This window comes from Streptomyces sp. Da 82-17, assembly GCF_046098215.1.
Lineage (GTDB): Bacteria > Actinomycetota > Actinomycetes > Streptomycetales > Streptomycetaceae > Streptomyces.
Window position 1 is genome coordinate 1 of record NZ_JBJURH010000028.1, and the last position, 57,671, is coordinate 57,671.

A 57,671-nucleotide genomic window follows, 5' to 3' on the forward strand; every position below is an offset into this window, starting at 1 on the left:
TCGGCTCGAAGCGGCGCGGAGAATTACGCCAACAACGGCCCGTTGGGCAGCAACCCCTCTTCCTCCGGAAGCGATTCGGCGTCCGGGTCCGGGTCGGGGTCCGGGTCCGGATCGGAGTCGGGGTCCGGTTCGAATTCCAGCTCCAGCTCCAGCTCCGGTTCCAGCTCCAGTACGAACTCGGGTACGGGGAGCGATTCGAGTTCCTCCGGCAACTCCGGCTCGAATTCCTCGGCCAACTCCTCCAACTCCTCGAACTCCTCGACCGGTTCGACCTCGACCTCGAACTCCGGCAACTCGGGCCCGACCGTGGGCAGCACCGTCTCCGCGGACAACGGCGGTGACAGCCCGTCCGGCCCGAACATCGGCAACGGCCCCGGTTCCGACTCCGGAGGCGGCAACAGCACCCCGGACTCCGGCCCGAGCCAGTACAACGCGCCCGCGCGCAGCGACAGCCCCGGCCTCAGCGACTTCGACGACCCGCCCGCGAGCAACGGCCCGTCGTCCACCCCCTCGCCCTCGCCGAGCGCGTCCGACAGCGGCGGCACCCCCGGCGGTACGGCGCCGAGCGGCGGCAACTCCAACCCGGGCGGCATCACCTCGCCCACCCCGACGTCCGCGCCCAGCCCCTCACCGTCCAGCAGTTCGCCGTCGACGGGCAGCGGCGGGCCCGTCGGTGCGCAGGTCGACAGCCTCGCGGCGACCGCCCCGTCCGCGTCCAACTCCGCGCCTCCGCCCACGACTTCGGAGCCCTCGTCGTCCACGCCCCGCGGCGACGGCGGCGGCGCCATGCCGACGTCCCCGACGCCTCCGTCGACGGGCGGCGACGCGGGCGCGCGTACGGGCGCGAACTCCGGCGGCTCGTCCTCCTCCGGCGGGGCCGGCGCGCCGACGAGCCCGAACGCCTCCTCGTCCGCCCCGTCGCGCACCCCCTCCGCGACACCCGGAGCGGCCAGCCCGTCGGCCGGCGGCCCGCTCTCGTCGCCGAGCCCCTCGTCGTCGGGCCCCGCGTCCACCCCTCGTACGACGCCGAGCGACAGCGGCTCCTCCCCCGCCTCCGGCAATCCGGGCGGCCCCCGGCCGTCCGTGCCGCAGCAGGCCTCCCCGGCCACGAGCACGCCGAACGCGGGCAACTCCGGTACGAGCACGCCCAGTTCGAGCCCGTCCGGTACGAGCACGCCGGGTACAAGCACGCCGGGTACGAACACGCCCAGCCCGGGTGACCCCCGTACGCCGGGGACCAGCACGAACTCCACCTCCACCGGCCCGGCCACGACCCCGGCCACGACTCCGAGCACGACGCCCGGCGGCACCACCGCTCCGGGCTCGCAGCCGTCGTCGACGCCGTCCACCAACCAGGGCAGCAACGCGCCCAGCACGTCGACGACCCCTTCGACTCCGAGCACGCCGAGCACGCCGAGTACGCCGAGTACGCCGAGCAGCAACGACCGGTCCAACGCACAACAGCCGCAGCAACAGCAGGCCGGCGCGAACCAGCAACCCGGTGCGAACCAGCAGGCCTCGACGGCCACGCCGACCCGGCCTCCGCAGCAGTCGCCCGCGAGCCCGCCCGCCGCCACGCCGAACGGCAACCCGCCCGGCCCGAGCAACCCGGCAGGCGCCTCACCGGCCTCGCCCGCGTCCACGGCGACGCCCGCCACGAGCACCGACAGCCCGAGCACGCCCAAGACCCCGGGCATGCCCACCCAGTCGAACACCCCGGACGCAACGAACTCCCCGGACAACGCGGCCGACCCCGACAACCCCAACGACCCGGCGGACCCGGACGCCTCCAAGGACGACGGGACCAAGCCCGAGAACGAGAACGAGAACAACAAGGACGAGAACAACAAGGACGAGGGCAAGAAGGACGAGGGCAAGAAGCCGGAGACCGAGAGCCTCCAGAGCATCCGGGACAGCCTCGACCACGAGCCGGGCGGTCTCCGCGAGGTCGACCCGGACGATCAGCAGGCCCTGGAGGACGCCGTCCCGCGGAACGAGGACGGCACGCCGCAGCGCTACCCGGACCCCTTCGAGGACTGGGCCCAGCTCCAGAACGACGGCGGCAACGAAGTCCCCGGCCGCGGCAACAACTGTGCCGACTGCTCGCGTTCGTTCCTGGAGACCTGGTACGGCAACCCGCAGGTCTCCGCGCCGCGCACCCTCGACCCGGACGGCAACGGCGGCATCGACCTGCTGAGCCCCGAGGACAACGCCAACGAGAACCAGATCGCCTGGTCGGGCGCTCCGCACACGTACGCGGGTACGGGCGACGACCCCGACACCCCTCGGCGGATCGAGTACGACCTGCTGGTGGCGGGCCCCGGCTCCGCCGCGATCGTCCAGGTCGACTGGCCGGGCGGCGGCGGTCACGCCTTCAACGCCGTGAACCACAACGGGAAGATCGTCTGGATCGACACCCAGACCGGCGAGGTCAGCCACGACCCGATCCACATCGAGAACGCAGAACGCGCCTGGCACATACCGCTCGACCGCGACGGCAACCCCCTGCACCCGGCACAGCCGACGCAGGAGACCGACGCCAACGACGAGAACGGGAAGGGCGGCGCCGAGAACGGCAACGCACAGTCCGACCCGTCCGCCTCGACCCCGGACCCCACGGACCCGGCCACCGACAAGCCGACCCCGGACAACGACGCCACGCCGTCCCCGACGCGCCCGGACGACACGACACCCGACCAGTCGCCGACCCCGGACGACACGACACCCGACGAGTCGCCGACCCCGGACCGCGCCACCCCGGACGACCGCACCTCGGACAACCGCACCCCGGACCAGAGCCCCCCGCAGAACCCCAAGCCGGACTCCGACCCGCGCACCGCCGACCCGAGCCCGAGCGACCCCCGCGCAACGGACCCTCGTACGCAGAACGACCCTCGTACGGAGAGCGACCCTCGTACGCAAGACGACCCCCGTACGCAGAGCGACCCCCGTACGCAAGACGACCCCCGTACGGAGAACGACCCCCGCACCCCGGACGACCCCCGCAAGGACGACGGCCCCCGCGACGACCCCCGCGCGGACGATCGCCGTCCGGCCCAGGACGACGCGCAGCCCCACACGGACCCCGACGCCCAGCCGGACTCCGCCCCGGACAAGTCCCCTGACAACGGGACCGACGCCTCCGACTCCGAGCCGGCCCGGTTCAACACCGACTCGACCGTCCCGAGCCGCGAGAGCCTCCCGCCCGGCGCGACGGCGGACTCCACCCGCCACCTCGAGGACGCGGTCCAGAACAAGAAGCCCCTGTACGGCGACATCGGCCCGGCCACGAGCACGAGTACGAGGCCGAGCGCTGCGCCGGACCGGCCGTCCGGGCCCGCCGACCCGTCGGGGACGACGGACGACCCGAACGAGAGGGCACGGCAGCGAGCGGGCGACCTGCAGAAGCTCGCCTGGGCGAACTCGGACGAGCCTGAACACAAGGAATGGTTCAAGAAGTTCTACGACAAGCGCGGTTACCGCATCCGCGTCAAGAACCTGTGCGACGACGGTTTCCCCGCACCCCAGCTGCACCCGGCGGACCCGCCGAACCGCTGGATGCTGGCGAGCGACGCCCCCGAGCCCGAACCCGAGTCGTACACCGACTGGAAGCCCAACCAGAGCAACAAGTCGAAGCTGCCCGACGACATCCGCGAGCGGCTCGACCGGGCTGCGGAGGAACGCCAGAAGGCCATCGAAGCGGACCGGCAGCCGCACGAGGACCGCAGGGTCGCCAAGGAAGCGCTGGCGCGGAACAAGACTCCCGAGAACCAGAAGAGGTTCGACGAGGCCGACGAGATCCACAGGCCTCTGCACGCCGCGCGGGGCCGGAAGAGCGAGGAGTACGGCGACGAGGTCGCGGAGTTCCACGCGATGCCGGACAACTTCCCGAACGCCACCCGCGTGGACGACAGGGCAACGGGAAACAACCGGTTCGACCAGATCTGGCACAACCCCGGCCCGCCGCCCGAGCTGGTCGTCGTGGAGGCCAAGGGTTCCACCCAGGCGGATCTCGGCGAGCGGCGCGGCCTGCCCGACCCGGCCTCGGGCAGCAGCGACGACTCCGCGACCGGCGACCAGCAGGAGAACAGCCCGCAGCAGTCCGACAGCGCTAACGACGCCGACGGCTCCCCCGCCGAGGACGAGCCCCGCAGCAGCGTCCCGAGGGTCAAGCAGGGCACACGCGCATACTTTGAGACGATCGTGCACGAGATGGAGGAGCGCGGAGACGCAAACCTGCAGAAGGCCACGACGGACGAAGAAGTTCGGGCTGCCCAGCACGAGTTGGATCTCGCGCAGCAACTGCGTGATTCCCTGGACGGCGAAGAAGGCGCGCCGAGGATCCGTTACATGCTCGTCAAGGGCAAGCCGAACGGCACCGAGCACGGCGGCTACGAGATGAGCGAATTCGACATTCGCAGGGCCGAGGAGAAGCAGCAGTGACAGCAATTCCGCGTCATGAGTTCCCCACCAGGAACCTGGCACTCTTGTTGGAGGTCAAGGACAAGCGCTTCCAGAAGGGACTCAACTCCCTTGAAAGGCAGCCCCTGTCCTTCTCGATGGAGGTGCTGTCGGGCGTCAGCCGCATGGGCGCGCACTGCGGGCTGAGCCCGGACGGAGGCGACCTGGCAGCCTGGGAAGCCACCGTCGAGGCCATGCAGGTCAGCTCGGCCCTCTTCGTCTCCGCCCAGGGCGAGACCGGCACGTTCGAGTACCGCATCGGGCACCAGATCCGGAACCTCCGCTACGGCGCCGGCCCCCGCGCCTACGCCGGGCATTGGGTCACCGCCTTCTACCTTGCCGCCGTCTGCCGCGAGCCCAAGCGGATGTGGCAGCTCGCCCAGGTCCCCGTCGACCTGCTCCGGCGGGCCGAGGGCGCCTACGACCCGTACATGTACGACTGGGTCGAAGCCCTCCAGGCGTACCGGCTCGACGAGTCGGACTTCGGCGACAAGCTCGTCGCGGCCATCGAGAACACCGATCCCGCCCGCCTGCGCCACGCGCCCCGCGAGAACGTCCTCAAAATCAACTACCCGCCCATGAACCTCCTCGCCCAGATCGCCAAGCGCGACGAGAACGCGTTCAACGCGGAACTCGCCCAGGCCCTGCGACTGCACAAGGAGTACTGGACGAGGGACGAGGACCGGTCCCTGGACACGGAGGGCTGGGTGGCCCTCGGCCCGCTCGCCATGGCGTGCCTGGCAAAGGACGCGGGATTCACCGTCACCGTCGAATCCGAATACCTTCCCAGCGCCCTCCTCGACGGCGACTGGGTCAATGAATTCCCCACCTGAGCCGACCGATCCGCCGGACTCGGCTGAACCCGCCGATTTCTCGGCCTCGGCCGAAGCCCCCGAACCACCCCGGAAAGCGAAGCACCCATGACGTACCAGACGCCCGATCCGAATGACCTTCCGCAGGACCCGCCCACCACCGCCGAGGAAGCGCTCGCGATCTTCCACCGGCGATACGCGCAGCCGAAGGCGCCCGACGGCACTCCGCTCGAACTCGCCGTGCACGAATTCGACGAGGGCTTCCTGATCTATCCGGTGCTGCCGCCCGTGGAACAGACCCCGGGCGCCCCCGTCCGGCCCGCGCAGCCCGGCGGCGGCAAGATCGTCGTGTCGAAGGAGACCGGCAAGTCGTACGGCACGCCCAACTTGCCCACCCAGCAGGCGATCGCGCTCTACAAGAAGAACCGCGCCCGCGAGCGCGAACGCAATTCCTGACCCCACCCCCGGGCCCGCCCCCGCAACGGGCCCGCCTCCAGTCGACGGGACCGAGACCATGACCGGCGTCGCCACCCACAGCCGCCCGGAGTACGCACCGCACCCCTACATCGGCGGCCGCACCGCGGCCCTGCGTGCCCTGACCGCATGGCGGGCGGGCCGGCCGGGCGCGCCGCGGGTCGTGCTGCTGACCGGCAGCCCGGGCAGTGGCCGCTCGCACCTCCTGACGGGGTTCCTGATGCTGTGCGACCCGGAGTTCCGCGGCCGCATCGCCCTCGACCTGCTCGACCCGTCGACCGTCCCGCCCGAGCTGCCCGCGCCCGCCGTCCCGAGCGCCGCGGGCCTCACCGCCGCCCAGCTCACCTGGCTGATAGCCGGGCACTACGGCCTGCGCGCCACGACCACGGACGAGGTGTACGCCGGACTCGCCTCCCTGCCCGGCCAGTTGACCGTCGTCGTACCGGACGTCGACCGCGCCGGACCGGTACGTGCCGCTGCCGAGCCCGACCGGGTCGTACGGGAGGTGCTGCGGCCGCTCGCCGCCGTCGAGCACGTCCGGCTGCTCGCCGACGTACCGCGTGCGGCCGCCGTGGAGCTCCAGGCCCTGCTGCCCGCCGGAGTCGTCCAGGTCATCGACCTCGACGCCCCGGAGTGGGCCGACCCGCAGGGCCTGGCCCGGCAGGCCGAGGCGCTCCTCGGCCAGCGGGCGGGAGCCGAGCCCGCGGACCCGGCCGCCCGGCTGCACCTCGCCTCGGCCATCGCCCGCCGCGCCGGCACCAGCCCCCTGGTCGTGGAACTCGCGGTCGCCGGACTCCCGACGGGAGCGGAGGTTCCCGCAGGCGGCGCTGTCGACGAGCAGTCGCTGCCCGCCTCCGTCGCGCAGGCCCTCGACGCGCACGCGTACCGGCACGGCACCGATCCGCAGACCCTGCGCCACCTCCTCACCCCGCTCGCCCTGGCCGAGGGCGACGGCATGCCGGCGGAGCTGTGGGCCCGGCTCGTCGGCGCGGTGGCAGGACAGGAGTCCGGCCGCGGGCCCGGCCAGGAGCCCGGCCAGGACGTGAGCGCCGCGCTCGCCGCCGCGCCCACCCTCATCGGCCCGTTCGTCCAGTCCCGGCAGGTGCACGACGCGCACGGCCGTCCGACAGGTCGGACGCTCGTCCAGCTCCAGCACCCCGCCGTCGGCGAGGCCGTACGGGCCGGGCTGCGGAGTGTGCGGGCCGTGCAGTCGCACCTCGCGATGGCGCTGCTCGAGGCCGTGCCCGGCCAGGACTGGTCGCAGGCCGACCCGTACGTGCGCGACCACATCGCGGGGCACACCCTGGAGGCCGGGCTGCTGCCTCAACTCCTCACCGATCCGGGCCTGTTCGTGCACGCGGACCCGACGGTGCTGCGGGCCGCGGTGGAGGCCGTGCCGGCGGAGCAGCTGGGCGAGCCCGCCCGCACCTATCTGCATACGGTCCCGCTGCTCAGCCGTACGCAGGCTCCTGCGCCTGCCCGTGCCGCGCTGCTCGAGAGCGCGTTCGTGGAGGACGGGCTCGTGGAGTACGGCGCGGCCGTGCACCGGCTCGGGATCCCGCTTCCGTGGCAGACACTGTGGTCCGTCCGGCTCGCGGGGGTCAGCGGCGTACGCCTGGCCGGGCTCGTGCAGCGCGACGCGCCGCCCGTGCCCGTGGCGGCGCTCACGGTCCCGGCGGACACCCCGGGCGCACGCCCCCTGGGCACGGACGACGGCGCCGCGCTCCTCGTGTACGACCTCGCGCACGGGACGGCCGTGCCGGGTGCGGGCCCCGAGCATCTGGTCGAGCACGCGGAGGCCGACCGCGCCGCGGCGCCGCTGTTCCTCACCCGCGCCCGGGACCAGGTGCGCATCTGGAGCCGGGCGCACGGCGCCGTCACGGCCTCACTGCCTTCCGAAGTGCCGTTCACGGGCGCCGACTTGGCACCCGACGGCTTCCTGGTCGTGGCGACGGAGCGCGGGGTGAAGGCGCTGCGCGTACGGCCGCCGCAGGCGTAACAGGGGCTGCCGCGGCACGGCGGGGCCCCGGCACAGCACGGCGGGGGCCCCGGTGCAGCGGGCCGCTAGTACAGCGAGAACCCCCCACTGTGCCGCCCCTGCCCCTTCTTCGGCCGCTCGCTCTCCTCCGAGCGGCGGGGCTTGCCGTCGTCCCCGCGCTTGTCGGCGTCCGCGTCCGGGGTCGTCTCGCTGTTGCGGAGGCGGTCCCGCTCCTCGTCCGAGGCGGACTCCCACTGGCCGCGCAGCTGCGCGAAGACGCCGCCGCCGAAGACGCGGGAGCCGGACGGGTCGTCGACGATGTCGCGGATCGAGACGCGGCCGGAAAGCAGCTTGTTCGCCATGTCCTTCAGTTCGGGGCTCGCGCCGGGCAGGTCTCTGACCTGGCGGAGGGAGGCGTTCAGGGAGCGCTGCTGCTCCGGTTCGAGCGCTTCGTCCCACACTCCCCGGTCCTCACCGGAAGGGCCTTGCGGGTTGCGCGGGTTCGGGGAGTTGTCGCCGTGCCTGGCCATGTCGCTGCTCCTCACTGTCGTCCCGTGCAGTATCGCGCGTACGTCCGTGTGATAGGCAGTCCGTACGGAAAGGTGGCAGCACTGTGACGCACGCACTCGGCCGCCTCGGCGGCGCGGTCTTCCTGATCCTCGGGCTCCTGCTGAGCGCGTACTCGGCGTACGAGGGCGGGTACGCGGCGGGCTTCGCGGGATCCGCCGGGGAGTTGAAGGTCAGCTCGTGCGAGGCGAAGTTCCACCACAACGCCGCCCGCCGCAGCCGTCGCGGCACTGACAACGTCCGCTGCCACGGCACGTTCGTGCCGGCCCCCGGGCAGTCGGGCGCACGCGATCCGCAGGCGTACGTCGACACCCGCCGCGGCTACCCGGAGGGCGCGGTTCTGGAGGTGCGGCAGGGCGGTCCGGCGCTGTCGCTCACGCACCTCGGCGAGGACCGGGACTACGTCGCCACGGACGGCAAGCGGGCCCTGCGCTGGTTCTCGGGCGCGCTGGCCGGGCTCGTCCTGATCGGCCTCGGCGTCTTCTGCACGGCGACCGGGTACGCGCCGTTCGGCCGCAGCCGCATCACGTACGAGGCGGCGTGGGAGCGCGCGGGCCGGAGCCCCCTGCGGCGGACGGTGATCGGTCTCCTCGGCGTCGGCCTGGTGGGGGCGGGGCTGTGCTGGCTGGCGAGCCTGTTCGCTTGAGCTGGGGGTCTGCGTGCGCAGGCGGGCGTCGGTCGGGTCTTCCGTGACCTGTCGGTCGGGTCTGTGACGCGGTCGGGTCCGTGACGCGTCGGTCGGGTCCGTGACGCGTCGGCCGGGTCCGTGACGCGTCGGCCGGACCTCTGAACCGCTACCTGGAGCCCTTCCCCCGGAGCCCCTCCGTGAGCGCGCCCGGGGCCGCGAGTCCGGCGAGGGCGGTGACGGCGCCGACGCACCACCGCACCGCCGCGGGCAGCTCGAACGTGAGCAGGGCAGCGCCGGCGAGGACGGTCGCGCAGACCCCGACCGCGAAGGGGCTGACGGTCGCCGGCCAGTACGCGTGCGGGTCCCACACGTCGAGCCGACGGTCCACGGTGCGAGCATCCTCGCCCCGTACCGCGGGGGTCTCCCCGTGCTCCCGCAGCCGCTCCGCCTCCGCCGCGTCGAGCATGCCGTGCAGGACCAGGCCGGTGTCGAGGACGAGCACAGCCTGCGTACGACGTCCCGGTGCCTGGCCCGGACGCGCGTCCCAACTCAGCCACAGCGCCCGGCCCTTCACCTCGTCCGGGACGGCACGCGCGTCGAAGGGGGTCAGGAAGTGGACGGGGCGGCGGCTCGCGGCGAGCGGCTCCACGACCAGCGACGCGGCTTCGCGCATCCCGACGCACGTACCGCGCACGGCGAGGTGTCCCGGCCCGGTCCGGGCGTACGGCCCCCGGCCCAGCCGACGCGTGACCAGCCCGGCCGCAAGCACCACGGCGAGCAGCAACAGCCCGACGAGCACCCAGCGCCAGAACGGCGAGAACGTCCGGCCCGCCACCTCGTCCCGCACCGAAGGACCCCCGCCGACCGCGCCCAGGGTCAGGTCGGCGGGGGCGTAGAGGACGGTGGTGCGGTCGCCGGGGCGGGGCGGCTCGGTCGAGCGGGCCCGCACGGTCGCGGTGCCGCGCGCCCCGCCCGTCCCGCGCAGCTCCACGACGACCCGGGCCGTGTAGTACGCGGCGCCACGGCTCGGGTCGTGCCGTTCGGCCGCGCCTGCGTCGAGGACGCGGGCCTCCGCGAACACCGCCCCGGCCGCGTCGAGCCGCGCCACCTCGTCCGACGGCTGCGGCCGCCCGAGCGCCAGCACACCGACCGCGAGCAGCCCGGCCGCCACACCCGACCCCCAGGCCAACGCGCGGAGTTGCTGCGGTCGACGGGACGGGAAGGTGCTCGGCAGGGGCGGTGCGCCGCCCTCGTGGCCGGGCTCTTCCGGAACGTCCCGTACGGGCGAGAAGCGGTCTGTCGCGGGCGCGCCCTCGGGCACGCCGACGCGCGTCCGTACCGCCATGGCCGTGGCCGTGGCCGTGGCCGTGGCTTCGGCTCCGGCTTCGGCTCCGGCTTCGGCTCCGGCTCCGGCTCCGGCTCCGGCTCCGGCTCCGGCTCCGGCTCCGGCTCCGGCCACGATCCGTTGCTGCCGGGCCAGTACGACGAGACACGTCGCGGCGCAGGCCAGGGCCACGAGGACGACGGCACGGCGCAGGGCGGGCTCGGGCAGCCACAGCCAGACGGCCGGCACTGCGATTGCGACGGCGAGCCCGAGGGCAGCGCAGCGCGCGCCGGTCCGGCGCACCCGCGCGGCATGCGCCGAGCGCACCCAGGCGGCGGCCCCGCTCGGAATCGCCTCTTCCGTCAACACCCTTGCTCCCTGCGGCCGTTCGCGACCAGCGATCTGCGGCTGAGTCCTACAGCTAAGCCTGTTGCTGAGCCCTGTTGCCGAGCCCTGCGGCTAGCGCCCCGCCGCGCCGCTCGACCGTACGCGCTGCTCCGCCTCGTCGGCGTCCGCCCGCATCATCGCGACCACGCCGCCGAACACCAGCAGTCCCGCCGACCCGACGAGGCCCAGCACCAACCGGCTGGGCAGCGCGAGCGGCAGGGCCAGAACGACGAGGAGCACGGCCCACACGCCGAGCGCCTGCGCCACGCGCCGCGGCAGGCTGAGCACCCAGCCCGCGTCGAGGTCCAACGGCCGTGCAACGTACGAGCGGTCGACCGGAACGCCGGCAGCCGCCATGGCCGCGCCACCGGCACGCCGCGCCACGTCCGGGTCGATCGCGCCGTGCACGTACCAGCCGTCGTCACTGACGAAGACGGCACCGATACGGTTCGGGCCCTTCTTGCCGCCGGTGCGGTTACGGTCCGGGTGCCAGATCAGGCGCCCTGCCGCCCCGTTCGCCGACCGCGCCAGGCCGAGGGCGGACGTGTGCGCGTGGAACGCGACCTGCCCCGCGTCGGACGCGAGCGTCAACGACCAGGCGCTGTTCGCTCCCTTGGCCGCCCCGGCGATCCGGGCGCGGAGCACGGACTCGTCGCCTTCCAGCTCACGCGGGTGCTTCTCGTCGCGACTCACTGTCACGACGACACCCACCAGCCCGACGGCGACCAGGGCGAGCACGACCATGGCGACGATGCCGGTCCACTCCCCGCTCAGCGCATGGCCGTCCAACTCGCGTTCCACAAGGGAGCGTTCACTGTCGCCGATGGCGCCGAGCTCCGGCTGCGCGGGGGCGTACGCGACGAACGCGCGCTGACCCGCTCCGCATGCGTCAACCCACTCCGAGCGGAACTCGGCCCGCGTACCGGGACCGTTCCCGTCGGCCGAAGGCAGAGTGACCGTCGAGGTGCAGAAGAACGTACTGCCGGTCTTGTGCTCGTCCTCGACGACGTTGCGCACGGACTCCACGCGCAGCTCGCGCACCACGGCCCCGGCCTCCACCAGAGCGGCGGCCTTCCCTTCCAGCACCGGGCTGCCGACGCCGAGCACGAGCGGCGTGACCGCCACCAGAATCCCGGCGACGAGCGACAGCACCCCGCGCCTGCGCCACCGGCCGAGCCCGGCGAGCCCGCCGGGCAGCGCACCGCCACGCCCGCCGGGCCCGGAGGCCGCCCGGATCAGGCCCCGGTGCACCTCCGGCCGGTCCGGCTCCCCGGCCGCACGACGTACGAAGAGCCCGTACGCGACACAGCACGCCACGACCAGCGCCGCCACCAGGACGAGCACGTCCCGCAGCTGCGAGGCCCGCAGAGACATCCAGGAGCCGAGCAGTACGACCAGAGCGGCCACGGCCGTCCACCCGAGGGGCGCCCCCTGCCGTACGGCGGCCACCTGCTTGCGGGTCGACGCCGACTCAGGGTCCGACATGGACTCAGGGGTCGACACGGGCTCAGGCTCCGACATGGACTGGGATCCGTTCACCCGAAATCATCCACCAAGCTCGTGTTCTTGCTGTGCTCGCGCAGTTTGTCAGCGGTCTTCTGCTGACCCTCCGCCAGGTCGTCCTCTTTGCTGTCGGCTTCCTTCAGGTGGTTGCCGGCGACGCCGAACTCGTTGCCGATGCGGCTTCCCGTCGTCTCGTCGCGGAGGGTCTCGCGCTGTTCGTCGGTGAGCTGGTCGGGGGTGCTGTCCCCGCCGCCTTCGCCGCTGCCGTCACCGCTTCCGCCGCCGGAACCGGAGGAGCCATCACCGCTGTTGCCGCCTCCGGTGCCGCCGGAGCCACCGGTTCCGCCCGAGCCACCCGTGGAACCGGAGCCGTCACCTGAACCCGTACCGCCGGACCCGCCTTCGCCGCCCGATCCGCCGGACGACCCACCGGAACCCCCAGAGCCGCCCTCGCCGCCCGACCCACCGGAGCCGCCGTCCCCGGCCGCCCCTTCCGCGCCGCCGCTGGGCCCGTGGGTGACACCGCCGCCGACGCCGCCGCCCGCGCCGCCGGCCGCGGCCCCGATCAGCGCCTGCGACCAGTCGAACTCGTCGTCCTTGTCGGCCCACGGCCCGGACGCGTTGGCCGCGTCGCCGACGAGGCTGCCGGAGGCTCCGCCCGCGGCTCCGACGGCCACCGACTCACCGAGGCCGCCGCCGAGCCTGCCACCGAGCGCGAGGTCCGCGACCTTGCCCATACCCGCACCTGCGACGCCGCCGACGAGGTTGTTCTCCCACTCCGGGCCCTTGCCGCTGAGCATGCTGGTGGCGACACCGTTGCCGAATTCGATGCCCGTACGCCCCGCGAACGCGAAGACATGGCCCCAGCCCTTGATGTTCCGCAGCCTTTGGAACCACTGGGCGATGGTCGCCAGAATGCGACCGAGCCGGGCGGCAGCGGCGGTCGCCTGGCCCGCGAGCCGCGCGGCATTGGCGGCGCCCGCGGCGGCGGAGAACCCGAGCGTGATGAACGAGGTGGCGACGGAGACGCCGATCGTGACGCCGATCTCCAGATAGATCTGGTGGATCTCGTCGTTGATCTCCTCGATCTTGTCGGCCGCTTCGTTCAGCCCTTTCTGGGCTTCCTCGAACGAGGGCTGAGCCTCCTCGATCGACTTCTTGACCTCGTGCCAGTGCAGCAGAAAGGCGTCGGCGGCCGGCCCGTACCACTGACTGCCCGTCGCTTCCCGTACGGCTTTGTCCATGTGGACGACGAACCGGTCGAGCGCGTCCCCCATCGCGCCCCAAGCCTTCGCGGCATCCCGCAACACATCGGGCTGACCACCGGGGTTGACCAGTTCGAGCCCGGCCTCGTAGACCTTCTCGGCAACCGACTCGTCGCTCACCGGTCGCCTCCCTTGAACTGCTCCTCGATCGCCCGGTCCGCGGCGACGGAGTTGTGGGAGTTCTCCTTGAGCTTGTCGGCAATCGCGTACGCGTGCTCCTGGAGCCCCTCGATCGCCTTCGTCATCTGCTCCGCCAAACCGATGTACGCGGAGGTCACTTCCTCGGACTCGGTCAGAAACCCGAACCCGTCATGGATCGCCTCCGCGTCCGTCTTCGGCTTGAACTTCGCCAACTCCTCGCCCAGCAGGTCCGCTTCACGCGAGAAGGCGCCGCTCAGCTTCTCCAACGCCGAATGGCCGATGTAGAACTCGTCCGACACTTGCTCAGATCCCCTACGCCCAGAATTCCGCAGTACGCATGCGCACACCGCAACGCCGCAGAGACCAGGAACGCACCGCCCCCACTCCCCCACGACACGACACGGCGGCTGCGCGAAACTACCCAACGGACCAGGCGATTTGACTCTTCCGTGATCCACCACGACATCCCTGCGACTACCGCCGCAAGATCTCCACACCATTTACGAGAGCGAATGAGGACAACCAGAACGAAGCCACAACAATGCCGCGCCCCTCTGAAGACCCAACCCCACACGCCCAGTTGACGCCCCACCAGACATCGCACGGCACACGACACATCCCGCTGCGGGACCCCCGAAGGGGTACGCAAATGGGGCCCGGGAATAACTCCCGAGCCCCATCGACGACTTCAGCGTTTCAGCCGTCAGCCCTTACTGCTGCGGCCCGCCGTACGGCCCGCTCTGCTGCGGCGCCTGCCCGGGCGGCGCCGGATAGGCCTGCCCCGGCGCGGCGTTGGGGTACTGCTGCTGCCCAGGGAAGCCCGAGGGCCCACCACCCGGCCCGCCAGGACCGCCGTTCCCGGGGCCGCCGTTGCCACGGTTCCCACGGCTGCGCAGCACGGCGAAGATCACGCCGACGACGATCAGTACGGCCACGCCGATGCCGACGCCGATCAGCAGCCCCGAGGAAGAGGACTTCTTCTTCTTGCCCGCGGACTCACTCGACGAGGAGTCGCCCCCCTCAGCCGGCGCCCCCTTGGACTCAGTCCCAGACGGCGCCTGCGCGAGCGGCCCTTCCTTGGGGCCCTTGGGAATGTCCATCCGCATCGCCGTCCCCGGCCGCGCAATGCCGTACCCGAGCGTCTCCTTGTCCGGAGCATTCCCAAGGTAGTCAGCGGACTTGACCATCCGATTGACGATCTGACCAGCCGTCAAGTCGGGGAACTTGGAACGGAGGAGGGCGGCGATGGCGGAGACATAGGCGGTTGCCTCGGAGGTGCCGCTCACAATTCCGTATCCGCTGCGTGTCGTCGTGCGCGCGTTGGTGATGTCCACACCGGGGGCAGCGAGCGTAACTCCCTTGCCCGTGTTGGCATCACCCCAGGGCTTCAAGTTCTTATCGATAGCCGTGACAGCCACAACCCCGGGTAGTGCAGCGGGGTAATGCACCGTACCCCCGTCGTTCCCAACACCCGCCACAACGACAACGTCATGGGCCTGGGCATAAGCAATAGCTTTCGCGCCTCGGGTGCCCGGTGTTGCACCTGTATCCACGAACGAAAGGTTGATGACATCTGCGCCTTGATCGACGGCGTAGCGAACGCCCTCGGGCCATTCACTGCTCATCTCATCGCCGTCGTCCGCCTTCACAGGAAGGATCTTCGCCTTTGGGGCGAGGCCCATAACCCCCGATTCACGACCGGGTCCGTGCCCATGGCCGGCAATGATGCTCGCCATACCAGTGCCGTGCCCGTCAGTATCGTCGTGAGGCTTGCCGCCGGGCTTGGAGAAGTCCTTGCCCGGCAGTACCTGTCCCGTGAGGTCCGGGTGCGAGGCGTCGACCCCCGAGTCCACGACGCCGACCGTCACACCCTCACCCTGCGACGTCTTCCAGACATCCTCAGCGTCATAGACCGTGAGCGGCCACTGCTTGTCACGGACCTCGTCCGCTGACGCCAACGGCGCTGAAGTGAGGAGCAAGGCTCCCGTCAGTGCCGCGACTCCCGTCGTGGACCAGACTCGCTTGACTCCCAATTCCTTGCTCCTCACTCAACTGCGACTGGTTTCGCCAGTCTTCATACGCGAACCGGCGATTGGTTCCCTGCTGGCTCGCTCAGTGCCTACTCGATGTTCTTCGGCACGTTCCTCTTGCGGTCTTCCTCGGAAACCCAGGTCTCCTCGTCCTCGACCAGGTAGTCGGGACGCTCGCCGCGCTCGTTCTCCTCACCGCGACGACCAGCGCGTCCGCCCATGCCACCGGCCATGCCGCCAGCCATGCCGCCGGTGCGCTGCGAACCACCACGGCTGCCGTGGAGGCCTGCGCCACCGCCGGTGCCCTTGCCGGTGATGCCCTTGGCTGCACCGACAACGCCACCACGAGCCTTGGCCAGCGCCCCACGACCGCCGGCGCCAGCGGCACCACGACCAGCAGCGCCGGCACCCATGCCACCGCCCATGCCGCCCATGCCCGCACGACCGGCAGCTCCACGGTTGGCACCCGCAGCACCGCCGGCACCGATACCGCCACGGCCGCCCGCCAGCGGGCCACCGGTACGGCCAGCGCCACCGGACAGGCTCGGCCCGCCCGCGGGCGGAACGAAGCCGCCACCAGCACCGGCGCCACCGCCACCGCCACCGGGCAGTCCGGCACCGCCACCACCAGGCAGCGACGTCTTACCGGTCAGCCCCGGCGACAGGCTGTCGGTGTTGGTACCGACGGGAAGCTGAGAGCCTCCAGAGATACCCTTGGGGCCAGGAACCGTAGGAGCCGAACCAATTCCCTTGGGTGGACCGGCGCTCCAGGGCTTTGGAGCCGAGCCAGCTGCGCCAGGACCACTGCCACCAGGCCCGGACGGCACTACTGGGGTCGGCATGGGTGTGCTGGGGTCGGGGGGCGAGAACGGGTCCTTGGGATCCGTTCCATCAACTCGGCCGCTGTACGCCTTGTAGTTGACAGCCAGCTGCTCCATGATCGCCACGCCCTGGAGCTGCGCCTCCTTGCCCGCGGAAAGCGAGTCAGCGTTGGCCTTCGCCGCGGCCTCGGTGCTGGCGCCCTTCTTGATGTCTTCGAGGAGCTGCTCGTCGCTGCGCTCGTCGTCCCACATCTTGTCCCAGGCGCGGTCCCAGAAGCCCGGCTCCTCGACCTCACGCATCTTCTCGCGCGAGGTACGGAGGTCCTTCTGGACGGCTTCCATATTGTCGGCGTTGTGCTTCGCCCACAGGGCGCCGTTCGACACCTTGGTCTGGATCTCCCCAGCCTTCCGGGCAAAGGAGTTGGCAGCCTCGCCCTGCCAGTGCTCCAGGACGTCCTCGACCGCCTTCTTCAGCATGCCGGCGACGCTGTCCTTGGCCGGTTCTCCGCCAGCCTCTCCACCGGAGAGGATCTCGTGGACCTTCTTCCAGTGCTGGCTGACCTCGTAGATGCGGTCCGGGTCCGCGTCCAGAATCATGGAGCGCAGTTCCGGAATGCTCATCTTCATGAACGGCGTCTCGATCTGTGAGCGGTCCGGGCCGCCCATGCCGCCGTTCGGCTGCTCCTCAAGGAGCTCGTCGTGCTTCTCCTGAATGCGCTGTTCGCGTGCCCGCTGCTGAGCCTCGATCTGCTCAGGCGTCATGTACGCGCCGCCGTAGCCGTAGGCCATCTCCGTACATCCCCTCCGTCAGTGGCCGATTCCTGAAGTCTGCTTAGTTCGCCGCGCCGGCGTTGTTGCCGCCGTCGTAGCGACCCTTCTCGGCGTGCTCCTGCTCGGTGTACTTGTCCTTCACCTTCGAAGCGCTCTTGCCGAACTCATCGATCAGCTCGTGCAGGCCCTTGATGATCTTCTCGATTCGGGCCTTCTCTTCGGCGTGAGCCTTGTGCAGCCCGTTCGACTCCAGGAACTTCATGCTGCCGAAAGCGGTGCTAGGAATGTCCGTCTCGTACTTGGCCTTCTCATTGGCCGAGTCCATGTTGCTGATCAGCCCGTTGAGCTTCCGGATGACGTCATCCAGGGCGCTCAGATCAACCCGCATCCCGTTGCTCATACCCCGTGTCCTCTCCCCTGTTTTCCAAAGTTCTTCGTGCCGGCGGACTCCGTGTCCGGCCGGTCCGGCTTCGTCAAAGGCCCTGATTCGTTCTGTGCAGGCCGGTTCGCCTTACTCAGATCCAAACCCCCCAGCCTTCTTCCGTCGCCAGTCCCGAACAGCGATCCCGCTGCCGCCCGCGACGAAGACCAGCAGCAAGCCCGAGCCCAGTACGTAGATCGCGATCCGTCGGTCCCGTTCCGCCGGGGTCTCCCCCATGGTGACCTTCATCGGGGTGACGGCGCCACTGGCTTGCTTCGGAGTCTCGGGCTCGGGTGTCTCGCCGGGTTCCGTGCTGTCGGACAGCGCGGCCAGCGGGTCGACAACTCCCCAGCCCACGTACCGATTGGCCTCGGCGGTGGGTCGCTGGGCGGTCTCCTGCATGCGCGCGATGACCTGCTGGGCGTTCCACTCCGGGTAGCGCTCCATCATCAGCGCGGCCACACCTGCGACGTAGGGGGCCGCGAAACTGGTTCCGTCGGCGGTGCACTGGCCGCCCTTCGGGACCGTCGAGACGATGCCCTGGCCGGGGGCGGCGATGTCGACGAAGTCGCCCGCCTGGGAGAAGAACGCCCGCTCGTCGTTGCGGTCGGAGGCCGCGACCGCTACCACTCCGTCGTACGACGCCGGGTACGTGTTCTTGGACTTGCCGTCGGCGCCGTCGTTGCCGGCTGCGGCGACCACGAGGGCGCCCGAGTCGACGGCGTTCTTGATGGCGGCGCGCAGCCGCGGCGGGTCCTGCCGCTTCTCCGTGTCGGAGGAGATGTTGATGATCTCGGCGCCCTGGTCCACGGCGTAGTTGATCGCCGCGACCATCGTGTCCGAGTTGCCCTGCTTCGGCCTGCCCTGCTTGTCCTGCGCTCCGGTGTAGCGGATGGGCAGGATCTTCGCGTCGGGGGCGAGGCCCTGGAACCCCGTCTTGGGGTACTTCTTGGCGGCGATGATGCCGGCGACCCGGGTGCCGTGCCCCTCTATGTCCTCGGTGCCGTCCTTGCCGCCGACGAAGTCCTTGCCCTTGGACGCCATTTGGCCCGCGAGCTGCTTGTTGTCGTCGTCGACGCCCGTGTCGATCACCGCGACCGTCACGCCCTTGCCCGTGGCCTTGTCGTGCAGCTGCTCCATGAGGATGCGCTGCAGGGACCAGGGGGTGGACGGAATGTTCTTGCCGCCGAATTCGCACTCGGAGCTCGAGTTGAGGCCGAATTCGGGGTTCTCGGGTCCGGAGTCGGCGACCGCGACAGGGGCGGCGGCGAAGCACATCCCCGTGACCGTGAGTACGCCAACAGCCCGCTGCAGTGCGCGGGTTCCACTCGTACGCGTACGGGGTGTCAGGACCCCCATGCTCAGGACCCCCAGGGATGGCTTGTCAATAGCTGGTGCGGTGACGCGGTTTCTTGCCAGGTCCGGCGAGGCCTTCGCCGGAGCCCGAGTTCTTGCTGCGGTCGTACGTACTGCCTACACCCGGGAACCCGAACACCGGGTGTCCCACGGATGAACGGGCCCGGCCCGGGTGTTGAGGCGAGTTCGGCCCAGTCCGCGCTGTTCGCGCCGACCGGGCCTCCCTCAACGCCTCGGAACACACCGACTCAGGCCCGCTGCGGGCTGAGGGATCAGTTCCAGGTGTTGGCGTTCTGACGCTCGGTGGCCTGGTAGTTCTCGGCCGAGTTCTGGAGCGCCGACGCGATCTTCATCAGCGTCTGGTGCAGGTCGGCGGCAGTCTGGTCCCACTCGCGCTGCTTGCGCTGGTAACCCTCCTGCGCCTCACCTTCCCAGGACTGGGCGACGTTCTTGACCGCGGCCTCGATGTCGTCGAGCTGCTGCTTGATGCGGCCGGCAGTGGTGCGGACGTCGGTCGCAGCGTTGGTGATCGTTGCGTAATTGACGAGAATGGACATCGTCTATCCCTTTCGGGGAGTTTGCGGAAGTTTGGTGGGGTGATGAGCAAGCGCGACGCGAATGTCCCGGAAAGTCGGGGCGGTTACGCGACGGCCACTCGATCGAGCGACGATCAGCCGAAGTCCGACATGATCTTGCTGATCTCGGAGTTCTGCTGCTCTTCCGACGCGGTGTAGTTGCTCCGCGTGGAGTCCACGGCTTCCTTGATGTCCTGCAGGATGTCGCTCATCCGCTTCGCGTCCGAGTTCCACCGCTCCTGCAGCGAGTGGTACGACTTGGCCGCCTGGCCCTGCCAGCCGCCCGCGATCTGCTCGATCACGCCGTTGAGGCGGCGGATCTCCCCCTGGATCTGACCGTTCGCCGTGTCAATGTCGCTCGAGAGCTTGGCGAGCTGATCTTCTGTTACCCGAAACTGGCCGGCCATGGTGAACCTTCCCCCATGTCGTTGTGGACCGAGAAGCCCGTACCGCTTCTCGGGTTTGAGGCGTCACTTCTGTTGAACATCAATGAGCGCTGACAGCACTCTATCGCCCGTCACTGACACATCCAGCGGCAGCAGGGATCAGTTACAGACTTCACACAGTCCGGCGACGGAGCTGTGATTGGAACGGCCAACTCCGGGCAGGAGAAGACGATTTGGGCCTTCCACCCGCAGTCGGCCGTCGCCGTGGAACCGGTGAAAACGTCACCGGCCGCCGTCGCCGAACCTCACTGGCTCTGCGCCTGGCGCGCGCTTCCCGTGTCCAGCATCGGGCCCTTCGGGATGAATTCGGCCCAGTTCTGCGGAACGTAGACCGAGTTCTTCACCTTTTCGTAGCCGAGGCGGGTGCGGGCCTTGTCGGTCTCGGAGGGCTGCTCGCCTTCCTTCGTACCGTTGCCCTTTTCGCCGGTCTTGTCCGAGGCGTCGTCGTTGCCGACCGGCAGGGAGTAGCGCAGACCGGTGTCCGTGAGCAGGTACGTACCGCCACCGCCGCCGGTCGCGGCGCCCTGGATCTGCTGGAAGAGCAGGCCCGATCCGGAGGAGACGTACGCGTTCAGAGAGTCGGTGATGACCTTCTTCGGGTACGCCTTGCCCGCCCAGGCGCTGAGGTTGGGCTTCTTGGCGGCCGTGTCGAAGGTGCCGTCGAAGACGCTGCAGGACGTGTCGTTCGCGGCGCCGGTGTTGGCGTCGACGGCGTTGGCCTGCTCGGGCGTCTGCTGCGGCCAGTCCGCGTGGCCGCCGAGTGGCTCCGCCGGACCCTGGTTGGCGGTGGTGACGTCCTTGTTGGCGACCGAGACCTCTTCGGCCAACGAGCCTTGCGCGGCAGGCGAGTTCATGATCAGGGAGGCCTCGAACTGCGAGATCGAGGCGACCCTGTCCTTGAGGACGACGTAGTAGTTCACGCCCGAGGCGTCCTCGGCCTTGAGGACCTGGCCGACCGTGCCGGCCTCCTGGGGCAGGCCCTGGACCGACGTCCCCGTGCCGGCGCCCGGGATGGTCGGGAACGAGATGGTCCCGCTGTCGTCGAGCGTCTTGAGCCACTCCGGGCTGACCGGCTGCGGCTCGTTCTTGCCGCCGATGGTCGCGGCGAGCAGGTTCGTGCGCAGCGCCGGGTCCGCGTTGACGGCGTTGGTGCCGAGGCGGAAGACACGGCCCTCGCCGTCGACGAGGAAGCGGAGCTTGGTCTTGGGCTCCTCGACGTACAGGACCTCGCCGGAGTCGACCTTGCCCTTGTCCTTCACGGACTTGGCGTCCTCCGCGTCGAGGACGAACACCGCGCGGTCGGGGGTGCCGCCGGCCTGGCCGGGGCGCTCGCAGACCGCCCAGGTCTTGGCCTTCTCGGCGTCCTCGGGGGTGGGGAGGCGGTCCGGGGCGTACGGGATGCCGATGGTCGGGCCGTGCCGGATGCCGCTCTTGTCGATCTCCTTGCCGGGCACCTCGAGGACGGTGCCCTTGCCCTTCTCCAGAAGGAGCTTGGCGGAGGCGTAGTTGAGGACCGGGTGGAGGATCTTGTGGTCGCCCTCCTTGAGGACGACGTACCGCGTCGTGGAGTCGCTGTCCACGATGACGTTCTCGCCCGGCTTGTCCCAACCCTTCGGCGCCGCAGGCTTGATCACGCCCCAGGCGATGAAGCCGACCACCAGGACGACACCTACGGCCAGACTGGGCATCACGGTGCGAACCGGACGCGGCGCACCTTCCTCTGATCCCCCGGGCTCCGGTGCCAGGAAAGCCGCGACAGTGCGCTTGCGCGCGAATGTATAGGCGGCGAGCTCATCCCGACGCTTTGCCATGTGTCCCAGCTCTCCCGTTTCTCCCGTTTTGCCATGCTCAGTCGTTGCCCCCCGACCGGCCCCCGGCGGTATCAGCGCGCATTCGTGGGCCGGTTGAGCAGAACAGGGCACCTACTATGCACTGCGCCGCCGGGCCCCGGTCCACCAGGTTCGGTGTGCGAGTCCGCTCTGTACCGGAAGTTCACAGAGCCACCGCACTTCCCTGTCCTGGCCCCCGTGTCGCCGGGTGCTCATCAGCGGGTAGCGTGACCTCTCACACGAACACAGGGCACCGCAGCGCACGGCGGCCACAGCGGCGACGCGCAGGACGAGCGACAGAGCGACACGGCACCACAGCGACACGTCGCGCAGCACGACGAGCGAGCACCACGAGCCCGCTCGACGGGCGACCACCAGCACAGCCGTGCCACCGAGCGAACCGATGCCACATTGCGAAAGGGATGTCCCGGGGGATGACCAGCGCTACGAGCACTCGGCGCGGACGCCGCGCACAGCAGCAGCCGAGGGGCGGGGGACGGGGCAGGCCCACCCCCGGCCCGGCTCCCGCGGCCACGGGACCCGCAGCCTCCGCCGCGCCTCGCACGCTGCCGCGCCCGGGCGGGCTCGGCCCGCTGCGCCTGCAGCAGCTGGTCCTGGTGGAGCTGGCCGCCGCGATCATGGTCGCCGCGTGGGTGACCGAGCGCTGGCTGCTCGCCCCGGCCGGCGCGGTCGCCGCGCTCCTGGTGCTGCTCGCCATCCTGCGCCGCCACCACCGCCCGCTGCCGGAGTGGTACGAGACGGCCCGCGCGCTCAAGCAGCGTCAGCGCGAGGCCAAGTCGCCGGTCCCGCCCGGCACCGACCCGATGCTGGCGCCCGCCGTCGAGTGCGACCCGGCGCTGCGCACGTACAGCTTCGTGTCCCGGGACGACCGGTCGATCGGCATGATCGGTGACGGCTCGTTCCTCACGGCCGTGCTCTTCGTGCAGCCCAGCGACGAGCCGCTGCGCCCCGAAGTCGCGGGCCGCCAGCTGCCGTTGCAGCTCGTGCAGGACGCCCTCGAGGTCGACGGCATCCAGCTCGCCTCCGCCCAGGTCGTCCAGCACACCCAGCCCGCGCCCGCCCCGCACCTGCCGCAGCAGTCGGTCGCCGCGCGGTCGTACGGGCCGTTGCAGGCCCAGGCCGGTTCGCCCGCCCTGCGGCTCACCTGGGTCGCCCTGAAGCTCGACCCCGAGCTGTGCCCCGAGGCCGTCGAGGCCCGCGGCGGCGGTGTGCCCGGCGCCCAGCGCGCCCTGCTCCGCGCCGCCGACCAGCTGGCCAGCCGGCTCGCCGGCGCGGGCTTCGCGGCCACGCTGCTCGACGAGAACGAGCTGGTGAACGCGCTCGCCACGTCCAGCTGCCTGAACCCGCGCGCCAACTCCCAGCGCAGCAACGACGGCCGGCCGAGCCAGCGCCGTACGGTCGAGGCCGTCCGCACCTGGCGGGTGGACGACCGCTGGCACACCACGTACTGGATCTCCCGCTGGCCGCAGCTCGGTCAGGGCGGCGTCGGACTGCCGCAGCTGGTGACGCGGTTCACCTCGCTGCCGGTGCTCGCGACCACCTTCAGCACCACCCTCAGCCGGGCGGGCAACCGCGGCATCGCGATCGCGGGCCACGTCCGCATCACCGGCCGCGGCGAGAACGAACTGGACCAGGCGCGCCGCGAGTTGGAGCGCGCCGCAGGCGCCTCCAAGGTCGGCCTCGTGCGGCTCGACCGCGAACAGGTCCCCGGCGCCCTCGCCACCCTGCCGCTCGGAGGTACGTCCTGATGTCCTACCCCACGCCGACCATGAACCAGGGGCAGCGCCAGAACCCCGAGCGCCGGCCCGCCCACGTCGCGTCGCCGACCGACACCGGCATGATCCCGCTGCTGCAGCAGCCCGAGGCCCCGCAGCAGCAGGAGCAACGGCGCATCTTCAGCCCGGGGTTCGGCCTGCGCGGCCCGCGCCGCAACCGGCACGTGGTGACGTCCGACGAGATCGCCGCGATCAGCATGCCGATCGGCGACGACGGCGTGATCATCGGCACCGACACCGAGAACCAGCCCGCCGTCCTCGGCCTGGCCCGCCCCACGCCGTTCGACGTCTGCGTCGTCGGCGGCCTCTGGCTCGCCCAGGTGCTGGCGCTGCGTTCCGCCGCGACCGGCGCGCGCGTCGCCGTCGAGACGGGCCGCCCGCAGGTCTGGGCGCAGCTCGCGCAGGCGGCCGGCGGCGGCCAGCAGTGCGTGACGGTCTACCCGGTGGGCCGCGTGCCCGCGCAGGGCCCGTCCGTGTCCAGCCCGGTCGTGCTGATCCGCGACTGCGGTGTCCGCCCGCCGCGCGGCCGGGTGACCTCGCTGCCCTGGCAGGCCGTCGTCACCGTGCTGCCGTACGTCGGTGAGCACGCGCCGCGCTGGCTGTCGCAGGCCCAGCTGGTCGGCATCCAGCGCATCTCGCCGCAGGAGACCGAGGTCGTCCGCGAGACGCTCGGCGTGCCGGCGGACCACCTGCAGCTGCTGCCGACGCTCTCCGACAACGTCGCCCTGTGGTGCACCCGCAAGCACCGCAAGTACGTGATGACCGAGCCGACCGACGCCGAGAACGGTCTGCTCGGCGCGGCCCGGCGTATGGACTGACGTCCCGATGCCGCTCCGCAACCGGATTGTGATGTCCGGTCGCGGGGCGCCCCTCGGGGCGATCGGCGCGCGGAAATGCCTCTCCGGCCGGCGTTCGACGTCCGGCCGGATTGCGTCTTTCGGTGGCCGAGCACATGCCCTTGGATGCTCGGAAGTCCGTCCGGACGGGCCGAGAATCCCCTCAACCCGCCCGGATGTTCCGTGACTTCCGGGCACCGCGACCCGATCCGCCGATCGAGTCGCACAGAGCCCGGGGACCCCGGGGAAGCCGGTCGACCGGACCAGCGGCGGAGACGGAGCGCACACAAGGGCGCTTTCCCGTACCGCGGTGCGAGTGATTAGGCTCTTCTGGTGATGCGGTTGCGTCGCAGACGCGTGGGACGCGCCACCCCATCCGCCCGACCGCGACGACGCATTCAGCAGCAGTGGCTGACCAGGAGGCAAGCAGTGAACAGGGATCGGTCCGACTACCACGGCGGCCAGTCCCCTGACGGGGAAGACCGTGAACTCGACCTCACGGGCGAGTTCGAGATCGTCTACGAGCCTCCTGCTTGGTACGACCAGGGATCGCGCGGCGGCAACGCCGCCCCGGCCTCGCCGCCGCCTCCCACCGGCCAGCCGCTCGGCCCCCCGACGGGACAGCAGGGCCCGCCGCAGCCCCCGGCCCAGGAGCAGCCGCAGCAGGGGCAGCCGCAGCAGGGGCAGTACGCGCCGGGCGCACAGCAGGGGCCGGGTGGCGCGCCCCAGGCCGGCTACCCCCAGCAGGACGCCTCCGGCGGTTACGGCTACCCGCAGCAGAACACCGCGGGCGGGTACGGCTACCCGCAGCACGCCCAGCCCGCGCAGCCCGCTCCGGACGCCTCCGGCGGTTACGGCTACCCGCAGCAGGCCGCCCCCGTCGCACCCCAGGCCGCCGCACCGCAGACCACGCCTCCGCAGACGGCCACGCCCGCGACCCCCGCGACCGGCCAGGACACGTCGGGCGGTTACGGCTACCCGCAGCAGGCCGCGTCGGCGACGGGCGGGTACGGCTATCCGCAGTCGGGCAGCGAGTCCGCGCACTCCCCTTCGGCCGACGCCTCGCCCGCGCCGTCCGTGGACGCCTCGCCCGCTCCCCCGGCGCCCGCACCCGCGGCTCCGACGCCTGCGGCTCCCGCCCCGTCCACTCCGTCGGCCCCGTCCGCGCCTTCCACGCCTTCCGCCAACGCGCCTGCCGCGCCCGGCTTCCCGGTACTGCGTCCCGTGGACGACGAGGACAGCGGTGCGACGCCGGTCGCGTCGGCGAGCGAGCCGGACGCGTCCGCCGACGAGCCCGAGCAGCCCGCCCAGCTCAACTACGCGGCCGCGGACGCCGAGGCCGCCGCCCTGTTCGGCTCGGCCGACGACGAGCCGGAGTCCGGGTCCGCCGACGAGCCCGAGCAGGAGCAGGCCGCCGCCGAGGACGACGCGGAGGAGCAGTCCGCCGAGGCCGGGCAGACCGGCGCCGGGCAGGCCGCCCCCGAGGCGCCGCAGGCCCCCGAGGCCACCGCGCCGGCGGAGGCTCCGCAGGTCCCCCAGGCGCCCCAGGTACCGCAGGCGCCGCAGCCTCCTCAGGCCCCGCAGCAGCAACTGCCGCCGCTGCCGCAGGGCTACCAGCCGGCGCAGCCCGAGCAGGGCGCGGCCGCCGCCCAGCAGCCCGGTCAGCCGCAGCCCGGTCAGCCGCAGGACCCGCAGGCCGCGGCCGCCGCGGCGCAGGCCCAGGCGCAGCAGGCCGCCGCCCAGGCCCAGCAGGCCGCGCAGGCACAGGGCCAGCAGGCCGGGTACGGCTACCCGCAGCAGGCCCAGCAGCCTCAACAGGCCGCCGGGCAGGGCGGGTTCGGCGGTGCGCAGCCGATGCCGCAGCAGCAGGGGCAGCACCCCGGCGCCCAGCCGATGCCGCAGCAGGACCAGGCCGCGCAGGCGCAGGCGCACGCCGCGCAGCAGGCCGCCGCTGCCCAGGCCCAGCAGGCGCACGCCGCCCAGCAGGCTGCCCAGGCGCAGCAGGCCCAGCAGCAGGGCCAGCCCGGTGGTTATGGGTACCCGCAGCAGCAGGTCCCCCAGCAGCACGGCTACGGCTACCCGCAGCAGGCCGGACAGCAGCCGCACGCCCAGCAGCAGCCGCACCAGCAGCACCCGCAGGCGCAGCAGGGCCAGCACCCGCAGCAGCCCCAACAGCCCCAGCAGCACGGTCAGCCGATGCCGCAGCAGGGCCAGCAGCCGCAGCCCCACGCACAGCAGCAGCCGCAACCGCAGCCGCACCAGCAGCAGCCGCAGGGCTGGTCGCAGGGCGGTCAGGCCGGTCAGGCGGGCCCCGGCGCGCAGCAGCCGCAGCCGCAGGCCGCGCCCGGCACCCCGCTCGGCTACAACGCGGCGGTGGAGCTGTCCTCGGACCGCCTGCTCCGCAACCAGCCGAAGCAGCGCAAGAACAACCCGGGCCCGTCCCGGTTCAAGCTCGGCGCGAAGAAGGAAGAGGCCGAGCGGCAGCGGAAGTTGGAGCTGATCCGTACGCCGGTGATGTCCTGCTACCGGATCGCGGTCATCTCCCTGAAGGGCGGCGTCGGCAAGACCACGACGACGATGGCGCTCGGTGCGACGCTCGCCTCGGAGCGGCAGGACAAGATCCTCGCGATCGACGCCAACCCGGACGCGGGCACGCTCGGCCGCCGTGTGCGGCGCGAGACGGGTGCGACGATCCGTGACCTGGTGCAGGCGATCCCGCAGCTGAACAGCTACATGGACATCCGCCGCTTCACCTCGCAGGCGCCCTCCGGTCTGGAGATCATCGCCAACGACGTGGACCCGGCCGTGTCGACCACGTTCAACGACCAGGACTACCGGGCGGCGCTCGACGTCCTCGGCCGTCAGTACCCGATCATCCTGACCGACTCGGGCACGGGTCTGCTGTACAGCGCGATGCGCGGAGTGCTGGACCTGGCCGACCAGTTGATCATCATCTCGACCCCGTCGGTGGACGGTGCGAGCTCCGCGTCGACGACGCTGGACTGGCTGTCGGCGCACGGCTTCGCCGACCTGGTGCAGCGCTCCATCACGGTGATCTCCGGGGTCCGCGAGACCGGCAAGATGATCAAGGTGGAGGACATCGTCGCGCACTTCGAGACGCGCTGCCGCGCCGTCCAGGTGGTGCCGTTCGACGAGCACTTGGCGGCGGGCGCCGAGGTCGACCTCGGCATGATGCGCCCGAAGACCCGTGAGGCGTACTTCAACCTGGCGTCCCTCGTCACCGAGGACCTCGCCCGGGCCGCGCAGAGCCAGGGCTATGCCGCGCAGCAGCAGATGCCGCAGCAGGGCTACCCGCAGCAGGCGCAGGCCCCGCAGCAGGGCTACCCCCAGCAGGGCGCTCCGCAGCAGGGCCAGGGCTGGCAGCAGCAGGGCCAGCAGCCGCCGCAGGGCCAGGGCTGGACCCAGCAGCCGCAGCAGCCCCAGCAGGGTCAGCCGGGCCAGCAGCAGGGCGGCGCGGTCCCGCCGGGCTGGACCCAGTAAGGACCGGCCGCGGGCAGCAACACCCGTACGAGCGAAAGGGGTTGGCGTTCTCGGACGCCGACCCCTTTCGCGTACGCACGGACCTGCCGCGCTAGTTCAGGTCGAACTCCCCGTCGCGCGCGCCGAGTACGAACGCGCGCCATTCCGCCTCCGTGTACCGCAGCACGGTGTCGGGCTCCTTGGAGTTGCGCATGGCGACGGCGCCGCCCTCCAGGTAGGCGATCTCGACCTTCTCGTCCTCGGGCCCGCCGGGGGCGCTGTGCCATTCGACGCCGCTGATGTCCAGGGCGTACAGCGCGTCCTTCTCCGCCTCTTTGCGCGCCTTGAGCGCCGCCTGGTCCTGCTCCTGTCGCTGCTCCGTCGACATCAGGATCTCTCCGTTCCGCTGGCCGTGCCGTGCTTCGGACTCTACCGTCGGTGGGGGCCTTTCCGGGGGCGTCTTCAGAGGGCTGTACCAATGTCGGTCACGGGCCCAACTCGGCGTCATAACAGGGGCGTTCCCGCAGGCCACACCGCGTTCATTCGCCGTTGACATGTTTAGACCACCGCTGATAGACACACACCTCATCCAACTGAGCTGTTCCCGCATGTCATTCAGTACGTCCCGCAGTACGTCCGCCTTTCTGTGCGAGCAACTACGCGAGGTCAACTGCCCATGGACACAAGAGTTCAGCACGTTTCAGACGAACCAGCGAGAAGACGTCCACGCCGTCGCGGCCGCGTGCTGCTCGGCTCCGGGGTCGCCGCGCTGACGCTCACCGCCGGCCTCGCCTCCCCGCTCAGCCCGGCGCCGCAGGAGGCGCGGGCGGAGAGCACCGCGAAGAAGGAGACGCTGACGGTCGCGGTGGCGCAGAGCGTCGACTCGCTCAGCCCGTTCCTCGCCCAGCGCCTCGTCAGTACGAGCATCCACCGGCTGATGTACGAGTACCTGACGAACTACGACCCGAAGGACGCCCGCCCGGTCCCGGGTCTGGCCACGAAGTGGGAGCCGTCCGCGGACAAGCTCACCTGGACGTACACGATCCGCAAGGACTCGAAGTGGTCCGACGGGAAGCAGGCCACCGCCGAGGACGCGGCGTGGACGTTCAACAAGATGATGACGGACGAGGGCGCCGCGACCGTCAACGCGTCCTATGTCGCCAACTTCAAGAAGGTGACGGCTCCTTCACCGGAGAAGCTGGTCATCGAGCTGAAGAAGCCGCAGGCGACGATGACGGCGATCGACGTGCCGATCGTGCCGAAACACGTCTGGGAGAAGGTCGACGATTTCGGGAAGTTCAACAACGACGACAAGTTCCCGATCGTCGGCAACGGCCCGTTCGTGCTCACGGACTACGAGAAGGACAAGTTCGTCAAGCTGACGCCGAACAAGAATTTCTGGCGCGGCGCCCCGAAGTTCGACGAGCTGGTCTTCAAGACGTACAAGGACCAGGACGCCGCGGTGGCCGCCCTGAAGAAGGGCGAGGTGTCGTTCGTCGCGGGGCAGCCCTCGCTGACCCCGGCGCAGGCCGCGGAGTTGAAGAACGTCCCGAACGTGAAGGTCAACGACGCGCCGGGCCGCCGTTTCTTCGCCCTTGCCACGAATCCGGGCGCGCAGACGAAGAGCGGCAAGAAGTTCGGTGACGGGCATCCGGCGCTGCTCGACCAGAAGGTGCGGCAGGCGCTGTTCCTCGCGGTGGACCGCAAGACGATCGTGGACAAGGTGTTCCAGGGCCACGCGGTCGAGGGCGAGGGCTACATTCCGCCGCGTTTCTCCGACTACTTCTGGAAGCCGGATGCGGGCCAGAAACTCGCGCACGACCCGAAGAGGGCGGCCCGACTCCTCGACGAGGCCGGGTACAAGAAGAACGGCGACGGAAAGCGCGTCGGCAAGGACGGAAAGCCGCTCGACTTCCGCATTCTGTGCCATGCCACCGACCCGATGGACAAGTCGATCGGGAATTACCTCAAGGAGTGGTGGGGCGAACTCGGCATCGGCCTGGAAGTGCAGTGCCTCGACAACGTCACCGACCCCTGGTACGCGGGCGAGTACGACCTGGCCTTCGACGGCTGGTCCGTGAACCCGGACCCGGACTACGTCCTGTCGCTGCACATCTGCGACGCGCTCCCGGCCAAGCCGGGCGCCACGTCCCCGACGGACAACTTCATCTGCGACAAGAAGTACGACGAGCTCTACAAGCAGCAGCAGGCCGAGTACGACCCGGCGAAGCGGCAGGACCTCGTCAAGCAGATGCAGTCGCGGCTCTACGACACCGGGTACATGAACATCATCGCGTACCCGAACGCCGTGGAGGCCTACCGCACGGACCAGATCGAGTCGATCACCACGATGCCCTCGGACGCGGGCAACATCTATGGCCAGGACGGCTATTGGAGCTGGTGGTCGGCGGTCCCGGCGGGCGAGGAGGCCGGATCGTCGGACGACGGCACGTCGGCGGGTGTGGTGATCGGGATCGCGGCGGGCGCCGTCGTCCTGATCGGCGCCGGGGCGTTCGTGGCGCTGCGCCGCCGTGCCACCGCGGAAGAACGCGAATAGGGGCAGCCGCCACATGACCGACGCCTCCACCGGTACCACCGCGCTCGCGGACCCCGACGGCCCGGCTGCGGCCGGGCCGTCGGCCCGCGGGCCGCGCGCCCGTGACACCGTCGCCTATCTGCGGTACGGGGCGGGCAAGCTGCTCGGCGCGGCGGTGTCGCTGTTCGCCGTGCTCGTGACGAGCTTCTTCCTGTTCCGGATCATCCCGGGCGACCCGGTGCGTACGATCACGCACGGCCGGGCCGTGTCCGCCGAGCAACTTGAGGCGCTGCGCCGCCAGTTCGGCATCGACAAGCCGCTGTGGGAGCAGTTCACGCAGTACTGCGGCCAGGCGCTGCGCGGCGACTTCGGCAACTCGTACCAACTGCACGACCCGGTCGGCGAGTTGATCTGGGACCGGCTCCCGGCGACGCTGCTCCTGACCGGCACGGCCTTCGTCCTGTACTCGCTGATCGGGGTGTGGCTCGGCACCCGCTCGGCGTGGCGGAACGGCGGGCTCGGCGACCGCTTCAACACGGGGCTGTCGCTGACGCTCTACTCGGTGCCGTCGTTCTGGCTGGGCCTGATGCTGATCAACGTCTTCGCGGTCGGCGTCGGTTTCATCCCCGGGATGTTCCCGACGGGCCTGATGGAGACCGGCGACGGCTCGACGGGCCTCGCGCACGCCCTGGACGTGGCGCACCACATGGTCCTGCCGGTGGTCACGCTCGTCGCGGTCGGGTACGCGCAGACGCTGCTCGTGATGCGTTCCTCGCTGCTCGACGAGATGGGCAGCGACTATCTGACGACGGCCCGCGCGAAGGGCCTGCGGGACGCGCTCGTACGCCGCCGGCACGCGGTGCCGAACGCGCTGCTTCCGACGGTGACGCTGCTGTTCGTGAACCTCGGGCATGTGGTCGCGGGCCAGATCCTGGTCGAGACGGTGTTCTCCTGGCCGGGCCTCGGCGGGCTGTTCTACGAGGCCCTGTCGATCCCCGATCTCCCGCTCCTGCAGGGCCTGTTCTTCGTGTTCGCGGCCGGCGTGATCCTGATGAACACCCTGGCCGACCTGATCTATCCGCTGCTCGACCCCCGGGTGGGCCGATGACCACGACCGACACCGACACGCGTACGCAGGACACCGTCGCCGCGAAGAGCCCGCGCGCCCTCGCCCGGGAGCGCCGCCGCCGCTCGGTGGTCCGTTTCTGGCGGCAGTACCGCACGCACCGGGCGGGCCTGTTCGGGCTCGGCGCGCTCGCCCTGTTCGTCCTCCTCGCGCTGTTCGCGCCGCTGCTCGTCGGGGCGGACGTGCAGAGCGTGACGAAGGCGCCGGGCCTGCCGTTGGAGGCGCCCAGCTCGGAGTTCCCGCTCGGCACCGACAAGGACGGCCGCGGCATGCTGGGCCTGCTGATCTGGGGCGCGCGCTTCTCGCTCACGGTCGGCTTCCTCGCCGCCGCGCTGTCCGTGGCGATCGGCACCCTGATCGGCATCACGGCCGGTCACTACAAGGGCTGGTACGCGACCGTCATCATGCGGATCACGGACTGGTTCCTGGTGATGCCGACCCTGGTCCTGGCGATCGCCCTGGCCAGTGTGCTGTCCCGCTCCATCTGGACGATCATCCTCGCGATCGGCGTGACCACCTGGCCGACGACGGCCCGGCTGGTCCGCGCGCAGACGCTCGCGGTGGAGTCCCGCCCGTACATCGAACGCGCGAAGGCGCTCGGCGGCGGGCACAGCCACATCATGACCCGGCACGTGCTGCCGAACGTGATGCCGCTGGTGCTCGCCCAGACCACCCTGGTGATCTCCTCGGCGGTCCTCACCGAGGCCACCCTCGCGTTCCTCGGCCTCGGCGACCCGACGGTCACGTCGTGGGGCGGCCTCCTCCAGGACGCCCGCGACTCGGGCGCGACGACGAAGTGGTGGTACGTGATGCCGCCCGGTATCGCCATCGCCCTGGTGGCCCTGTCCTTCACGCTCTGCGGCCGCGCCGTCGAGTCCGTGCTCAACCCGAGGCTGGGGGCGTCCCGTTGACCAGCGCACCGTCGACCACCACACCACTGCTCGACATCAAGGGCCTCACGGTCACATACGGCACCGGGGCCGCCGCCGTGCGCGGCGTCGACCTCACCCTGGAGGCGGGCCGGAAGCTCGGCATCGCGGGCGAGTCCGGCTGCGGCAAGTCCACGCTCGCCCTGTCCCTGCTTCGGCTGCTCCCGGCGGGCGCGAAGCTCTCCGGGGAGATCCTGCTCGACGGCGAGGACGTCCTCGCCATGAAGTGGGGCCGGCTGCGGGCGGTGCGCTGGGCGGGCGCGTCCATCGTGTTCCAGGGCGCGATGCACTCCCTGAACGCGGTCCACCGCATCGGCGACCAGATCGCCGAGCCGATGCTGATCCACGGCACGGCCCCGCCGTCGGGCGTACGGAAGCGGGTCGCCGCACTCCTGGAGCACGTGGGCCTGCCCGCGTCCCGCGCGGAGGCGTACCCGCACGAGCTGTCCGGCGGGCAGCGGCAGCGCGTGATGATCGCGATGGCGCTGGCCTGCGACCCGAAGCTGATCGTCGCCGACGAGCCCACCACGGCGCTCGACGTGATGATCCAGGCCCAGATCCTGCGCCTGATCGAGGAGTTGGTGGCCGAGCAGGGCGTCGGCCTGATCATGATCAGCCACGACCTGGCGGTCCTCGCCGACACCTGCGACCGGCTCGCGGTGATGTACGCGGGCCGCGTCGTGGAGGAGGGCCCGGCGTCGGAGGTCTACGCCGCCGCCCGCCACCCGTACGCGAAGGCCCTCTCGGCGGCGTTCCCCCGCATCGGCGACCCCGCCTCCCGCCACGCCCCCCAGGGCCTGGCCGGCGACCCCCCGGACCCGACGGCCCTCCCGCCCGGCTGCACGTTCCACCCCCGCTGCCCGGTGGCGGAGGACCGCTGCGCCCGGGAGGACCAGGAGCTGCGGGGCGAGGACGGCTGGAGGGCAGCCTGCATCCATGCGTGATCCCCAACCGCTCCGCGTGCCGTCCGCAGTGGACGGCTCCCGGGGCTCCGCCCCGTGCCCCGGCCGTCGTTCGGCTGCCGCCCCGTCGTGGCTGCTCGCGCCCCGCGGCGGAGCCGCTGATGTCACAGCCCCGCGCCCCTGTCGGGGCACCATCGCTCCCTCCCATCCCTCGCTGTGGGCAGGCGTTCCGCAGGGCGGAACGGGTGGGCACAGCGCCCCGGTGCCGGGCAACTGAAAGGCCGACGATGACCGAGTCAACCCTGCTCAGTGCAACCGACCTGAGGGTCACCTTCCGGGGCCGCCGGGGAGCTCCCCCGGCCCGAGCCGTGGACGGCGTCCAGCTGAACCTCGACAAGGGCGAGATCGTCGCCCTCGTCGGCGAATCCGGCTGCGGCAAGACGACCCTGGCCCGCGCCCTGTTGGGCCTGGAGAAGCCGACCGCGGGCCAGGTGTCGTTCGACGGCGCCCCATTGTCGTACGACACCCGCTCCCTGAAGGCGTACCGCAACCGCGTGCAGCTCGTCCTGCAGGATCCCAGCGGCTCCCTGAACCCCCGGCACACCGTGTACGAGGCGGTCGCGGAGGGCCTGCGCGTGCACGGCTACGGGGGCGACGAGCAGGCGAAGGTCGCGGAGGCGCTCGCGCGGGCCGGACTGCGCCCGCCGGAGCGGTTCTTCCAGCGCTATCCGCACGAGCTGTCCGGCGGGCAGCGGCAGCGCGTCGTCATCGCGGGCGCGCTCGTCCTGGACCCCGAACTGATCGTCGCGGACGAGCCGGTGGCGTCCCTGGACGCGTCCGTGCGCGGCGAGATCCTCGCGCTGCTGCTTTCGCTGCGCCGGGACCTCGGCCTGTCCGCCCTGGTCGTCACGCACGACCTGGGCCTGGCCTGGAACATCGCGGACCGGGTGGCGGTGATGTACCTGGGCCGGGTCGTGGAGACCGGCACCGTCGAGGAAGTGCTGACGGCACCTCAGCACCCGTACACCCAGGCCCTGTTGTCGGTGCTGCCGGAGGCGCCGGGCGAGCCGGTGGTGCTGACCGGGGAGCCGCCGGACCCGACGCGTATCCCCGGCGGCTGCCGCTTCCACGCCCGCTGCCAGATCCTCGCCTCCGGCGAAGCGGAACGCGCGGGCGTCGCCGGGGACTGCCGTACGAAGGACCTGCCGGTGCTCTCGGCGGACCACCGTACGCAGGCGGCCTGCCACTGGGCGGCGGCGCGGGCCGTCAGCGGGCCGGGCCCAGGGGCTTCTCCAGCTTGTTGAAGCGGAACTCGCCGGACGGCAGCAGGTCGACGAGCGGCAGCTCCTTCGCCACGGGGTTGCCGTCCTCGCCGAACTGGATGAGCCCGCTCAGGCCGCCCACCTCCTTGCCCTTGCCCACCTGCAGCAGCATCTGACGGACGGCGAGCGCGGGCGGCTCCTTCGGCGGCCACGGCAGCTCCGCGCCCGAACCACCCTTCCCCTGGGCCGACTTGTCGGACGGCTCGGGCGTCCACACCTCGCGGACGGCCTTCCCGACGGCGAGCATCGCGTCGTACACGGCGATGACCTGCCCGTCGTCGAGCTTGTCCGCGCCGCGTCCGGTCAGCTCGCGGTAGCGCTCGGCGAACGCGGGGAACGGGTCGGCGCCCTTCGGGTAGCCCTTGCCGTCGCCGGTCCACATGTCGGGGTGGGCGAGCGCGGTGAAGCTGACCTCGACGTTGCTGACCTTCCACGCCTTGGTGAGCTCGGCCAGCTTCTCCTCGCTCTCCATGCCGTCGGCGTAGATGCTCACCGCGTCGTCGCCGGTGAACACGGTGACGCCGCACTGCCGTCCGGTGACGCTCATCGCGGTGATGAACCGGCGCAGCTCCCGGCCGCGCCCCGCGAAGTACACGGCGTCCGGCCGGTGCTGGCAGACCCGTTCGGCGATCGACCCGAACGCGTTCGGCAGGGCCGGGGCCCCGGCCTCGTACGACAGGCCGAGCGGTTCCAGGCGCAGGCCCTGGCGCTGCGCCTGTTCCTCGAAGCCCTCGCTGAGGGATCTGCTGTAGGCCTCGCCGGTGTTCCGGTCCTTGATCATCGCCACCTTGTAGGCGCCCGGCTTCGCCTTCCGCTGCGCGTCCCTGAGGTGCCGCACGATCGCGGATGCCTGCTGTTCGTTGGGGTTGTTCACCCGGAAGAAGCCGGGCTCCTTCGAGGCGAGGTCGTCGGCCGTGGACGTCGCGGCGACCATCGGCAGCCCGGCCTCCCTGAGCGCGTCGACGAGGTGCCGCGTCGCCTTGTACGAGGGGCCGAAGCCGGTGACCGCGACCAGCGGGTGCTCGCGGTCCTCCTTCAGCTCCGACAGCAGCTCCTCGACGGGCTCCCACTGCTTGCCGTCCGCGCCCGTGTTGGCGATCAGGAGCTTGATGCGCGGCACGATGCCCTGCCGGTTGTTCAGCTCGTCCTGCGCGGCGTACGCGCCCTCCAGTTCCTGCAGCGCCGCGTTGTCGTCCTTGTCGCCCGCGCCGATGGTGAACGGGTGCACATAGGCGACGGTCACCCAGCGCTTCTTGGAATCCTCGACGTCCTGGTTGGCCGCGCGGATCTTGGCGGTGATGTCGTCGAGGGAGTCGTCGTACGAGAACTCCCCGTCCGTGACGCCCACGCACTCGTCGTCGGGCCCCGCCTCCCACACGCCCTCGGCGCACCGGTCGAAGGCGTACGCGCGGGTGCCCCAGGTGTCACCGGCGAAGAAGTACACGCCGTACGCGAGCACCGCCGCGGCGAGCAGGCCCCAGCGGGCGTACCACCAGCGGGACCGGGCCGCGGTCGGCGGCGTCCAGGGCGGGATCGGCGGGGACGACTGCGGGTCGGTCACCACGGCTCCTTCCGGTAGAGGCGCATGCGGTCGTCGAGCGTCTGCCACTGCCTGAAGCCCCGCAACTGGCCGCGCAGCCGCTCCAGTTGCTCCACGATCACGCCGTGCAGCTCGGCCAGCGGGTCGCCGAGCGGGTCGGACCACAGCTCGGCGTACGGGTCGGCCGCGGGATGCAGGGTGAGCTGTCCGGCGACCAGGAGGCGGGCCACGGGGTGCTGCTCCTCGGGCAGGTCCGCCTCGACCTCGGCGCAGCGCTGCTCGTACTCGGCGCCCGCGTCCGTCACCGTGTGCAGCCGGCGGTGCGGGGCGCGCTGCACCCACGACAGGGCCCGGCACCAGTCGTCGGCCTCGCGGGTGCCGGCCCGCACCTCCTGGAACGCGTCGTGCAGCAGCCGGGCCGCCCCGGCCACGTCGCCGGCGGCGAGCCGGCAGTACGCGAGGTCGCGGAGCGCGCCCGTCCCCTCGGGCCCGGCGGCGGCGACGCGCAGCGTCTCGTACGTCCATGCCCAGGTGCGGGCGCGTTCGTCGCCCTCCTCGCGGGCGAGTTCGTGCAGCAGGAGGCGGCGGACGACGCGCGGCAGGACCGCGACGTGTTCGCCGTCGACGAGGGCGGTCTCGGTGCGCAGGTCGTCCCGCGCGGCCTCGGCGACCCGTTCGCGCAGGTGGGTGCTGCTGCCCCACAGCACTCCGGCGGCGACGGCCTGCCCGGGGGCCACGGGGGCGGCAGCGCGCGGCAGGGCCCGCCGGTCGGCGGCGGCGCTCTCGCCGAGGAGCCGGCCGAGCACCTCCCGGGCGACGGCGTGCCGGCCGTCGGACGCGAACACCTGCCGGATGCGGTGGACGACCGGCTCGTCCGGCTCGAAGGTGGTGGCGAGGGAGGTCAACGCGGCGGCGGTGGCCAGCGGTTGACCGCCCGTCAGCTCGTACAGGACGCGGCCGAGCCAGGCGGCGGGCCGGGAGACGCCGTGCACGGCGGGGCGCGGCAGGGTGGTGACGACGCGCTGGGCGAACTCGCCGACCTCGTCCCGGTCGAGGGGACGCAGCTGCGCCACGTCGAGCCGCCCGCCGATCCGCCGCGGCACGAACGCCTCGCCGTCCTCGGAGCGGCGCCAGCACTCCAGGTAGGCGCCGTGCGGCACGAGTCCCGGCTCGCGGTTCTCCAGGGCCCGGGGGCGGGAGCGGGCGGTGGCGACGAGGACGAGCGGGTCGGGGGTACGGCGGGCCTGCCGGGCGGCGTCGAGGGCTTCGAGGAAGGCGTCGCCGAGAGTGTTGTCGACGTCGTCGAGCAGGACGAGACAGCGCAGGGTGCGCTCCTCGTCGTCGGCGTAGGCCTGCTCCAGGTCGGTGAGGAAGGCCCGCGTCATGACGTCCTCGACCTCGGCGCGCTGGGCCGAACTGCCGTGCCGAAAGCCGTGGTTGAGGCTGACCAGGAACTCCTCGGGGGAGGCGGGCGGGCGGTCGCCGAGCCGGTTGATGGCGCGCCGCAGCCGCTGCTTGGCGCGCGTCATGCCCCACACCTTGCGGCCGCCGCGCACCAGGTGCAGCCCGGCGAGGGCGAGCGGGGGCAGCCCGGCCATGGACGCGGCGGTCTCCAGGAGGGTGGTCAGCAGCGCCCCGAGCTCCTCCTCCTCGGCCCGCCCCTCGTCGAGCGCGGTACGGATCTGCTGCACGGCACGCGCCCGGTTGCCCGGGTCGGTCTCGACGGCGAGGGCGAGCGCGAGCACTCCGGAGGCGGGCAGCCGCAGCCCGGGGAAGCTGGGCGTGGCCGCGCTGAGCTGGAAGGCGACCTCGGTGAGGACGTCCACGGTGCCGCGCTGCCCGTCGTCGAACCCGGCCAGGTCGACGTGCGCGGTGTGGGTGTGCTGGCCGAGCCACTTCAGGTGGGCGAGCAGAGTGCTCTTCCCCGAGCCGCGCCCGCCGAGCAGCAGCAGGGGGTGCCGGGACTCGGGGCCGCCGCCCACGGAGAGCCGCTCCTGCACCCATCGGGCGACCAGGACGTCCCGCTGCGACGTCCCCGCCCACGCATCCTGCGCCACAGCTCCCCCTCCGCCCCCGCCGCTGTCCCCTGAGGATGCCTCAATTCCCGTACGGGGAAACGCAGTTCGGCAATTGCACGAAGGGCCGAAGCCGCCACACCCGAGGCCACGGGAACCCCACCCGGCCCCGACTGCCGCTCCCCGCACCAACGGGACGCCACGGGCCCTGCGGGGCGAACCGGCTCAACCGGACGCGGCGGACCGCCGCCGCCCCGGGGCCGCCCAACCGACAGCACGTGGCGATCCACCCGAGCCCGCGAGGACAACCCGCCGAAGGCACCCGGCACTTGAGGCAGCCCCCGCGGCCGCTCCTCCCCGGCCACGGCACGGGAGGGTGCACCCCGCTCGCCGGGCCAAGGCCACCACGAGGGCATGTCAGCCGCCGAACGCCGAGCACCGCGAGGGAGAACATGGGCCCCCGCAAGGCCCGCTCCCCCCCCCACACACACCGCCGCTCACGGCACACGGCAGCGGACCGGTGCCGGGGCGAAGCGGGCCCCCGGAGGGGCGACAGGAAACACCGAGCGCACGGAGGGGCGGCCGCCCTTGACCGCCAAAGCGCGCGGGGCTCGGGGCGCGGGTCGACCGCCCGCACCGGCAGCACCGGTCACGGCACAGGAGAATCGCGGGCCGGCCGTCGGCCGAGGGACCGGGAACTGTCAGGCGTTCTCGAGGAGTTCCCTGCAGCGCTTCACATCGTCGGCGATCGCGACGAGCAGGCCGTCGATCGAGTCGAACGTCTGCTGGCCGCGGACGAACGCGAGGAAGTCGACCGCGACGTGCTGCCCGTACAGGTCGAGGCCGACGCGGTCGATCGCGTACGCCTCGACGGTGCGGGTCGTGCCGTCGAACTGCGGGTTCGTGCCGACGGAGATCGCGGCGGGCATCCGCTCGCCGTCGGCGTGCAGCCAGCCCGCGTACACCCCGTCGGCGGGGATCGCGGTGTGCGGCAGGGTCTCGACGTTCGCGGTGGGGAAGCCGAGCTCGCGGCCGCGCTGCGCGCCGCGCACGACGACGCCCTCGACGCGGTGCGGCCGTCCGAGGATCTCCGCGGCCCCCTGGACGTCGCCCTCGGCGACCAGGCGCCGGGTCAGCGTGGACGAGAACGGCGCCCCGCCCCCGGCCTCGCCGCTGACGAAGAGGTCGACGAGCTCCACCTCGTAGTCGTACGTGCCGCCGAGCTCCGCGAGCAGGGCGACGTCGCCGGCGGCCTTGTGGCCGAAGCGGAAGTTGGGGCCTTCGACGACCACGCGCGCGTGCAGCTGGTCGACGAGGACCTTCGCGACGAAGTCGGCGGGCGCGAGCCGGGAGAACTCGGCGGTGAACGGCAGGATGAGCACCGCGTCGACCCCGAGCTCGGCCATCAGCTCGGCCCGCCGGTGGTGCGGCGCGAGCAGCGGCGGGTGGCTGCCGGGGCGCACGACCTCGCTCGGGTGCGGGTCGAAGGTGACGACGACGGCGGGGACGCCGAGCTCCCGGGCCCGCTCCACGGCACGCCCGATGATCAGCTGGTGCCCGCGGTGCACCCCGTCGTAGGAGCCGATGGTGACGACGCTGCGCCCCCAGTCCTCGGGGATGTCCTCCAAGCCACGCCAGCGCTGCACGGTGTTTGCTCCTCGCCGAACCCGATTACGTCCTGTTGATTGCGCAGCTCTAAGAGTGCCATGTCCCACCTCGGACGTACGCATCGGCCGTACGTCTGAGCCCGCGCCCCCGCGGTTCGGGCTCAGGCGTGCGCGGTGCCCGCCTCGCGCGTGCCCCGGTCGGCCCGCCGGGCCACGTGCTCGGCGACCTCCCGCGCCGCCTCGGGCCGCACCTCAAGGAAGTCCCGTACGAGCTCCGCGACGCGGCCGGTGAGCTCGGGCGCGGTCACCTCGGCGAGCGCCCGCAGCACCTCGCCGGAGACCGGGCCCGGCTCGCGCAGCCGCTCCTCGAACGCGGCGAGCACCGGCTCGGGGTGCGTGCCGACCGCCACCGCGAGCGCGCTCGCCGGAAGCTGCGGGTCCCCGGCCGCGAACCGGCGCAGCGCGAGCGGCAGGTGCCGGTCCCGGGTCTGCGGGTCCCGCACGAGCAGGGCGAGCGCCGCCCCGTGCAGGGCGCAGTCGGTGGGCCGGGCGAGCAGCGCGAGCGCCGCGTACCGCAGCAGCGCGCGGTCCGCCTCCGCGCGTACGTACGGCGCGGTGCGCAGCGCGCAGGCGGCCGCGGCGACCCGCCGGTCCGTGCGCGGGTCGTGCACCCACCGCTCGACGGCCCGGCAGACCGCCGACGGCTCCTCCTCGGCGAGCGCGGCCAGCAGCTCGTCCCCGCGCCGGTGCGAGGAGTCGACGAGGGCCTCGGTGAGCTCGTCGATGGAGCGGTGCCGGTGGGTGTGCAGGAGCGCCTGGGCGGCGCGCGCGACGGTCGCGTCCGGCGCCCCGTACAGCGCCCGCTCGTCGGTGAACCACTGCGTGAGCAGCGGCTGCACGGTCCGGGGGTCCTCGCGCAGCCACTCCCCGACGGCGTCCAGGAACCGCTCGCCGCCGCCCGTCCCGTGGCCGCCCGCGCCCGCGGGCCCGCCGCCGGGCTCCGGGTCGGCGACGACGAGGCGGCGCAGCAGGTCCATCCGGTCGGCCTCGGGCAGCGCGAGCCGCCGCCAGTACGCGGGCCCGAACACCTCGAAGCCGTCGCCCAGCGCCCCGCCCCCGGCGCCGCGCCGCGCGATCCGGTCGGCGATCAGTCGCAGCACGCCGAGATACGGGCGGGCGTCCGGCACCCTGCGCAGCACCTCGGACAGCAGCCGCACGGACCACCACCGCGCGTCGTCCTGCTGCCGCGAAGCAGCACCCCCGGTCCCGGCACGTACGCCACCGCTCCCGGCACGTACACCCCGTGGCTCGGGATGTGCCTCCGCGAGGTCGTCGTACGCCGCCATCAACTCGGCGAGCCGCGTGCCGAGTTGGGCGCTGCCCTGCTGCCGGCCGAGCAGCAGCAGGGCCTCGACCACGGGCCCGATCCGGTGCCGCGGCACGGGCAGTGGCCGCCCGCCGGACCCGCCGTCCTCGCGCCACCGGTGCACCAGCGCGTGCAGCGCCCCGTCCAGGTCGAGGTGGGCGCCCTGGATCCAGTCGGCCAGCTCTTCGTGCGCGAACCGGTAGCCGCCGCCGGCCGGCACGAGCAGCCCCTCGGTGAGCACGGCCGAGGCGAACCCGCTGGACCACGGGAACACCTCCTCGAACGACTCCCGGTCCAGCTCGCCCTGTCCGGGCCCGAGGCACCGCCTGGCCGCGTCGTGCACACGCCCCGCGACCTGTGCCGCGAGCCGCCGCACGGCGGTGCCGCGCACGTGGTGCGGCACGGCGATCCGCACGGCCACCCGCAGACACATCAGGTCCAGGTACGCCCCGAGGATCTCGTCCCGCGCGGGCCGCCCCTCCGGGTCCCCGCCGACGGCGGCGCGGACTTCGGCGAGCAGCCGCAGGGCCAGCGGATGTCCGGCGTCCACTTCGCTGACGGCCCCGCCGGGAATCCCGTACGCCCTGCGGGCCTGCCCGGCCTGGGCGTCGTCCAACGGCCCGAGCAGCACGCATGCGGGCAGGCCACGTGCCGGGCGGGCGGCACGGGCCGCGGACGCGCCGACGGCGCCGGGCACCCCGGCCGGGTCCACCCAGACCGCCTGCTCGGCGAACCCGACCTCCCGCAGCTCCCCCGCGCCCAGCTCCCCCACCGGGCCCCGCACGCGGCCCGACCCGTACAACTCGCCCTCCGGGAACAGCAGTCCGGCCTGTTCCCAGTACTCGTTGCGGCAGGCGATCACCAGGCGGCTGCCCGTCTCGCGGAGCCACTGCGCGCTGCCCGACGTCCACTCGGCGAGCCGGTGGGCCAGGACGGGCGGCATCTCCTCCGGCGAGTCGAGCAGGATCAGCAGCGGCCGGCCGGCGGCCCGTACGAGCCGTGTCACCCGGTCCACGGAAATGTCCCCGAGCGCCCCGCCCGCACCCCGGCCCGCCTCGGCCGCCTTGCCGGCGCCCGCCCCCGTGCCCGCCCTCGTGGACGCCCCCGTCGACGCCGCCACGATCCGCCCCGCGTCCTCCAGGGCCCGCGCCACCGCGTCCGCCACCGACGCGTCGTCCGCCCACAGCCCCGCGCCGCGCAGCCACAGCGTCGGCGCCGGTTCCGCGCCCCGGGCCCGGCGGCGGGCGAGGGCCGCGAGTTCCGTCGTACGCCCGCTGCCCGGCGCCCCGACCAGCGCGAGCACCGACGGCGCCGCGTCCCCCCGCTGCTCCAGGAACCGGGTGAACTCCCGCTCCACGTCGGGCCGTTCGACGATCCGCTCCTCCTCGCGCGGCCCGTCCGACCCCACCGACGTGGCCGTCAGCTGCAGCACCCCGGCCAGGTTCAGATCGGGCCCGTACGCGGGCACCGTCGCCGCGTTGCGGGCGAGCAGCTCGGCCAGCGGGCCGCCCGGGTCGGCCGCCGCCGCGCGCCGCAGCGACACGGCGAGCCCCGGCGCCCGAAGCACCACGGCCGAGTCCCCCGCACCGCCCCCGGACCCGGCCCCGACGAAACCGGCCCCTCCGAAGCCGAGGGCGAAGCCGGACTCGGCCCCGGGCCCGCCCCCGACCCCGTCGAACCCGGTCCCCCCGGCCCCGGCCGCGAAGCCGGACTCAGGCCCTCCGAACCCGGCCGTGAACCCGGGCGCGACGCCGGTCGCGAACCCCGGCCCGCCGAAGCCGGACTCGGGACCGAACTCCCCGGACCCGGGCGCCCCGAAGCCGTACACCTCCGGTTGAAGGGCCGTGCCGAGAACCGCGAGGACCGTGCCCGTCTCCGCGTCCACGACGGGCCCGCCGGCCGCTCCCCCGCCGGCCCGCAGCGCATCGCTCCCGTCGGTGCCGACCGCCAACTCCAGGACGCCGGTGAGCAGTTGGGCCCGCCCCTGCACCGCGTACACCGCCCGCGCCGACTCGCCGAGCACCCGCGCCTGCCGCCAGCCGTGCGCCGCGATCGTCACGTACGCCCCGGTCCCGACCGTCTCCCGCACGGTCACCGGCAACGGCCGCGCCTCCAGCCCCGGCGCGTGCACGAGCGCGAGGCCCACGGACGGCAGCGGCACGATCTGCGCGGCGTCGACGACGCGACTCCGCTCCCCGGACGCGTGCAGCACGAGCCCGTCCTGTCCGTCGACGGCCTCGTGGCTGGTGATCACCGTGCCGAGCTCGTCCGCCGCGAACCCCGCCCCCCTCGGCCTCCCGGCCAGGTCGCAGATCCGGACCAGCCCTTGTTCCCAGCCGGGCCGGGCGTCCTCTGCCGCCATCACTTCGATCCTCCCCACAGCCGCGTTCCGACCGTAGGTCGACCGTGATCAGCGGCGCAGGCGATCAACCGGATGCGCCCCTCACGCACCCCGGATTCACCCCGCGCGCCTACTCGTTGGGGTGAAACTCGCAGTACGTACGCCCGAGCCCGGCACGACGAAGGGCGGGCCCCGAAGGACCCGCCCCCATCGACGCCTGCGCCTCAGCCGAACACCGCGAGGCTCTTCGCCTTGCCGCCCTGTCCCTCGACGAGCGCGACGAACCGCCCGTCCGGGTCGAACACGGCGACCGGCTGCCCCGTGCCGTACTCGTCGGGCAGTTCCAGCCGCACCCCGTTGAGCAGCAGCCTGGCCCGCTTCGCGTCCACGTCCCAGCGTGGGAACGCGGCCGCGGCGGCCTCGGCGACCGGCATCACGGTCAGCTCCTCCTGCAGCTGGTCGATCGTCCGCGCCGCGTCCAGCTTGTACGGCCCGACGCGGGTGCGCCGCAGCGCCGTCAGATGCCCGCCCACGCCGAGCTCGGCCCCGATGTCCCGGGCCAGGGCGCGGATGTACGTACCGGAGGAGCACACCACCGAGACGACCAGGTCGAGCACGGCCGTACCGTCCTCGGCGACCGCGTCCCGCACGTCGTACACCGTGAACGAGGAGACCGTCACCGGCCGGGCCGGGATCTCGAAGTCCTCGCCCTCCCGCGCCCGCTTGTACGAGCGCTTGCCGTCGATCTTGATGGCGCTGACCTTGGACGGCACCTGCATGATGTCGCCGGTCTGCTTCGCGATCGCCGCGTCGATGGCGTCCCGCTTCAGCTGCGAGGCGTCGGCGGAGGAGGTGATCTCGCCCTCGGCGTCGTCGGTGACGGTGTTCTGGCCGAGTCGGATCGTGCCGAGGTACTCCTTCTCGGTCAGCGCGAGGTGGCCGAGAAGCTTCGTCGCCCGCTGCACGCCGAGCACGAGGACGCCCGTCGCCATCGGGTCGAGCGTGCCGGCGTGCCCGACCCGGCGGGTGCGGGCGATGCCGCGCATCTTGGCGACGACGTCGTGCGAGGTGAAGCCGGCGGGCTTGTCGACGATGATCAGCCCGTCCGGCGTCACGGCGCCCCCGCCGCTGTTGTTCTGCTTGCTCATGCGGAGGCGTCGTCCTCGTCGTCCTCGCCCGGCTTGCGGTACGGGTCGGCCTCACCGGCGTACGCGGCGCCCGAGGACGCCTCGCGCACCTTGGCGTCGGAGGCCCGCGCCTTGTCGAGCAGGTCCTCGATGGTCCGGGCGTTCTCCGGCAGGGCGTCCGCGACGAACGTCAGGGTCGGGGTGAACTTCACCCCGGCCGCGGCGCCCACCGCGCTGCGCAGCACGCCCTTGGCGCTCTCCAGGCCGCGGGCGGCGTTCTCCCGGTCCTCGTCGTCGCCGTAGACCGTGTAGAAGACGGTCGCCTCCCGCAGGTCGCCGGTGACCCGGGTGTCGGTGATCGTCACATGCGAACCGAGGCGCGGGTCCTTGATTCCGCGCTGCAGCTTCTCGGCGACCACCTCTCGGATGAGGTCCGCCAGCTTCTTCGCCCGCGCGTTGTCGGCCACTGGTCCGTCTCCCTTGTGCTTGCTTTTCCTACGTGCCGTACGTGGCACACGTGCCATGGTGCGTCTGCGTCAGTCGTCGTCGCCGTGCAGCCGCCGACGCACCGACAGCAGCTCCACCTCGGGCCGGGCGGCCATCAGCCGCTCGCACCGGTCCAGGACGTCCGACAGATGCCGCGAGTCCCCCGACACCATCGCCACTCCGATCTCCGCCCTGCGGTAGAGATCCTGATCGCCGACCTCCGCCACGCTCACGGCGAATTTGCGGTGCAGCTCGGCGACGATGGGGCGGACCACGGAACGCTTCTCCTTCAGGGACCGTACGTCGCCGAGGAGCAGATCGAAGGACAGAGTCCCCACATACATGTGTTGTCCGGATGACCCGCCGGTACGGGATGGAGGGCCCTGCAGCTCTTGGCAGGGACATCCAAACCGTACACGGAACGGCCGGGGCCGATCGACGGAAATTCTCCCGTCGACCGGCCCCGGCTCGTTGCTCGATCAGCCGCGCGGCTTCTCGCGCATCTCGTACGTCGCGATGACGTCGTCGATCTTGATGTCGTTGAAGTTTCCGAGGTTGATACCGCCCTCGAAGCCTTCGCGGATCTCGGTGACGTCGTCCTTGAAGCGGCGCAGACCGGTGATCGTGAGGTTCTCGGCGATGACCTTGCCGTCGCGGAGGAGGCGCGCCTTGGTGTTGCGCTTGACCTCTCCGGAGCGGACCAGGACACCGGCGATGTTGCCCAGCTTGGACGAGCGGAAGATCTCGCGGATCTCCGCCGTGCCGAGCTCGACCTCTTCGTACTCCGGCTTGAGCATGCCCTTGAGGGCCGCCTCGATCTCCTCGATCGCCTGGTAGATGACCGAGTAGTACCGGACGTCCACACCCTCGCGCTCGGCCATCTGCGTGGCACGCCCGGCGGCGCGCACGTTGAAGCCGATCACGATGGCGTCGGAGCCCATCGCCAGGTCGATGTCCGACTCGGTGACGGCACCCACACCGCGGTGCAGGACGCGGATGTCGACCTCTTCGCCGACGTCCAGCTGCAGCAGCGAGGACTCGAGGGCCTCGACCGAACCGGACGCATCGCCCTTGATGATGAGGTTGAGCTGCTCGACCTCGCCGGCCTTGAGCACCTTGTCGAGGTCCTCGAGGGACACCCGGCGGGTGCGCTTGGCGAACGCGGCGTTGCGCTCACGGGCGGCACGCTTCTCGGCGATCTGACGGGCCGTACGGTCCTCGTCGACCACCAGGAAGTTGTCGCCGGCGCCCGGGACGTTGGTGAGACCGAGGACCAGGACCGGCGTCGACGGCTCGGCCACCTCCACGTTCTCGCCCTTGTCGTCGAGCATCGCGCGGACTCGGCCGTACGCGTCACCGGCGACGAGGGTGTCACCGACGCGCAGCGTGCCTCGCTGGACCAGGACGGTGGCAACCGCACCGCGGCCCTTGTCGAGGTGGGCCTCGATCGCGATGCCCTGCGCGTCCTGCTCCGGGTTGGCCCGCAGGTCGAGCGAGGCGTCGGCGGTGAGGACGACGGCCTCGAGCAGCGAGTCGATGTTCTGACCCTGCTTGGCGGAGATGTCGACGAACATCGTGTCGCCGCCGTACTCCTCGGCCACCAGGCCGTACTCGGTCAGCTGACCGCGCACCTTGGTCGGGTCGGCGCCCTCGACGTCGATCTTGTTGACCGCGACCACGATCGGCACGTCGGCCGCCTTGGCGTGGTTCAGGGCCTCGATCGTCTGCGGCATCACACCGTCGTTGGCCGCCACCACGAGGATCGCGATGTCGGTCGACTTGGCACCGCGGGCACGCATGGCGGTGAACGCCTCGTGACCCGGGGTGTCGATGAAGGTGATGCGGCGGTCCTCGCCGTTGACCTCGGTCGCGACCTGGTAGGCACCGATGTGCTGGGTGATGCCACCGGCCTCGCCCGCGACGACGTTCGTCTTGCGAATGGCGTCGAGGAGGCGGGTCTTACCGTGGTCGACGTGACCCATGACGGTCACCACCGGCGGACGCGAGACCAGGGCCTCGTCGCCGCCCTCGTCCTCGCCCCACTCCAGGTCGAAGGACTCGAGCAGCTCGCGGTCCTCCTCCTCGGGGCTGACGATCTGAACCTGGTAGTTCATCTCGTCACCGAGGAGCTGCAGCGTCTCGTCGGAGACGGACTGCGTGGCCGTGACCATCTCGCCGAGGTTCATCATCACCGCGACGAGCGACGCCGGGTTGGCGTTGATCTTCTCGGCGAAGTCGGTGAGCGAAGCACCGCGCGACAGGCGAACGGTCTCGCCGTTGCCGCGAGGCAGCATCACGCCGCCGACCGACGGGGCCTGCATGGCCTCGTACTCCTGGCGCCTCTGCCGCTTCGACTTGCGACCGCGACGCGCGGGACCGCCGGGACGACCGAAGGCGCCCTGCGTGCCACCGCGGCCACCCGGACCACCGGGACGTCCGCCGAAGCCGGGACGGCCACCGCCGCCACCGAAGCCGCCGGGACGACCGCCGCCGCCACCGCCGCCACCGGGACGACCGGCGAAGCCGCCGCCACCGCCGCCGGGACCGCCGGGACGACCGGCGAAGCCGGGACGACCGCCGCCGCCCGGACGACCGCCGCCGCCGGGACCACGGCCACCGGGGCCGCCGCCGGGACGGGGACCGGCCGCGGGACGCTGCGGCATCATGCCCGGGTTCGGACGGTTGCCGCCGCCGGGACGGGGACCGCCCGCACCGGCGCCGCCGCCCTGCGGACGGGGCATGCCGCCCGGAGTCGGACGGGGACCGCCCTGACCCTGCGGACGGGGACCGCCCTGGCCGCCGCCCTGGCCCTGCGGACGCGGACCGCCCGGGGCGCCGGGGCCGCCGGGACGCGGGGCGCCGCCGGGACGGGGCGCCTGCGGGCGCGCCATGCCGGTGGAGCCGCCGGACGTGAAGGGGTTGTTGCCCGGACGCGGGCCGGCGGGACGACCGCCGGGACGCGGGGCGCGCTCGCCACCGGGGCGCGGGGCGCCGGGACGGGCCTGACCCTGACCCTGACCGCCCTGGCCGGGGGCCGGACGGCCACCGGGCTTCGGGGCGCCGGGACGCGGAGCCTGGCGCTCACCGCCGGGCTTGGGGCCCTGCGCAGCGGCCGGGGGCGCGCTGAACTCGGGCTGTGCCGGGGCCGCCGGGGCGGGCTTGGGCGCCGCCGCGGGCTTCGGACCAGGCGTGGGACGCGGGCCCGGAGCGGGCGCCGCGGGCTTCTCGGCCGCAGCCGGCTTGGGGGCCGGGGCGGGCTTGGGGGCGGCAGGCTTCGCGGCCTGCGCGGGGGACGGTGCCGACGGCTTCGCAGGTGCGGCCTTGCGCGGCGCGGCGGGCTTGGCGGCACTCTTGCCACCGCCTGCGGCACCGGAGCCGGACTGCAGCGCGTCAGTCAGCTTTCGAACAACGGGCGCCTCGATCGTCGAGGACGCCGAACGGACGAATTCACCGAGTTCTTGGAGCTTGGCCATGACGACCTTGCTCTCCACGCCGAACTCCTTGGCGAGTTCGTATACCCGGACCTTAGCCACTTCGCTCCTTTTAGGTCCGGGTTACCGCCGGACCGTCGCTACTTCATGGGCGTACTCATCGCGTACTCATCGAGTGCTCATCGCAATCTCGACCTACTTCCAACTCGCGAGGTACCAGCAACCGCACGGGGGTTTCCGTGCGGACACGTTCTTACGGTTGCGCCTGCTCGACATACCGGCTGAGATCCGTGGTGTCGAGCGGACCTCGGACGCGGTACGCCCTGAGGAACGCTCGGCGGCGGACCGCCATGTCCAGACAGACCAGGGCGGGGTGCACATACGCACCCCGGCCGGGCAGCGTACCGCGAGGGTCGGGGACCAGGCGGACTCCTTTTCCGGAGCCCTCGGCGCCTTCGCCCTCGGCCATCACGATCCGCAGCAGATCGGTCTTGGCCGCTCGCTCCCGGCATCCCACACAGGTTCGCTCAGGGCATGCTCGGGCATGCGTCCGGCCAGACACGCTTAAGTCTACCTCCCCGTACCGACCTCACCCCTTTGGGGCAAAAATCGAACGGCCGTCGTCTTGATCTAGGCGGAACCCGGCGTGATCTCGCCAACACCGGGTGTCCACGTCGTATTCCGGGCCGGGGTCAGCCCTGGTCCTGGGGCTGCTCCGTGTCCGGGCGGATGTCGATGCGCCAGCCGGTGAGGCGGGCGGCGAGGCGGGCGTTCTGCCCTTCCTTGCCGATGGCGAGCGACAGCTGGTAGTCGGGCACGGTCACGCGGGCCGAGCGGGCGGCGAGGTCGACGATCTCGACCTTGCTGACGCGGGCCGGGGAGAGCGCGTTGGCCACCATGTCGGCCGGGTCGTCGGACCAGTCGACGATGTCGATCTTCTCGCCGTTGAGCTCGGCCATCACGTTCCGCACCCGGCCGCCCATCGGGCCGATGCAGGCGCCCTTGGCGTTCAGGCCGGAGCGGGTCGAGCGGACGGCGATCTTCGTGCGGTGGCCGGCCTCGCGCGCGATGGCGGCGATCTCCACCGAGCCGTCCGCGATCTCCGGGACCTCGAGCGAGAACAGCTTCTTCACGAGGTTGGGATGCGTACGCGAAAGAGTCACCGACGGACCGCGCACGCCCTTGACGGCCCGCACCACGTACGACCGCAGGCGCATGCCGTGCTCGTACGTCTCGCCCGGGACCTGCTCCTGCACGGGCAGGATCGCCTCGAGCTTGCCGATGTCCACCAGGACGTTCTTCGGGTCGCGGCCCTGCTGTACGACACCGGTGACGATGTCGCCCTCACGGCCTGCGTACTCGCCGAGCGTCGCGTCGTCCTCGGCGTCGCGCAGGCGCTGCAGGATGACCTGCTTCGCCGTCGTCGCCGCGATCCGGCCGAAGCCGGACGGGGTGTCGTCGAACTCGCGGGCCTCCTGGCCCTCTTCGAGCTCGGCGGCCTCCTCCTTCGCCCAGACCGTCACGTGTCCGCTGTGGCGGTCGAGCTCCACGCGCGCGTGCCGGCGGCTTCCCTCGGTGCGGTGATAGGCGATGAGGAGGGCCGACTCGATCGCCTCGACGAGCAGGTCGAAGGAGATCTCCTTCTCCCGGACCAGACCCCGCAGGGCACTCATGTCGATGTCCACGGCTACGCCTCCTCTTCGTTCTTGTTCTTGCGGTTGAACTCGATCTCCACGCGCGCCTTGGCGATGTCCGCGAAGGCCAGGCGGCGGGCGGTGGGCTTGCGGCCCTTCACGCCGGGCACCTCCAGGTCGAGGCCCTCGTCGTCGACCTTCAGGATCCGCGCGATCAGCTCCCCGCCCTCGTTCAGCTGGAACTTGACGAGGCGGTCCACGGCGCGGACGTAGTGGCGGTGCTGGGTCAGCGGACGGTCGGCGCCCGGCGAGGTGACCTCCAGGACGTACTCGCCGTCGCCCATCGCGTCGGCGTCGTCCAGCTTCTGGGAGAGTTCCCGGCTCAGCTCGGCGCAGGCGTCGAGCGAGACGCCGGTGTCCGAGTCCACGACCACACGCAGTACGCGGCGCTTCCCGGCCGGGGTCACGGTGATCTCTTCGAGATCCAGATCCTTGGAGGTGACCAGCGGTTCAAGCAGGTCCCGCAGCCTCTCGCTCTGGGTGGTGCTCATCCGGGTGACTCCTCGGCCGCGTGTGCTGTTGTGGTTTGCCGTTCAGGTCTGCGTGTCAGGTCAAAGCGTATCCGGTCGCACAGGGTGTTGCCGTCCACCGGGTCGGTCCGACGGTACGGTGATCGCGGGCGTGCCCGCTGGACGCGGACCACCTTCTCCTTCAGTCGTACGAGCCTCACGAGGACGTCTGCCGTGCCCTTCACCTTGCCGTCGCGCGCCGGGAGTGACCGGCCGATTCCCCTTGGGCCGGGGCGCAGGGCCCTGCTCGTGTCGGCCGCGGGGAGCGTGCTTCTCGCGGGGTGCACGGGGTCCGGTTCCGACGCGCCGGGGAAGCGTCCCGACGCCGCCGGGCAGGCGCGGGAGCGGGCGGCGCAGGACAGCGCCGAGTTGCTGAATCGATACGACGCCGTGATCGCCGCCCACCCGGCGCTGGCCGAGCGGCTGGGTCCGCTGCGCGCCGAAGTGGCCCGGCACGCGGGGGCGTTCGGCGGTGCGGAGGCCGGGGCCACGGGCTCGCCGTCGCCGTCGGGGAAGCCGCGGAAGGAGTCCTCGGCGCCCGAGGTGCCCGCCGACGAGAAGGCGGCGCTCACCCAACTCGCGGACATCGAGCGGCAGTTGGCGGACGGCAGGCGCACCGCCCTGTCCGACGTGCCCGGCGAGCAGGCCAGACTGTTCGCCTCCGTGGCGGCCGCCGGGGACGCCCACGCGTATCTGCTGAGCGAGGCGGGCCGATGAGGGACGAGCAGGACGAGAAGGCAGCGGGCGTCGAGGCCTATCAGGCGGCGCTGCGCGCGGAGCACGCGGCGATCTACGGCTACGGCGTGGTCGGCGGCCGGATCGGCGAGGACCGCAGGAACGAGGCGCGCGCGGCGTACGACGCGCACCGGGCGCGCCGGGACGAGCTGCAGCGCACCGTGCGCGACCTGGGCGGCACGCCGGCGCAGGCGGAGGCGGCGTACGCGCTGCCGTTCCCGGTGCCGGACTCCCCCGCGGCGGCCCGGCTCGCGGCGCAGCTGGAGGACCGGGTGGCCGGGGTGTACGCGGACGTCGTACGGGCGACGGAGGGTGCGCGGCGGCGGGCCGCGGCGGACGCGCTGCGCGAGGCAGCGGTGCGGGCGGTGCGCTGGCGCGGCGGGAGCGTAGCCTTCCCTGGGCTCGCCGAGCGGCACGAGCCCGCTTCGGCGGCGGCGACGCCGCAGACCTGAGCCGCACCAGAGCAGTCCGCACGGCCGGAAGGATTCACTCGCGTATGTCGCGCATGGCTTTTGAACCGCCGCAGCGTCTCGTCAGGGCGCTGGGCGAGGCGACGTACGAGTCACCGGCCGCCGCCGAGGCCGCGCAGAAGTGGCTGGCGGAGCTGCCCGTGCTGCTCGAACGGGCGGTGGCGGGGCGGGAGTTGACCGTCGAGCGGATGCTGGTGCCCGGGGGCCGGTCGAGTGTCGTGGCGCTGGTGCGGCGGGCGGACGGGACGCCCGCGACGTTGAAGCTCGCCGCGCCCGGCACGTGCCCGGAGGCGGAGGCCGCGGCGCTTGCGTGCTGGGACGGCTGGGGGGCGTGCCGGCTCCTCGAGGGGCCGTCCGACGGGGACGGGGTGCTGCTGCTCGAACGGCTGCAGCCGGAGGTGTCGCTGCGCTCGCTGCCGGAGGCGAAGGCCCTCCTTGAGGCGGCTGGGACGGTGCGCCGGCTGTGGGTGGAGCCGCCGGCGGGGGTGTCGTTCGGCACGGTCGTGGAGCACTCGCGGCGGCTCGCAGACGCGATGGACCGGGGCGAGGCGGCCGACGCGGCGATGCGCCCGCTGGTCGAGTCGGCGCTCGCGGCGCGCGCCGAGCTGGTCGCCGACGAGCCCGAACTGCTGTTGCTGCACGGCGACTTCAAGCAGGGCAAGGTGCTGTCGGGCGAGCGGACGCCGTGGCTGGCGGTGGGCCCGCACCCGCTGGTGGGTGAGCGGGCGTACGACCTGGCGGGGCTCGTCCTCGACCGGCTCGACGACCTGGTCGCGGCGAACGCCGGGGCGTCCACGGCGCGGCGGCGGGTGACGAAGCTGGCGGATTCCCTGGAAGTGGATCGGGAGCGGTTGCGGGGCTGGACGGTGTTCCGAGCCGTCGCCTCGGGCACGGAGGCGCTCCGCTTGGGGAGGCGGGGGCAGGCCGAGGTTCTGCTGGAGTTCGCGTCCTGGTTGTAGGGCCCTGGGGCTTCGCCCCGGCCCCCGGGTTGTATTTCGGCTGACGCGCCATAGTGGCTGGTCGCGCAGTTCCCCCGCGCCCCTGGACGGCGAACGCCGGACGGGCTCGCGCCCGTCCGGCGTTCGCGTACACATACTCGGCGTCAGCCGACGATCTTGGCGATCGCCTCCGCCACCGGGAGTTCCTCGCGTTCGCCCGTGCGGCGGTCCTTCAGTTCGACGACGCCCTCGGCGGTGCGGCGGCCCGCGACCAGGATCGTGGGGACGCCGAACAGCTCCGCGTCGGTGAACTTCACGCCCGGCGAGACGCCCGCGCGGTCGTCGACCAGGACGCGCACCCCGGCCTCGGCGAGCTGCTCGGAGACCGAGAGGGCCAGCTCGGTCTGGGCGGCCTTGCCGGCGGCGACCACGTGCACGTCGGCCGGGGCGACCTCCTTCGGCCAGACCAGGCCCTTGTCGTCGGCGTGCTGCTCGGCGAGGGCGGCGACGGCGCGGGTGACGCCGATGCCGTACGAGCCCATGGTGACGCGGACGGGCTTGCCGTTCTGGCCGAGTACGTCGAGCTGGAAGGCGTCGGCGTACTTGCGGCCGAGCTGGAAGATGTGGCCGATCTCGATGGCGCGGTCGAGCTTGAGGCCGGTGCCGCAGTTGGGGCAGGGGTCGCCCTCCTGGACGACCACGACGTCCACGTACTCGTCGACCTCGAAGTCGCGGCCCGCGACCACGTTCTTCGCGTGCACGCCGGCCTTGTTGGCGCCGGTGATCCAGGCGGTGCCGGGGGCGATGCGCGGGTCGGCGAGGAAGCGGACCTTCTCCAGGCCCTGCGGGCCGACGTAGCCCTTCACCAGGTCGTCGCGGGTCTCGAAGTCCTCGGCGGCGACCAGCTCGACGGGGGCCGGGGCGAAGTGGGCCTCGACCTTGTCCATGTCGACCTCGCGGTCGCCGGGGACGCCGATGCCGACGATCTCGCCGTCGACCTTCACCAGGAGGTTCTTCAGCGTCGCGGAGGCCGGGACGTCGAGGAAGTCGGCGAGGGTCTCGATGGTCGGGGTGTCCGGCGTCGCCAGTTCCTCGAGGGCGGGCACGGCCGAGCCGTCGACGGGCTTCAGCTCGAAGTTGACGGCCTCGGTGTTGGCCGCGTACTCGCAGTTCGGGCAGTCGGCGAAGGTGTCCTCGCCGGCGGCGGCCGGGGCGAGGAACTCCTCGGACTTGGAGCCGCCCATGGCGCCGGCGGTGGCGGCGCAGATGCGGTAGTCGAGGCCGAGGCGCTCGAAGATCCGCTGGTAGGCGGCGCGGTGCAGGGCGTACGACTCGGAGAGGCCCTCGTCGGCGGTGTCGAAGGAGTACGAGTCCTTCATGGTGAACTCGCGGCCGCGGAGGATGCCGGCGCGGGGGCGGGCCTCGTCGCGGTACTTGTTCTGGATCTGGTAGAGGATCACCGGCAGGTCCTTGTAGGACGTGCACTGGTCCTTGACGAGGAGGGTGAAGATCTCCTCATGGGTGGGGCCGAGGAGGTAGTCGCCGCCCTTGCGGTCATTGAGGCGGAACAGCTCCGCGCCGTACTCCTCCCAGCGGCCGGTGGCCTCGTACGGCTCCTTCGGCAGGAGGGCGGGGAGCAGCACCTCCTGGGCGCCGATGGCGTCCATCTCCTCGCGGACGATGCGCTCGACGTTGGCGAGGACCTTCTTGCCGAGCGGCAGCCAGGACCAGACGCCGGCGGCGGTGCGGCGCACGAAGCCGCCGCGGACGAGCAGCTTGTGGCTGAGGACCTCGGCGTCCGCCGGGTCGTCGCGCAGTGTCTTGACCATCAATCGGGACATGCGCTGGACCTGGGCTGCCATGGTGAACTCCTGCTGGGGAAAGCGTCGAATGCTCAGGAGGTTAGCCGGGGCACGGGCGGGTTCGGAAATCGGTTATCGCCGGACCGGCCCCGCTCACGGTCGGCGGCGGCGCAGCGGGAGCGGGGCTCCCATCACCGCGTACGGCCTCGGGGCGCTGGGGAAGAGGACGTTCCGGGCGAGGTCGGTGTAGCCGAGGGAGCGGTAGAGGCCGCGGGCGGGGCTGTCGGTGTCGATCGCGGAGAGGATCGAGCGGGGCTGGGCGGCGGCGTCGGTGAGGGCGGTGATGAGGGTGCGTCCGATGCCGCGGTTCTGGTGCCGGGGGTGGACGTGCAGCTCGGTGATGACGAAGGCGTCGTCGAGCCAGAAGTCCAGGTCCTGGTCGCGCAGGTAGGGCTCGACGACGCTGGACCACCAGTGGGCGCGGTCGTTGGGCATGCCGTAGACGAAGCCGGCGAGGCGGCCCTCGGGGGTGGTGGCGCCGAGGGCGCGGGCGCCGGGGTAGGTGATGTGGCGCAGGACGATCTGGCGGCGTACGGCGATCTCGGCGTCGTCGAGGCCGAAGGCGAGGGCCTGCACGGCGAGGGCCTCGTCCACGTGGGCGGCCAGGTCGAGCGGCCCGATCACGACGTCGTCAGTCATGCGGGAACCCTACTTCGCCGCGCAGGACTCCCCCAGAGGTCGGACGGGGTTCGGCCACAGGTCAGAACAGCACGCTCATGAACGAGCCGACCTCGGTGAACCCGACGTGCCGGTACGCGGCGCGGGCGGCGGTGTTGAAGTCGTTGACGTACAGGCTGACGACGGGGGCGACGTCCGCCAGGGCGTACCGCACGACGGCAGCCATGCCGGTGACGGAGAGGCCCTTGCCGCGGTGTTCGGGGGCGACCCAGACGCCCTGGATCTGGCAGGCCTCGGGGGTGGCGGCGCCGATCTCGGCCTTGAAGATCACCTGCCCGGTGTCGGGGTCGAGGCGGGCGAACGACCGCCCGGAGCCGACGAGTTCGGCGACCCGGGCCTGGTAGAGCAGTCCGCCGTCCCCGGCGAGCGGGGAGACGCCGACCTCCTCGGTGAACATGGCCACGCACGCCGGCATGATCACGTCCATCTCGTCCTTGCGGATCCGGCGGACGTACGGGTCGGGGGTGACGTCGTCGGGCAGCCGGTCGGTGACCATCAGGGGCTGGTGGCGGCGGACCTCGCGGGCAGGGCCCCAGTGCGGTTCGAGGAGCTGCCAGAGCCGGGCGGTGGGTTCGGCGGGGCCGACGAGGGAGGAGCAGCGGCGGCCGGACCGGCGGGCGCGCTCGGCGAAGGCGCGTACGGCTTCGGGGCCGGCGCAGATCGGGACGAGGTTGGCGCCGGCATAGCAGAGGGAGCGGAGCCTGCCGTCGGCGTACCAGCCCCACATCTCGCCGCCGAGCCGCCAGGGGTCGAGGCCGGCGACCTGGACGCGGGCTGCGACGAAGGCGTTGTTGACCGGCTCGCGCCGCAGGACCTCCAGGGCGGCGTCCAGATCTGCGGGGCCGAGCACCCTGGTGGTCGTCTGGGTCAACACGTTCGCTGGGGCCTCACCGTGAAGTTGCCGATCTCCGCACTGTACCCGGCATGGCGCAGCCCTGCCCCGGCGAGCTGCGGGGCAGGGCTTTCGGGCCGTACGGGAGGGGTCAGCCGGCGACGGAGATCTGCGGCTCGCCGGAGGCGACGCCGTCCTTCTCCATCTGCTCGGCGATCTTCATGGCCTCGTCGATGAGGGTCTCGACGATCTTCGATTCGGGGACGGTCTTGATGACCTCGCCCTTCACGAAGATCTGGCCCTTGCCGTTGCCGGAGGCGACGCCGAGGTCGGCCTCGCGGGCCTCGCCGGGGCCGTTGACGACGCAGCCCATGACGGCGACGCGCAGCGGGACCTCCATGCCGTCGAGGCCGGCGGTGACCTCTTCGGCGAGCTTGTACACGTCGACCTGGGCGCGGCCGCAGGAGGGGCAGGAGACGATCTCCAGGCGGCGCGGCTTGAGGTTCAGGGACTCCAGGATCTGGTTGCCGACCTTGATCTCCTCGACCGGCGGGGCCGACAGGGAGACGCGGATGGTGTCGCCGATGCCCTCGGAGAGCAGCGCGCCGAACGCGACGGCGGACTTGATGGTGCCCTGGAAGGCGGGTCCCGCCTCGGTGACGCCGAGGTGCAGCGGGTAGTCGCAGGCGGCGGCGAGCTGGCGGTAGGCGTTGACCATCACGACGGGGTCGTTGTGCTTGACCGAGATCTTGATGTCGCGGAAGCCGTGCTCCTCGAAGAGGGACGCCTCCCAGAGCGCGGACTCGACGAGCGCCTCGGGGGTGGCCTTGCCGTACTTCTGCAGCAGGCGGCGGTCCAGGGAGCCGGCGTTGACGCCGATGCGGATCGGGGTGCCCGCGTCGCCGGCGGCCTTGGCGATCTCCTTGACCTTGTCGTCGAACTGCTTGATGTTGCCGGGGTTGACGCGGACCGCGGCGCAGCCGGCGTCGATGGCGGCGAAGACGTACTTCGGCTGGAAGTGGATGTCGGCGATGACCGGGATCTGCGACTTCTTCGCGATCACCGGCAGCGCGTCGGCGTCGTCCTGCGTGGGGCAGGCCACGCGGACGATCTGGCAGCCGGAGGCGGTCAGCTCGGCGATCTGCTGGAGCGTGGCGCCGATGTCGGACGTACGGGTGGTGGTCATCGACTGCACCGACACCGGGGCGTCGCCACCGACCGCGACCGTTCCGACCTGGATCTGCCGGGACTTGCGCCGCTCGGCGAGCTTGGTCGGTACGGACGGCATTCCCAGAGAAATAGCAGTCATCTGCTGTGCAACCCC

45 protein-coding genes are annotated in these 57,671 nt (G+C 72.1%); 16 read left to right on the forward strand and 29 right to left on the reverse strand.

The window, feature by feature from the left end:
- Positions 1-23: 23 nt before the first annotated feature.
- Positions 24-1,697, reverse strand: coding sequence for a hypothetical protein (locus tag ACIDOF_RS33455; protein WP_409009968.1), 1,674 nt, complete (start codon positions 1,695-1,697; stop codon positions 24-26).
- Between ACIDOF_RS33455 and ACIDOF_RS33460 the strand changes: the two genes are divergently transcribed.
- From ACIDOF_RS33460 to ACIDOF_RS33475, 4 genes are all read left to right on the forward strand, one after another.
- Positions 1,696-4,443, forward strand: coding sequence for a toxin glutamine deamidase domain-containing protein (locus ACIDOF_RS33460; RefSeq protein WP_409009969.1), 2,748 nt, complete (start codon positions 1,696-1,698; stop codon positions 4,441-4,443). The genes ACIDOF_RS33455 and ACIDOF_RS33460 overlap by 2 nt on opposite strands.
- Before the next feature lie 44 nt (positions 4,444-4,487).
- Positions 4,488-5,294 carry an immunity 49 family protein gene (locus ACIDOF_RS33465; protein ID WP_409009970.1) on the forward strand — a complete coding sequence of 269 codons (807 nt, stop codon included), beginning with the start codon at positions 4,488-4,490 and terminating at the stop codon, positions 5,292-5,294.
- Between the two features lie 87 nt (positions 5,295-5,381).
- Entirely contained in the window at positions 5,382-5,729 is a 348-nt protein-coding gene (locus ACIDOF_RS33470; protein WP_409009971.1) for a hypothetical protein, read from the forward strand.
- Positions 5,730-5,787: 58 nt separating this feature from the next.
- The gene (locus ACIDOF_RS33475) at positions 5,788-7,746 is read left to right on the forward strand and encodes an ATP-binding protein (RefSeq protein WP_409009972.1); all 1,959 of its coding nucleotides are present in this window, start codon (positions 5,788-5,790) and stop codon (positions 7,744-7,746) included.
- A 65-nt stretch (positions 7,747-7,811) separates the two neighbouring features.
- Here the strand turns inward: ACIDOF_RS33475 and ACIDOF_RS33480 are convergent, their stop codons facing one another.
- Positions 7,812-8,255: a hypothetical protein gene (locus tag ACIDOF_RS33480; RefSeq protein ID WP_409009973.1), complete on the reverse strand. Its 444-nt coding sequence runs from the start codon at positions 8,253-8,255 to the stop codon at positions 7,812-7,814.
- Positions 8,256-8,338: 83 nt separating this feature from the next.
- Between ACIDOF_RS33480 and ACIDOF_RS33485 the strand changes: the two genes are divergently transcribed.
- Complete coding sequence (locus tag ACIDOF_RS33485) at positions 8,339-8,938, forward strand: hypothetical protein (protein WP_409009974.1); 600 nt, start codon at positions 8,339-8,341, stop codon at positions 8,936-8,938.
- Positions 8,939-9,086: 148 nt separating this feature from the next.
- Here ACIDOF_RS33485 and ACIDOF_RS33490 read toward each other — a convergent pair whose 3' ends face one another.
- The 11 genes from ACIDOF_RS33490 to eccB all read right to left on the reverse strand — a co-directional run bounded on the left by ACIDOF_RS33490 (position 9,087) and on the right by eccB (position 21,771).
- The gene (locus ACIDOF_RS33490; protein WP_409009975.1) at positions 9,087-10,613 is read right to left on the reverse strand and encodes a hypothetical protein; all 1,527 of its coding nucleotides are present in this window, start codon (positions 10,611-10,613) and stop codon (positions 9,087-9,089) included.
- A 90-nt stretch (positions 10,614-10,703) separates the two neighbouring features.
- Positions 10,704-12,116, reverse strand: coding sequence for a hypothetical protein (locus ACIDOF_RS33495; RefSeq protein ID WP_409009976.1), 1,413 nt, complete (start codon positions 12,114-12,116; stop codon positions 10,704-10,706).
- 50 nt (positions 12,117-12,166) lie between these two features.
- Positions 12,167-13,519 carry a WXG100 family type VII secretion target gene (locus ACIDOF_RS33500; protein ID WP_409009977.1) on the reverse strand — a complete coding sequence of 451 codons (1,353 nt, stop codon included), beginning with the start codon at positions 13,517-13,519 and terminating at the stop codon, positions 12,167-12,169.
- Positions 13,516-13,839 (reverse strand): hypothetical protein, encoded by a 324-nt coding sequence (locus tag ACIDOF_RS33505; protein WP_409009978.1) that lies wholly within the window; start codon positions 13,837-13,839, stop codon positions 13,516-13,518. Before ACIDOF_RS33505 ends, ACIDOF_RS33500 begins: the two co-directional genes overlap by 4 nt.
- 411 nt (positions 13,840-14,250) lie before the next feature.
- Complete coding sequence (locus ACIDOF_RS33510; protein ID WP_409009979.1) at positions 14,251-15,573, reverse strand: S8 family serine peptidase; 1,323 nt, start codon at positions 15,571-15,573, stop codon at positions 14,251-14,253.
- An 86-nt stretch (positions 15,574-15,659) separates the two neighbouring features.
- Positions 15,660-17,180, reverse strand: a complete 1,521-nt coding sequence (locus tag ACIDOF_RS33515) for a WXG100 family type VII secretion target (RefSeq protein ID WP_409009980.1) — start codon at positions 17,178-17,180, stop codon at positions 15,660-15,662.
- Positions 17,181-17,223: 43 nt separating this feature from the next.
- Entirely contained in the window at positions 17,224-17,562 is a 339-nt protein-coding gene (locus ACIDOF_RS33520) for a hypothetical protein (RefSeq protein ID WP_409009981.1), read from the reverse strand.
- Between the two features lie 111 nt (positions 17,563-17,673).
- A complete protein-coding gene (gene mycP / locus ACIDOF_RS33525; protein ID WP_409009982.1) occupies positions 17,674-18,861 on the reverse strand; it encodes a type VII secretion-associated serine protease mycosin in 1,188 nt (395 codons plus the stop codon).
- Positions 18,862-19,211: 350 nt separating this feature from the next.
- A complete protein-coding gene (locus ACIDOF_RS33530; protein ID WP_409009983.1) occupies positions 19,212-19,496 on the reverse strand; it encodes a WXG100 family type VII secretion target in 285 nt (94 codons plus the stop codon).
- Positions 19,497-19,609: 113 nt separating this feature from the next.
- Positions 19,610-19,921 (reverse strand): WXG100 family type VII secretion target, encoded by a 312-nt coding sequence (locus ACIDOF_RS33535; RefSeq protein WP_409009984.1) that lies wholly within the window; start codon positions 19,919-19,921, stop codon positions 19,610-19,612.
- A 284-nt stretch (positions 19,922-20,205) separates the two neighbouring features.
- A complete protein-coding gene (gene eccB / locus ACIDOF_RS33540; RefSeq protein ID WP_409009985.1) occupies positions 20,206-21,771 on the reverse strand; it encodes a type VII secretion protein EccB in 1,566 nt (521 codons plus the stop codon).
- Positions 21,772-22,223: 452 nt separating this feature from the next.
- Here eccB and eccE point away from each other — a divergent pair, with 452 nt between their 5' ends.
- The 3 genes from eccE to ACIDOF_RS33555 all read left to right on the forward strand — a co-directional run bounded on the left by eccE (position 22,224) and on the right by ACIDOF_RS33555 (position 27,922).
- On the forward strand, positions 22,224-23,558 hold the full coding sequence (gene eccE, locus ACIDOF_RS33545) for a type VII secretion protein EccE (RefSeq protein WP_409009986.1): 1,335 nt from the start codon (positions 22,224-22,226) through the stop codon (positions 23,556-23,558).
- A complete protein-coding gene (locus tag ACIDOF_RS33550; RefSeq protein WP_409009987.1) occupies positions 23,558-24,403 on the forward strand; it encodes a hypothetical protein in 846 nt (281 codons plus the stop codon). The genes eccE and ACIDOF_RS33550 overlap by 1 nt, the downstream gene beginning before the upstream one ends.
- A gap of 447 nt (positions 24,404-24,850) precedes the next feature.
- The gene (locus tag ACIDOF_RS33555; protein ID WP_409009988.1) at positions 24,851-27,922 is read left to right on the forward strand and encodes an SCO5717 family growth-regulating ATPase; all 3,072 of its coding nucleotides are present in this window, start codon (positions 24,851-24,853) and stop codon (positions 27,920-27,922) included.
- A 91-nt stretch (positions 27,923-28,013) separates the two neighbouring features.
- Here the strand turns inward: ACIDOF_RS33555 and ACIDOF_RS33560 are convergent, their stop codons facing one another.
- A complete protein-coding gene (locus ACIDOF_RS33560) occupies positions 28,014-28,289 on the reverse strand; it encodes a DUF397 domain-containing protein (protein ID WP_409009989.1) in 276 nt (91 codons plus the stop codon).
- Positions 28,290-28,577: 288 nt separating this feature from the next.
- Here ACIDOF_RS33560 and ACIDOF_RS33565 point away from each other — a divergent pair, with 288 nt between their 5' ends.
- From ACIDOF_RS33565 to ACIDOF_RS33585, 5 genes are all read left to right on the forward strand, one after another.
- Entirely contained in the window at positions 28,578-30,458 is a 1,881-nt protein-coding gene (locus tag ACIDOF_RS33565; protein WP_409009990.1) for an ABC transporter substrate-binding protein, read from the forward strand.
- Positions 30,459-30,471: 13 nt separating this feature from the next.
- Positions 30,472-31,545: an ABC transporter permease gene (locus tag ACIDOF_RS33570; RefSeq protein ID WP_409009991.1), complete on the forward strand. Its 1,074-nt coding sequence runs from the start codon at positions 30,472-30,474 to the stop codon at positions 31,543-31,545.
- Positions 31,542-32,474 carry an ABC transporter permease gene (locus ACIDOF_RS33575; protein WP_409009992.1) on the forward strand — a complete coding sequence of 311 codons (933 nt, stop codon included), beginning with the start codon at positions 31,542-31,544 and terminating at the stop codon, positions 32,472-32,474. The genes ACIDOF_RS33570 and ACIDOF_RS33575 overlap by 4 nt, the downstream gene beginning before the upstream one ends.
- Positions 32,471-33,436, forward strand: a complete 966-nt coding sequence (locus tag ACIDOF_RS33580) for an ABC transporter ATP-binding protein (protein WP_409009993.1) — start codon at positions 32,471-32,473, stop codon at positions 33,434-33,436. Before ACIDOF_RS33575 ends, ACIDOF_RS33580 begins: the two co-directional genes overlap by 4 nt.
- A 245-nt stretch (positions 33,437-33,681) precedes the next feature.
- Positions 33,682-34,698 carry an ABC transporter ATP-binding protein gene (locus ACIDOF_RS33585; protein ID WP_409009994.1) on the forward strand — a complete coding sequence of 339 codons (1,017 nt, stop codon included), beginning with the start codon at positions 33,682-33,684 and terminating at the stop codon, positions 34,696-34,698.
- Here the strand turns inward: ACIDOF_RS33585 and ACIDOF_RS33590 are convergent.
- The 11 genes from ACIDOF_RS33590 to rimP form a co-directional block, all read right to left on the reverse strand.
- Positions 34,661-36,277 carry an ABC transporter substrate-binding protein gene (locus ACIDOF_RS33590; RefSeq protein WP_409009995.1) on the reverse strand — a complete coding sequence of 539 codons (1,617 nt, stop codon included), beginning with the start codon at positions 36,275-36,277 and terminating at the stop codon, positions 34,661-34,663. The two genes, ACIDOF_RS33585 and ACIDOF_RS33590, sit on opposite strands and share 38 nt — an antisense overlap.
- Positions 36,274-38,313: a hypothetical protein gene (locus tag ACIDOF_RS33595; RefSeq protein WP_409009996.1), complete on the reverse strand. Its 2,040-nt coding sequence runs from the start codon at positions 38,311-38,313 to the stop codon at positions 36,274-36,276. Before ACIDOF_RS33595 ends, ACIDOF_RS33590 begins: the two co-directional genes overlap by 4 nt.
- Positions 38,314-38,972: 659 nt before the next feature.
- On the reverse strand, positions 38,973-39,917 hold the full coding sequence (locus ACIDOF_RS33600) for a bifunctional riboflavin kinase/FAD synthetase (protein ID WP_409009997.1): 945 nt from the start codon (positions 39,915-39,917) through the stop codon (positions 38,973-38,975).
- Positions 39,918-40,039: 122 nt separating this feature from the next.
- Positions 40,040-43,606, reverse strand: a complete 3,567-nt coding sequence (locus ACIDOF_RS33605; RefSeq protein WP_409009998.1) for a serine protease — start codon at positions 43,604-43,606, stop codon at positions 40,040-40,042.
- Between the two features lie 203 nt (positions 43,607-43,809).
- Positions 43,810-44,733: a tRNA pseudouridine(55) synthase TruB gene (truB, locus tag ACIDOF_RS33610; RefSeq protein WP_409009999.1), complete on the reverse strand. Its 924-nt coding sequence runs from the start codon at positions 44,731-44,733 to the stop codon at positions 43,810-43,812.
- Positions 44,730-45,179, reverse strand: a complete 450-nt coding sequence (gene rbfA / locus ACIDOF_RS33615; protein WP_409010000.1) for a 30S ribosome-binding factor RbfA — start codon at positions 45,177-45,179, stop codon at positions 44,730-44,732. Before rbfA ends, truB begins: the two co-directional genes overlap by 4 nt.
- Positions 45,180-45,248: 69 nt before the next feature.
- A complete protein-coding gene (locus ACIDOF_RS33620; protein WP_282545136.1) occupies positions 45,249-45,542 on the reverse strand; it encodes a DUF503 domain-containing protein in 294 nt (97 codons plus the stop codon).
- Positions 45,543-45,677: 135 nt separating this feature from the next.
- A complete protein-coding gene (gene infB, locus ACIDOF_RS33625) occupies positions 45,678-48,731 on the reverse strand; it encodes a translation initiation factor IF-2 (RefSeq protein WP_409010001.1) in 3,054 nt (1,017 codons plus the stop codon).
- 151 nt (positions 48,732-48,882) lie between these two features.
- Positions 48,883-49,191, reverse strand: a complete 309-nt coding sequence (locus tag ACIDOF_RS33630; RefSeq protein WP_409010002.1) for a YlxR family protein — start codon at positions 49,189-49,191, stop codon at positions 48,883-48,885.
- Between the two features lie 130 nt (positions 49,192-49,321).
- The gene (nusA, locus tag ACIDOF_RS33635; protein WP_409010003.1) at positions 49,322-50,314 is read right to left on the reverse strand and encodes a transcription termination factor NusA; all 993 of its coding nucleotides are present in this window, start codon (positions 50,312-50,314) and stop codon (positions 49,322-49,324) included.
- A gap of 2 nt (positions 50,315-50,316) precedes the next feature.
- Positions 50,317-50,814: a ribosome maturation factor RimP gene (gene rimP, locus ACIDOF_RS33640; RefSeq protein ID WP_409010004.1), complete on the reverse strand. Its 498-nt coding sequence runs from the start codon at positions 50,812-50,814 to the stop codon at positions 50,317-50,319.
- A gap of 285 nt (positions 50,815-51,099) precedes the next feature.
- On the opposite strand from rimP, the gene ACIDOF_RS33645 reads away from it, so the two are divergent.
- Genes ACIDOF_RS33645 through ACIDOF_RS33655 form a run of 3 tightly spaced genes read left to right on the forward strand, consistent with a single transcriptional unit; the run spans position 51,100 to position 52,996 of the window.
- Positions 51,100-51,549 carry a hypothetical protein gene (locus tag ACIDOF_RS33645; RefSeq protein ID WP_409010005.1) on the forward strand — a complete coding sequence of 150 codons (450 nt, stop codon included), beginning with the start codon at positions 51,100-51,102 and terminating at the stop codon, positions 51,547-51,549.
- The gene (locus tag ACIDOF_RS33650) at positions 51,546-52,019 is read left to right on the forward strand and encodes a ferritin-like domain-containing protein (RefSeq protein ID WP_409010006.1); all 474 of its coding nucleotides are present in this window, start codon (positions 51,546-51,548) and stop codon (positions 52,017-52,019) included. The genes ACIDOF_RS33645 and ACIDOF_RS33650 overlap by 4 nt, the downstream gene beginning before the upstream one ends.
- A 53-nt stretch (positions 52,020-52,072) precedes the next feature.
- Positions 52,073-52,996 carry an aminoglycoside phosphotransferase family protein gene (locus tag ACIDOF_RS33655; protein ID WP_409010049.1) on the forward strand — a complete coding sequence of 308 codons (924 nt, stop codon included), beginning with the start codon at positions 52,073-52,075 and terminating at the stop codon, positions 52,994-52,996.
- A 143-nt stretch (positions 52,997-53,139) separates the two neighbouring features.
- On the opposite strand, the gene ACIDOF_RS33660 is transcribed toward ACIDOF_RS33655, so the two are convergent.
- The 4 genes from ACIDOF_RS33660 to ispG form a co-directional block, all read right to left on the reverse strand.
- Positions 53,140-54,837 carry a proline--tRNA ligase gene (locus tag ACIDOF_RS33660; RefSeq protein WP_409010007.1) on the reverse strand — a complete coding sequence of 566 codons (1,698 nt, stop codon included), beginning with the start codon at positions 54,835-54,837 and terminating at the stop codon, positions 53,140-53,142.
- Between the two features lie 93 nt (positions 54,838-54,930).
- Entirely contained in the window at positions 54,931-55,476 is a 546-nt protein-coding gene (locus ACIDOF_RS33665) for a GNAT family N-acetyltransferase (RefSeq protein ID WP_409010008.1), read from the reverse strand.
- Between the two features lie 61 nt (positions 55,477-55,537).
- Complete coding sequence (locus ACIDOF_RS33670) at positions 55,538-56,389, reverse strand: GNAT family N-acetyltransferase (RefSeq protein ID WP_409010009.1); 852 nt, start codon at positions 56,387-56,389, stop codon at positions 55,538-55,540.
- 109 nt (positions 56,390-56,498) lie between these two features.
- The gene (ispG, locus tag ACIDOF_RS33675; RefSeq protein ID WP_409010010.1) at positions 56,499-57,656 is read right to left on the reverse strand and encodes a flavodoxin-dependent (E)-4-hydroxy-3-methylbut-2-enyl-diphosphate synthase; all 1,158 of its coding nucleotides are present in this window, start codon (positions 57,654-57,656) and stop codon (positions 56,499-56,501) included.
- Positions 57,657-57,671: the final 15 nt, after the last annotated feature.

Coding starts and splice junctions, on each gene's coding strand:
- ACIDOF_RS33530 (WP_409009983.1), bottom strand. CDS start 19,496: ATGTCCATTCTCGTCAATTACGCAACGATCACCAACGCTGCGACCGAC.
- ACIDOF_RS33620 (WP_282545136.1), bottom strand. CDS start 45,542: ATGTATGTGGGGACTCTGTCCTTCGATCTGCTCCTCGGCGACGTACGG.
- ACIDOF_RS33560 (WP_409009989.1), bottom strand. CDS start 28,289: ATGTCGACGGAGCAGCGACAGGAGCAGGACCAGGCGGCGCTCAAGGCG.
- ACIDOF_RS33605 (WP_409009998.1), bottom strand. CDS start 43,606: ATGGCGGCAGAGGACGCCCGGCCCGGCTGGGAACAAGGGCTGGTCCGG.
- ACIDOF_RS33495 (WP_409009976.1), bottom strand. CDS start 12,116: ATGTCGGACCCTGAGTCGGCGTCGACCCGCAAGCAGGTGGCCGCCGTA.
- ACIDOF_RS33665 (WP_409010008.1), bottom strand. CDS start 55,476: ATGACTGACGACGTCGTGATCGGGCCGCTCGACCTGGCCGCCCACGTG.
- ACIDOF_RS33575 (WP_409009992.1), top strand. CDS start 31,542: ATGACCACGACCGACACCGACACGCGTACGCAGGACACCGTCGCCGCG.
- ACIDOF_RS33585 (WP_409009994.1), top strand. CDS start 33,682: ATGACCGAGTCAACCCTGCTCAGTGCAACCGACCTGAGGGTCACCTTC.
- ACIDOF_RS33550 (WP_409009987.1), top strand. CDS start 23,558: ATGTCCTACCCCACGCCGACCATGAACCAGGGGCAGCGCCAGAACCCC.
- ispG (WP_409010010.1), bottom strand. CDS start 57,656: ATGACTGCTATTTCTCTGGGAATGCCGTCCGTACCGACCAAGCTCGCC.
- ACIDOF_RS33475 (WP_409009972.1), top strand. CDS start 5,788: ATGACCGGCGTCGCCACCCACAGCCGCCCGGAGTACGCACCGCACCCC.
- ACIDOF_RS33480 (WP_409009973.1), bottom strand. CDS start 8,255: ATGGCCAGGCACGGCGACAACTCCCCGAACCCGCGCAACCCGCAAGGC.
- rimP (WP_409010004.1), bottom strand. CDS start 50,814: ATGAGCACCACCCAGAGCGAGAGGCTGCGGGACCTGCTTGAACCGCTG.
- ACIDOF_RS33535 (WP_409009984.1), bottom strand. CDS start 19,921: ATGGCCGGCCAGTTTCGGGTAACAGAAGATCAGCTCGCCAAGCTCTCG.
- ACIDOF_RS33650 (WP_409010006.1), top strand. CDS start 51,546: ATGAGGGACGAGCAGGACGAGAAGGCAGCGGGCGTCGAGGCCTATCAG.
- ACIDOF_RS33655 (WP_409010049.1), top strand. CDS start 52,073: ATGGCTTTTGAACCGCCGCAGCGTCTCGTCAGGGCGCTGGGCGAGGCG.
- mycP (WP_409009982.1), bottom strand. CDS start 18,861: ATGTGCTTCGCCGCCGCCCCTGTCGCGGTCGCCGACTCCGGACCCGAG.
- eccE (WP_409009986.1), top strand. CDS start 22,224: ATGACCAGCGCTACGAGCACTCGGCGCGGACGCCGCGCACAGCAGCAG.
- ACIDOF_RS33455 (WP_409009968.1), bottom strand. CDS start 1,697: ATGCCCGGGGTCTTGGGCGTGCTCGGGCTGTCGGTGCTCGTGGCGGGC.
- ACIDOF_RS33520 (WP_409009981.1), bottom strand. CDS start 17,562: ATGAGCAACGGGATGCGGGTTGATCTGAGCGCCCTGGATGACGTCATC.
- ACIDOF_RS33460 (WP_409009969.1), top strand. CDS start 1,696: ATGCCCACCCAGTCGAACACCCCGGACGCAACGAACTCCCCGGACAAC.
- ACIDOF_RS33470 (WP_409009971.1), top strand. CDS start 5,382: ATGACGTACCAGACGCCCGATCCGAATGACCTTCCGCAGGACCCGCCC.
- truB (WP_409009999.1), bottom strand. CDS start 44,733: ATGAGCAAGCAGAACAACAGCGGCGGGGGCGCCGTGACGCCGGACGGG.
- eccB (WP_409009985.1), bottom strand. CDS start 21,771: ATGGCAAAGCGTCGGGATGAGCTCGCCGCCTATACATTCGCGCGCAAG.
- ACIDOF_RS33515 (WP_409009980.1), bottom strand. CDS start 17,180: ATGGCCTACGGCTACGGCGGCGCGTACATGACGCCTGAGCAGATCGAG.
- ACIDOF_RS33660 (WP_409010007.1), bottom strand. CDS start 54,837: ATGGCAGCCCAGGTCCAGCGCATGTCCCGATTGATGGTCAAGACACTG.
- ACIDOF_RS33565 (WP_409009990.1), top strand. CDS start 28,578: ATGGACACAAGAGTTCAGCACGTTTCAGACGAACCAGCGAGAAGACGT.
- ACIDOF_RS33570 (WP_409009991.1), top strand. CDS start 30,472: ATGACCGACGCCTCCACCGGTACCACCGCGCTCGCGGACCCCGACGGC.